Annotated in this window: 52 protein-coding genes (1 of these 52 only partly in view); 30 read left to right on the top strand and 22 right to left on the bottom strand. The window is 70.9% G+C overall.

Annotation, left to right across the window (positions count from 1 at the left end; genetic code table 11):
* Positions 1–41: 41 nt before the first annotated feature.
* The gene (locus ACZ5XS_RS20570; protein ID WP_468653253.1) at positions 42–1,439 is read right to left on the bottom strand and encodes a glycoside hydrolase family 43 protein; all 1,398 of its coding nucleotides are present in this window, start codon (positions 1,437–1,439) and stop codon (positions 42–44) included.
* A gap of 687 nt (positions 1,440–2,126) precedes the next feature.
* On the opposite strand from ACZ5XS_RS20570, the gene ACZ5XS_RS20575 reads away from it, so the two are divergent.
* Together ACZ5XS_RS20575 and ACZ5XS_RS20580 are read left to right on the top strand one after the other, a co-directional pair.
* Entirely contained in the window at positions 2,127–3,131 is a 1,005-nt protein-coding gene (locus tag ACZ5XS_RS20575) for an ornithine cyclodeaminase family protein (protein WP_468653255.1), read from the top strand.
* Positions 3,128–4,306 (top strand): DSD1 family PLP-dependent enzyme, encoded by a 1,179-nt coding sequence (locus ACZ5XS_RS20580; protein ID WP_468653257.1) that lies wholly within the window; start codon positions 3,128–3,130, stop codon positions 4,304–4,306. The genes ACZ5XS_RS20575 and ACZ5XS_RS20580 overlap by 4 nt, the downstream gene beginning before the upstream one ends.
* On the opposite strand, the gene ACZ5XS_RS20585 is transcribed toward ACZ5XS_RS20580, so the two are convergent.
* Together ACZ5XS_RS20585 and ACZ5XS_RS20590 are read right to left on the bottom strand one after the other, a co-directional pair.
* Entirely contained in the window at positions 4,293–4,793 is a 501-nt protein-coding gene (locus tag ACZ5XS_RS20585) for a hypothetical protein (RefSeq protein WP_468653258.1), read from the bottom strand. The two genes, ACZ5XS_RS20580 and ACZ5XS_RS20585, sit on opposite strands and share 14 nt — an antisense overlap.
* Before the next feature lie 78 nt (positions 4,794–4,871).
* Entirely contained in the window at positions 4,872–6,611 is a 1,740-nt protein-coding gene (locus ACZ5XS_RS20590) for a pyruvate dehydrogenase (protein WP_468653260.1), read from the bottom strand.
* 447 nt (positions 6,612–7,058) lie between these two features.
* Between ACZ5XS_RS20590 and ACZ5XS_RS20595 the strand changes: the two genes are divergently transcribed.
* The 5 genes from ACZ5XS_RS20595 to ACZ5XS_RS20615 all read left to right on the top strand — a co-directional run bounded on the left by ACZ5XS_RS20595 (position 7,059) and on the right by ACZ5XS_RS20615 (position 11,062).
* On the top strand, positions 7,059–7,526 hold the full coding sequence (locus ACZ5XS_RS20595; RefSeq protein WP_468653262.1) for a MarR family winged helix-turn-helix transcriptional regulator: 468 nt from the start codon (positions 7,059–7,061) through the stop codon (positions 7,524–7,526).
* Between the two features lie 211 nt (positions 7,527–7,737).
* A complete protein-coding gene (locus ACZ5XS_RS20600) occupies positions 7,738–8,046 on the top strand; it encodes a GNAT family N-acetyltransferase (RefSeq protein WP_468653264.1) in 309 nt (102 codons plus the stop codon).
* Between the two features lie 37 nt (positions 8,047–8,083).
* The gene (locus ACZ5XS_RS20605; RefSeq protein ID WP_468653266.1) at positions 8,084–8,494 is read left to right on the top strand and encodes a (4Fe-4S)-binding protein; all 411 of its coding nucleotides are present in this window, start codon (positions 8,084–8,086) and stop codon (positions 8,492–8,494) included.
* Between the two features lie 73 nt (positions 8,495–8,567).
* Positions 8,568–9,761, top strand: a complete 1,194-nt coding sequence (locus ACZ5XS_RS20610) for an NADP-dependent oxidoreductase (protein WP_468653268.1) — start codon at positions 8,568–8,570, stop codon at positions 9,759–9,761.
* 611 nt (positions 9,762–10,372) lie between these two features.
* The gene (locus tag ACZ5XS_RS20615) at positions 10,373–11,062 is read left to right on the top strand and encodes a hypothetical protein (RefSeq protein ID WP_468653270.1); all 690 of its coding nucleotides are present in this window, start codon (positions 10,373–10,375) and stop codon (positions 11,060–11,062) included.
* A 42-nt stretch (positions 11,063–11,104) separates the two neighbouring features.
* Here ACZ5XS_RS20615 and ACZ5XS_RS20620 read toward each other — a convergent pair whose 3' ends face one another.
* On the bottom strand, positions 11,105–11,896 hold the full coding sequence (locus ACZ5XS_RS20620; protein WP_468653272.1) for an SDR family NAD(P)-dependent oxidoreductase: 792 nt from the start codon (positions 11,894–11,896) through the stop codon (positions 11,105–11,107).
* Between the two features lie 75 nt (positions 11,897–11,971).
* On the opposite strand from ACZ5XS_RS20620, the gene ACZ5XS_RS20625 reads away from it, so the two are divergent.
* From ACZ5XS_RS20625 to ACZ5XS_RS20645, 5 genes are all read left to right on the top strand, one after another.
* The gene (locus tag ACZ5XS_RS20625; protein WP_468653490.1) at positions 11,972–12,478 is read left to right on the top strand and encodes a MarR family winged helix-turn-helix transcriptional regulator; all 507 of its coding nucleotides are present in this window, start codon (positions 11,972–11,974) and stop codon (positions 12,476–12,478) included.
* 280 nt (positions 12,479–12,758) lie between these two features.
* The gene (locus tag ACZ5XS_RS20630) at positions 12,759–13,697 is read left to right on the top strand and encodes an ABC transporter ATP-binding protein (protein WP_468653274.1); all 939 of its coding nucleotides are present in this window, start codon (positions 12,759–12,761) and stop codon (positions 13,695–13,697) included.
* Positions 13,694–14,548, top strand: a complete 855-nt coding sequence (locus ACZ5XS_RS20635) for an ABC transporter permease (RefSeq protein ID WP_468653276.1) — start codon at positions 13,694–13,696, stop codon at positions 14,546–14,548. The genes ACZ5XS_RS20630 and ACZ5XS_RS20635 overlap by 4 nt, the downstream gene beginning before the upstream one ends.
* 110 nt (positions 14,549–14,658) lie before the next feature.
* On the top strand, positions 14,659–15,924 hold the full coding sequence (locus ACZ5XS_RS20640) for a sensor histidine kinase (RefSeq protein WP_468653278.1): 1,266 nt from the start codon (positions 14,659–14,661) through the stop codon (positions 15,922–15,924).
* Complete coding sequence (locus ACZ5XS_RS20645) at positions 15,921–16,586, top strand: response regulator (RefSeq protein ID WP_468653280.1); 666 nt, start codon at positions 15,921–15,923, stop codon at positions 16,584–16,586. Before ACZ5XS_RS20640 ends, ACZ5XS_RS20645 begins: the two co-directional genes overlap by 4 nt.
* A gap of 246 nt (positions 16,587–16,832) precedes the next feature.
* Here the strand turns inward: ACZ5XS_RS20645 and ACZ5XS_RS20650 are convergent, their stop codons facing one another.
* Positions 16,833–17,396, bottom strand: coding sequence for a snapalysin family zinc-dependent metalloprotease (locus tag ACZ5XS_RS20650; protein WP_468653282.1), 564 nt, complete (start codon positions 17,394–17,396; stop codon positions 16,833–16,835).
* Positions 17,397–17,632: 236 nt separating this feature from the next.
* Between ACZ5XS_RS20650 and ACZ5XS_RS20655 the strand changes: the two genes are divergently transcribed.
* The gene (locus ACZ5XS_RS20655) at positions 17,633–17,950 is read left to right on the top strand and encodes a hypothetical protein (RefSeq protein ID WP_468653284.1); all 318 of its coding nucleotides are present in this window, start codon (positions 17,633–17,635) and stop codon (positions 17,948–17,950) included.
* A 315-nt stretch (positions 17,951–18,265) separates the two neighbouring features.
* Complete coding sequence (locus ACZ5XS_RS20660; RefSeq protein ID WP_468653286.1) at positions 18,266–19,126, top strand: glycoside hydrolase family 16 protein; 861 nt, start codon at positions 18,266–18,268, stop codon at positions 19,124–19,126.
* A gap of 181 nt (positions 19,127–19,307) precedes the next feature.
* On the opposite strand, the gene pgm is transcribed toward ACZ5XS_RS20660, so the two are convergent.
* From pgm to ACZ5XS_RS20675, 3 genes are all read right to left on the bottom strand, one after another.
* Positions 19,308–20,948, bottom strand: a complete 1,641-nt coding sequence (gene pgm, locus ACZ5XS_RS20665; RefSeq protein ID WP_468653287.1) for a phosphoglucomutase (alpha-D-glucose-1,6-bisphosphate-dependent) — start codon at positions 20,946–20,948, stop codon at positions 19,308–19,310.
* Between the two features lie 380 nt (positions 20,949–21,328).
* The gene (locus ACZ5XS_RS20670; protein WP_468653289.1) at positions 21,329–21,769 is read right to left on the bottom strand and encodes an OsmC family protein; all 441 of its coding nucleotides are present in this window, start codon (positions 21,767–21,769) and stop codon (positions 21,329–21,331) included.
* 105 nt (positions 21,770–21,874) lie between these two features.
* Positions 21,875–22,261, bottom strand: coding sequence for a winged helix-turn-helix transcriptional regulator (locus ACZ5XS_RS20675; RefSeq protein WP_468653291.1), 387 nt, complete (start codon positions 22,259–22,261; stop codon positions 21,875–21,877).
* A 127-nt stretch (positions 22,262–22,388) separates the two neighbouring features.
* On the opposite strand from ACZ5XS_RS20675, the gene ACZ5XS_RS20680 reads away from it, so the two are divergent.
* A complete protein-coding gene (locus ACZ5XS_RS20680; protein WP_468653293.1) occupies positions 22,389–23,216 on the top strand; it encodes an NAD(P)H-binding protein in 828 nt (275 codons plus the stop codon).
* A 611-nt stretch (positions 23,217–23,827) separates the two neighbouring features.
* Positions 23,828–24,502: a hypothetical protein gene (locus tag ACZ5XS_RS20685; RefSeq protein WP_468653295.1), complete on the top strand. Its 675-nt coding sequence runs from the start codon at positions 23,828–23,830 to the stop codon at positions 24,500–24,502.
* A gap of 192 nt (positions 24,503–24,694) precedes the next feature.
* Here ACZ5XS_RS20685 and ACZ5XS_RS20690 read toward each other — a convergent pair whose 3' ends face one another.
* The 3 genes from ACZ5XS_RS20690 to ACZ5XS_RS20700 all read right to left on the bottom strand — a co-directional run bounded on the left by ACZ5XS_RS20690 (position 24,695) and on the right by ACZ5XS_RS20700 (position 28,320).
* Positions 24,695–24,826, bottom strand: coding sequence for a hypothetical protein (locus ACZ5XS_RS20690; RefSeq protein ID WP_468653296.1), 132 nt, complete (start codon positions 24,824–24,826; stop codon positions 24,695–24,697).
* Between the two features lie 75 nt (positions 24,827–24,901).
* Entirely contained in the window at positions 24,902–27,271 is a 2,370-nt protein-coding gene (locus ACZ5XS_RS20695; protein ID WP_468653298.1) for a glycoside hydrolase family 65 protein, read from the bottom strand.
* Between the two features lie 173 nt (positions 27,272–27,444).
* A complete protein-coding gene (locus ACZ5XS_RS20700; protein WP_468653300.1) occupies positions 27,445–28,320 on the bottom strand; it encodes a universal stress protein in 876 nt (291 codons plus the stop codon).
* Between the two features lie 174 nt (positions 28,321–28,494).
* Between ACZ5XS_RS20700 and ACZ5XS_RS20705 the strand changes: the two genes are divergently transcribed.
* From ACZ5XS_RS20705 to ACZ5XS_RS20720, 4 genes are all read left to right on the top strand, one after another.
* Positions 28,495–29,058 (top strand): GNAT family N-acetyltransferase, encoded by a 564-nt coding sequence (locus ACZ5XS_RS20705; RefSeq protein WP_468653302.1) that lies wholly within the window; start codon positions 28,495–28,497, stop codon positions 29,056–29,058.
* A gap of 154 nt (positions 29,059–29,212) precedes the next feature.
* Complete coding sequence (locus tag ACZ5XS_RS20710; protein WP_468653304.1) at positions 29,213–29,746, top strand: TerD family protein; 534 nt, start codon at positions 29,213–29,215, stop codon at positions 29,744–29,746.
* Between the two features lie 147 nt (positions 29,747–29,893).
* Positions 29,894–30,409 carry a hypothetical protein gene (locus ACZ5XS_RS20715; RefSeq protein ID WP_468653306.1) on the top strand — a complete coding sequence of 172 codons (516 nt, stop codon included), beginning with the start codon at positions 29,894–29,896 and terminating at the stop codon, positions 30,407–30,409.
* A gap of 77 nt (positions 30,410–30,486) precedes the next feature.
* The gene (locus ACZ5XS_RS20720) at positions 30,487–31,920 is read left to right on the top strand and encodes a flotillin family protein (protein WP_468653308.1); all 1,434 of its coding nucleotides are present in this window, start codon (positions 30,487–30,489) and stop codon (positions 31,918–31,920) included.
* Here ACZ5XS_RS20720 and ACZ5XS_RS20725 read toward each other — a convergent pair.
* Positions 31,910–32,548: a hypothetical protein gene (locus ACZ5XS_RS20725; RefSeq protein ID WP_468653310.1), complete on the bottom strand. Its 639-nt coding sequence runs from the start codon at positions 32,546–32,548 to the stop codon at positions 31,910–31,912. The two genes, ACZ5XS_RS20720 and ACZ5XS_RS20725, sit on opposite strands and share 11 nt — an antisense overlap.
* Before the next feature lie 249 nt (positions 32,549–32,797).
* Here ACZ5XS_RS20725 and ACZ5XS_RS20730 point away from each other — a divergent pair, with 249 nt between their 5' ends.
* Both ACZ5XS_RS20730 and ACZ5XS_RS20735 read left to right on the top strand, forming a co-directional pair.
* Entirely contained in the window at positions 32,798–33,856 is a 1,059-nt protein-coding gene (locus tag ACZ5XS_RS20730) for a PucR family transcriptional regulator (protein ID WP_468653312.1), read from the top strand.
* 81 nt (positions 33,857–33,937) lie between these two features.
* Positions 33,938–35,128 carry an MFS transporter gene (locus ACZ5XS_RS20735; RefSeq protein ID WP_468653313.1) on the top strand — a complete coding sequence of 397 codons (1,191 nt, stop codon included), beginning with the start codon at positions 33,938–33,940 and terminating at the stop codon, positions 35,126–35,128.
* 81 nt (positions 35,129–35,209) lie between these two features.
* Here the strand turns inward: ACZ5XS_RS20735 and ACZ5XS_RS20740 are convergent, their stop codons facing one another.
* From ACZ5XS_RS20740 to ACZ5XS_RS20775, 8 genes are all read right to left on the bottom strand, one after another.
* Positions 35,210–36,133 (bottom strand): RNA polymerase sigma-70 factor, encoded by a 924-nt coding sequence (locus ACZ5XS_RS20740; RefSeq protein ID WP_468653315.1) that lies wholly within the window; start codon positions 36,131–36,133, stop codon positions 35,210–35,212.
* Positions 36,134–36,251: 118 nt separating this feature from the next.
* Positions 36,252–36,725 carry a carboxymuconolactone decarboxylase family protein gene (locus ACZ5XS_RS20745; protein WP_468653317.1) on the bottom strand — a complete coding sequence of 158 codons (474 nt, stop codon included), beginning with the start codon at positions 36,723–36,725 and terminating at the stop codon, positions 36,252–36,254.
* Positions 36,726–36,873: 148 nt separating this feature from the next.
* Positions 36,874–38,316, bottom strand: a complete 1,443-nt coding sequence (locus ACZ5XS_RS20750) for an FAD-dependent oxidoreductase (protein ID WP_468653319.1) — start codon at positions 38,314–38,316, stop codon at positions 36,874–36,876.
* Between the two features lie 58 nt (positions 38,317–38,374).
* Positions 38,375–39,577 carry a polysaccharide pyruvyl transferase family protein gene (locus tag ACZ5XS_RS20755; RefSeq protein WP_468653321.1) on the bottom strand — a complete coding sequence of 401 codons (1,203 nt, stop codon included), beginning with the start codon at positions 39,575–39,577 and terminating at the stop codon, positions 38,375–38,377.
* A gap of 365 nt (positions 39,578–39,942) precedes the next feature.
* Positions 39,943–40,413 (bottom strand): AAA family ATPase, encoded by a 471-nt coding sequence (locus tag ACZ5XS_RS20760; RefSeq protein ID WP_468653322.1) that lies wholly within the window; start codon positions 40,411–40,413, stop codon positions 39,943–39,945.
* A 63-nt stretch (positions 40,414–40,476) separates the two neighbouring features.
* Positions 40,477–41,352 (bottom strand): 3-hydroxybutyryl-CoA dehydrogenase, encoded by an 876-nt coding sequence (locus ACZ5XS_RS20765; protein WP_468653324.1) that lies wholly within the window; start codon positions 41,350–41,352, stop codon positions 40,477–40,479.
* Between the two features lie 95 nt (positions 41,353–41,447).
* Positions 41,448–44,693, bottom strand: coding sequence for a fused isobutyryl-CoA mutase/GTPase IcmF (icmF, locus tag ACZ5XS_RS20770; RefSeq protein WP_468653326.1), 3,246 nt, complete (start codon positions 44,691–44,693; stop codon positions 41,448–41,450).
* 201 nt (positions 44,694–44,894) lie between these two features.
* Positions 44,895–46,100, bottom strand: a complete 1,206-nt coding sequence (locus ACZ5XS_RS20775) for an acyl-CoA dehydrogenase family protein (RefSeq protein ID WP_468653492.1) — start codon at positions 46,098–46,100, stop codon at positions 44,895–44,897.
* A gap of 216 nt (positions 46,101–46,316) precedes the next feature.
* Here ACZ5XS_RS20775 and ACZ5XS_RS20780 point away from each other — a divergent pair, with 216 nt between their 5' ends.
* The 7 genes from ACZ5XS_RS20780 (at position 46,317) to ACZ5XS_RS20810 (ending at position 54,053) form a co-directional block, all read left to right on the top strand.
* On the top strand, positions 46,317–47,141 hold the full coding sequence (locus tag ACZ5XS_RS20780; RefSeq protein WP_468653328.1) for an enoyl-CoA hydratase/isomerase family protein: 825 nt from the start codon (positions 46,317–46,319) through the stop codon (positions 47,139–47,141).
* A gap of 147 nt (positions 47,142–47,288) precedes the next feature.
* Positions 47,289–47,921, top strand: a complete 633-nt coding sequence (locus ACZ5XS_RS20785) for a hypothetical protein (protein ID WP_468653330.1) — start codon at positions 47,289–47,291, stop codon at positions 47,919–47,921.
* Positions 47,918–50,524, top strand: a complete 2,607-nt coding sequence (locus tag ACZ5XS_RS20790; RefSeq protein ID WP_468653332.1) for a putative PEP-binding protein — start codon at positions 47,918–47,920, stop codon at positions 50,522–50,524. The genes ACZ5XS_RS20785 and ACZ5XS_RS20790 overlap by 4 nt, the downstream gene beginning before the upstream one ends.
* Positions 50,521–51,651 carry an acyl-CoA dehydrogenase family protein gene (locus ACZ5XS_RS20795; protein WP_468653334.1) on the top strand — a complete coding sequence of 377 codons (1,131 nt, stop codon included), beginning with the start codon at positions 50,521–50,523 and terminating at the stop codon, positions 51,649–51,651. Before ACZ5XS_RS20790 ends, ACZ5XS_RS20795 begins: the two co-directional genes overlap by 4 nt.
* Before the next feature lie 81 nt (positions 51,652–51,732).
* Positions 51,733–52,158: a Zn-ribbon domain-containing OB-fold protein gene (locus ACZ5XS_RS20800; RefSeq protein ID WP_468653336.1), complete on the top strand. Its 426-nt coding sequence runs from the start codon at positions 51,733–51,735 to the stop codon at positions 52,156–52,158.
* Complete coding sequence (locus ACZ5XS_RS20805; RefSeq protein WP_468653338.1) at positions 52,155–53,309, top strand: thiolase family protein; 1,155 nt, start codon at positions 52,155–52,157, stop codon at positions 53,307–53,309. Before ACZ5XS_RS20800 ends, ACZ5XS_RS20805 begins: the two co-directional genes overlap by 4 nt.
* A 33-nt stretch (positions 53,310–53,342) precedes the next feature.
* A complete protein-coding gene (locus ACZ5XS_RS20810; protein ID WP_468653340.1) occupies positions 53,343–54,053 on the top strand; it encodes an SDR family NAD(P)-dependent oxidoreductase in 711 nt (236 codons plus the stop codon).
* A 29-nt stretch (positions 54,054–54,082) separates the two neighbouring features.
* On the opposite strand, the gene ACZ5XS_RS20815 is transcribed toward ACZ5XS_RS20810, so the two are convergent.
* Positions 54,083–54,742, bottom strand: coding sequence for a TetR/AcrR family transcriptional regulator (locus ACZ5XS_RS20815; RefSeq protein WP_468653341.1), 660 nt, complete (start codon positions 54,740–54,742; stop codon positions 54,083–54,085).
* A gap of 140 nt (positions 54,743–54,882) precedes the next feature.
* Between ACZ5XS_RS20815 and ACZ5XS_RS20820 the strand changes: the two genes are divergently transcribed.
* On the top strand, positions 54,883–55,491 hold the full coding sequence (locus tag ACZ5XS_RS20820) for a TetR/AcrR family transcriptional regulator (RefSeq protein WP_217238114.1): 609 nt from the start codon (positions 54,883–54,885) through the stop codon (positions 55,489–55,491).
* 94 nt (positions 55,492–55,585) lie between these two features.
* Here the strand turns inward: ACZ5XS_RS20820 and ACZ5XS_RS20825 are convergent, their stop codons facing one another.
* On the bottom strand, positions 55,586–56,543 hold the 3' portion of the coding sequence (locus ACZ5XS_RS20825; RefSeq protein WP_468653344.1) for a 2-oxo acid dehydrogenase subunit E2. 455 nt of this gene lie beyond the right edge of the window; the window shows 958 of its 1,413 coding nt (coding positions 456–1,413); its start codon lies off the right edge, out of view; it ends in the stop codon at positions 55,586–55,588.

A 56,543-nucleotide genomic window follows, 5' to 3' on the forward strand; every position in this document is an offset into this window, starting at 1 on the left:
CCGAAGTGCCACCGCATGACGTCCGACTCGTCAGTCGCCCGTCAGTAGCCGACGAAGAAGGTGGCGTCGGCCTTCTCGGTGGTGGTGGAGACCGGGTCGATGCGCAGGACGTAGTCGGTGTGCCGGATGTAGCGGGTCGGGAAGTTGTACGAGCGGAAGGACGACCAGGAGGCGTCGGCCAGGCCGGAGGTCTTGTAGAACGTGGCGTCGGCGGCGAACGTCGAGGTTCCGTCGTTCTCGTCCAGTCGCAGGTTGTAGCTGTAGTGGCGCAGATAGCGGGTGGGGTAGTTGACCGACTGGAAGGACACACCCGCACTGTCGGCCAGGCCGGGCACGAGCTTCCACTGCGAGTCGGGATACGGGTCGAACGGGTAGGCATCGATACGGCCGACGGAGTTGGCGTGGCGGACGTAGCGGGCCGGGTAGTTGTAGGACTTCAGCCGGTTCCAGGCGGGAGAGCCCCACTTCGCCACGAGGTTGTTGTACTCGGTCGTGGTGATCGTCTCGATGGCGCAGTGCTTGGAGTTGAGGGGCTGGGTGTAAGCCCGCTGGTCCAGCGCGGTCCACGTGCCGGCGGCGAGGTCGTTGCTCTGCCAGGCGTAGAAGACACCGTTGGGCGTGTACGTGTCGCCCCACAGGTACCAGGTGCTGGAGGTCAGGGACTTGACCAGGGTCGGGGCCTCGGTGCCGCCTTGGGCAACGGGGGTGCTGAAGGGCGTGAAGCTGCCTGGCGCGAGGGTGGTGGAGCGCGCGCCGACGAGCTTCTGGTCCCTCTTGTAGTACAGGTAGTTGACGCCGTTCACGCCCACGGCGAGGTCGCCGTCGATGATGTCGTAGCCGGGGTCGAAGAAGACCTGCGGGGAGGTGACCGTCCGGAAGTCGGTGGTGTAGTTGACCATGATCACGTTGTGTCCGCTGGAGTTGACGGACGAGTAGATGATTCCGTACTGGCCGCGGCCGGCGTCCCAGAATGCCTCCGGTGCCCAGCTGTGGGTGACCATGTCGTGCAGCTTCACTCGGCGGTAGCCGGTGAAGGTGCGCAGGTCCGCGGAGTCCCAGACGTGGATGTACTGGCTGTTGTAGTTCCAGTCGGTGCCTTTGAGGTCCGTTGCGAGCACGACGAAGGTGCCGTCCTGCTTGCGCATGATGAACGGGTCGCGCAGACCGCCCGCGCCCTCGGTGGGTGTGACCACGGGGTTGTTCTGGTTCAGCGGCATCCAGCGCAGTCCGTCGGTGCTCACCGCCAGGTGCAGGCCGTAGTTGGCCTCGAGCATGGTGGTCGACTCGGTGAAGTAGCCCATGACGTAGGCCGAGTCCGCGGCGTAGGCGGGCAGTGCGCCGACGGTCAGCGTTCCGGTCACGGCCAGCGGCACGGTCGCGGCCATGCCGAGGAACAGTCGGCGCGACGGGCGGGAACCAGGGCTGGGACTTGCGCTCATGTGCTCTCCAGAGTGCGTGCGGGGGCGAGTGAGTGGCCGCGCCGAGCGGGAGGACCGGCGGGTGGGAGGACCTCTACGTACAACACCATGTGATCGATATTTCGAACCGAGTTCGGTGAATCGGTCAGAAGGTAGAGGTGAGGCGAGTGCGCGTCAACGGTTCTGACGTTCCTCCCCAATTCACGTGCGCGTCGCGGAGTGGGTGAAGCTCGAGCCCGCTCGGGGCACGGCCGCGTCGGGCAACGACCAACGGCTCCCCGCCCGACCTCGCCCCGTCAGCCGGCCGTACCGGCCGTACCGGCCGCAGGAGCCGAGCCGGACACCCTGAAGCACTCCCGGGGGCCCTGCCGTCGCGACACCAGGGCCCCCTTCGCGTGACTTCGCACGGCGCGCGGCCGTCACCGCCACGTCCGGGTCGTCTCGTGAACCGGTCCGCTGGACAACCATCGGGCAGGCGACTTAGACTCATTTTCCAGAGTTGGACGATTTATCCAATCGCGGCCGCCCGGTCGCTGAGCAGGGCGGACAAGGAGGAACTCGTACTCGCACGACAGCCGCACCAGGACGGCCACTTCGACTCGCGCGATGCCGCGATGCCTCGCCTCGATGCCTCGATGAACCATCGCGGACCTGCTCGGCGTGTCCCGGGGCGACCGCCTGCACCCCACCAAGTGAAGGACACCCTTCGTGACCGCCGCCGGACCGACCACCGACCCCGTACCCGCTTCCTCGTCCGGCTCCGGCCGGCCACCGGCTGCGCGCCGCCTGTTGCACATCACCGAGGAGCGGACCGCCGCGCTCGTGGACGAAGAACTGGCCTTTGAAGCGGCCCGCGCCGCCTTCGCCGCGACGGTCGACGGCACGCACTTTCCCGGCCTCGCCGTGCACGGGTCCGACTCCCGCAACCGGTTCACCCTGAAGCCGTCCGCCTCCGCGACGCACGCCGGGGTGAAGATCGGTACCTACTGGCCGGGCAACGCGGAGCACGGGCTGCCGCGTCACCACTCCACCCTGCTGCTTTTCGACCAGACGATCGGCAGAATCGCCGCCGTCCTGGAGGTCGGTACCGCGAACGCCTACCGGACCGCCGCGGCCGACGCTCTCGCGGTCGACCTGCTGGCCCGCGCCGGTGCCACCACCCTGGCGGTCTTCGGCACCGGGCACCAGGCGGCCCACGAGGTGCGGGCCGTCAGCCGCGTCCGGCCCATCGGCAAGGTCCTGGTCGTGGGACGCACCGCCGAGCGTGCCGAGCGGATGACCGCGGCCCTGGGTGCGGAAGGACACGCCGCCCGTAGCGTCGGCGCCGAGGAAGCCTGCGCCCAAGCCGATGTGATCGTCACCGCCACGACCGCCACGACCGCCACCCCACCGCTGTTCGAGGCCGCGTGGGTCCGCCCCGGTACGCACATCTCCTGCATGGGCTCCGACGCCCCCGGCAAGCGGGAACTCCCGACCGAACTGTTCAGCCGTGCCCGCGTCTTCTGCGACCTTCCCGAGCAGGCCCGCCGCCTGGGCGAAGGCCAGCACGCCCCTGCGGAGACGGTCCTCACCCCACTCGGCGAGGTCCTCACCCACCGGGCCACGGGACGCACCGCCGACAGCGACATCACGCTCTTCGACAGCTCCGGAATCGGAGTGCAGGACCTTTTCCTGGGTCTGGCCCTCCTGAAGAAGATGGACATCACCCTGTGAACACCCCCGCAAGCGCCAACAGCCCTGACCTCGCCGGGACTCTGGCCGACCCCGACACCCCTTTCGCCGTCGTCGACGTCCACAGGACCCGGCGCAACGTCGAGCGTCTGGCTGCCAGGGCCGACCGGCTCGGGGTCGCCCTGCGCCCCCACGTGAAGACGGCCAAGAGCCTCGACGTCGCCCGTCTCCTGCACGACGACACACCCTGCCCGGTCACCGTCTCCACCCTTGCCGAGGCCGAGACGTTCGCCGACGGCGGTTACACGGACATCACCTACGCCGTCGGTATCGACCCCCACAAACTCCCGCGCGTCCTCGCGCTGCTGCGCCGCGGCGTCACCCTGCGCGTCCTGCTGGACAGCACCGAGCAGGCGGCGTTCGTCGCCGAAGCCTCCCGCCAGGCCGGCCTTCCCATCCCCACTCAGGTCGAGATCGACTGCGACGGGCACCGCGGGGGCGTCAGGCCCGACGACCCCGCGCTCCCGGAGATCGGCCGCATCCTGCACGCCGCGGGCTGCCTGGACGGCGTGCTGACCCACGCGGGCGAGTCCTACTTCGCCTACGCCGCCGAAGAACAGCGCCTGGCGGCGAAGAACGAACGCGACACCGCAGTCGCGGCGGCCGTTCGCCTGCGCGCGGCCGGCCTTCCCGTGGCGACCGTCAGCGTCGGCTCCACCCCCACCGCCCACGCGGCCGACGACCTCACGGGCGTCACAGAACTGCGCGCGGGAAACTACGTCTTCTTCGACCTGGTGATGGCCGGCCTCGGCGTCTGCCATATCGAGGACCTCGCGCTGTCGGTCGTCGTCACCGTCATCGGCCACCGTCCCGAACACGGGTGGATCATCACCGACGGCGGCTGGATGGCCATGTCCCGCGACCGTGGCACCGCAGCCCAGGCGCAGGACCAGGGCTACGGCCTGGTGACCGACCTGGACGGCAACCTCATCCCGGGTCTGGTCATGACGGCCGCAAGCCAGGAACACGGCACCCTCACCGCCCGCGGCGGCGCCCACCTTCCCGACCTGCGGATCGGCACCCGCCTGCGCATCCTGCCCAACCACGCCTGCGCCACCGCCGCCCAGCACCACGGCTACCACGTCATCGACGGCACGCGGACCACGAACACCGCGCCGGCGATCCAGGCCTACTGGGAACGCGTCACCGGCTGGTGACCGAACGGGGCCGCGGGGTGCGGACGTGATGTGATGCGAACCTCGCGGTGTCCGGTGGGCCGGCGATCGTGGCGAGCCGCAGCTTGGTCTCGTCCGCACTGCCGGGCACCGCAGCATGATCAGGATCCGGAAGTACCGGGGAACTGCGCGCGACGCTCAGCCGCTTCCCGCAGTCACAGCGCGGACGGACCGTCATCAGCGCGCGGACCGGCGCTTCGGCATAGTCGCCGACGCGGACCGACTGATGTCGGGCACAGGCGGGACGGTCGAAGCGTCGGCACGGCATCGCGATCGGCTGCGGCTCGGCTAGGGCTACGGCCACGGCCACGGCCACGGCCACGGCCACGGCTACGGTGACCAACGCGGGAGCCGAGATGTCCGGGGCCGCCTCCACCTCGCCGTAGCGCTCGCGGGACAGCTCGATGCAGCCGTCCACGTCCACGTCCACGTCGACGAAGCCGGCGGGCCCGCCCGTGGGTCCAGCCACACGAGCGGGCCCGTCGCCAGCCACCGCACGCGGCCACCGGCGTGACCGGTGGCCGGCTCGCTACAGAGGCGGGCGGGTCTACGGCCGCGGAACGTTGCGCAGGTTGGCCCGGGCCAGATCGAGCATCTTCCCGACGCCCCCGTTGAGCACCGTGCGGCCTGCCGAGAAGGCGAACCCCTTGACCTGTTCGCCGGAGATGTGCGGCGGGATCGACAGGGCGTTGGGGTCGGTGACCAGATCCACCAGGCAGGGTCCGTCGTACGACAGCGCCTCCCGCAGGCCTTCGCGGATCTGCCCGGGCTTCTCGATGCGGATCGAGTGGATTCCGACGCCCGCGGCGATGGCGGCGTAGTCCACGGCCTCGTGGTCGGTCTGGTAGTCGGGCAGGCCGTCGACCATCATCTCCAGCTTGACCATGCCGAGGGAGGAGTTGTTGAAGACGATCGTCTTCACCGGCAGGTTGTGCAGCTTCACCGTGAGCAACTCGCCCATGAGCATGCCCAGTCCACCGTCTCCCGACATCGAGATCACCTGACGGTCGGGGTAGGCGAACTGGGCGCCGATGGCGTGCGGGAGCGCGTTGGCCATGGTGCCGTGCAGGAAGGAACCGATGACACGGCGGCGGCCGTTGGGCGTGATGTAACGGGCCGCCCACACGTTGCACATGCCGGTGTCGACGGTGAACACCGCGTCGTCGTCGGCGAGTTCGTCGAGAACAGCGGCCGGGTATTCGGGGTGGATCGGTACGTGGTGCTCGACGTTGCGGGTGTAGGCGGAGACCACGTTCTCGAGGGACTTGGCGTGGTGGCGCAGTGTCCGGTCCAGATATGAGCGGTCGCGCTTGGCCTCGACCAGCGGCAGCACCGCGCGTACCGTCTCGCCCACGTCGCCGTGCACGCCCAGCTCGAGCGCGGTCCGCCGCCCGATCCGCCCCGCGTCGTGGTCGATCTGTACGGTGCGGGCCTGGGGCAGGAAGTCGTCGTACGGGAAGTCGGTGCCGAGCAGCACCACGAGGTCGGCCTCGTGCATGGCGTCGTAACAGGCGCCGTAGCCGAGCAGTCCGCTCATGCCGACGTCATAGGGGTTGTCGTACTGGATCCACTCCTTGCCGCGCAGTGTGTGCCCGACCGGCGCGTTCACCCGGCTCGCGAGCTCCATCACCTCGGCGTGCGCGTCCCGGACGCCGGCGCCGCAGAAGAACATCACCTTCTCGGCCGCGTCGAGCCTCGCCGCTAGTTCCCGCACCTGTTCGGCCGGGGGGACGACCCGGCCGCGGGCGGTGACGAAGTTGCTCGAGCCGGTGGGGTTGGTGGCGGGCGCGTGGGACAGGTCGCCGGGCATGACAAGCACCGACACTCCGTTGTCGGACAGCGCGCGCTGTACGGCGATGCGCACCATCCGCGGCATCTGCGACGGCTGGCTCACCATCTCGCAGTACCGGCTGCACTCGATGAACAGCCGTTCCGGGTGCGTCTCCTGGAAGAACCCGGTGCCGATCTGCTTCGACGGGATGTGTGAGGCGATCGCGAGCACCGGAGCGCCGGAGCGGTTCGCGTCGTACAGGCCCTGGATCAGGTGGGTGTTGCCCGGGCCGCAACTGCCCGCGCACACCGCGAGCCGTCCGGTCACCTGGGCCTCGGCCGCAGCGGCCAACGCCGCCGCCTCCTCGTTGCGCACATGGATCCACTCGATGCCGTCGGTACGCCGGATCGCGTCCACGACGGGATTGAGGCTGTCGCCGACGACGCCATAGATCCGCTCCACCCCTGCCTGTCGCAGGACGTCGATCAGTTGCTGTGCCACGGTCGGGTTACGCACCAGGGTCCTCCTCGAACGGTTTCTCGACAGTTCCGTCCCCCATTGGCTCGTGGAAGCGGGAGGGGCGACGAGCCCGCTTGCCGGGTGAACGTCACCCAGTCCATCGTCACCCGCACCTTCGACCAACTCGACGTCGTGGGTGCACGACCCCCTCCCTTCCAGGAGGGTGGCCTCGGCCGCGATGCCGATCGGCCGGCCAAGTCGCTGCTCGGCCGCGGGAATGGCGGGCAGGGACAGCATTGCACGCAGTCGGCGAGGACGACGGCATCGGCATCCACCCCCGGGCGTCGCGGACGCCGCACGTGGCCCACACCGGACGAGCAGGACCGTCGGTCAAGGCAGGGAGTGGCACCCTGCCGGTCGTCGCCGCGGGTCAGGCGGACCGGCGCCGTACCAGCCATCCCTCGCCACAGATGATGCATCAACAAATCGCATACACTGCCACGTATGACTGAGACGACGCACTGGCTCACCGAGCCGGAGCAGCATGCCTGGCGCAGCTTCGTGCGGATGCAGCACAAGCTCCTGGGCCGACTGGGCCGCGAAATGCAGGCCGAGTCCGGTCTGTCCACCGCGGACTACGGAGCACTCGTCCACCTCACCGAAGCCCCCGGGGGGCGGCTACGCGTCCTGGAGCCGGCCAGGGCGGTGGAGTGGGAAAAGAGCCGGATGTCCCACCACATCAACCGGATGACCAAGCGCGGTCTGGTCGTACGGGAGGACTGCCCCACCGACGCACGCGTGGCGTTCGTCGTCGTCACCCCCGCCGGCCGCGAAGCCCTCGCGGCGGCCGCCCCCCGTCATGTCGAAGCAGTCCGCCGCCTGTTCATCGACGCGCTCAGCCCGGCGGAGCTCGCGATGCTCGCCCAGATCTCCGGCCTCGTCCTCGACGGGCTGGCGAAGGACTGCGGGTGAGCAAGTGACGCGATATGCGGCACTCCCCACTCGCCAGCTGCTGACCGCGCCGAGTAAGGACGGCACCCACGGGACGGCAGGGCCGCCGCAGGGCGAGGGGAGAAGGGAGCCAAAAAAATCGCGTTGCCTCGGATCTCGGATAGGCATAGTCGGCGTTGACACATCAAACCGCACTGGGTATTTTGTTGACACATCAACTCAGGAGGAAAAAGTGACCGTCAAGGTGATCGACGTACCTGAAGCCCGCCGCTACGAGGCCATCGTGGACGGTGGAACCGAGGTCGCGGGCTTCTCGCAGTACATCCGCACATCGGAACTGATCGCCTTCCTGCACACGGAGGTGGATCCGGCGTTCGAGGGCAAGGGGGTTGGCTCCGCGCTGGCTCGGACCTCCCTGGACGAGGCACGCGCCGCAGGTCTGCGCGTGCTGGCCACCTGCCCCTTCTACGCAGCATGGATCGGCCGCCACCCCGAGTACGCCGATCTGCTGTACCAGTCCCGTAGCAAGGTCAGCGACTGACCCGGCCGCCGGCCGCCGAAGCAGTGAGGAGATCGGTATGAGCGGCAAACCCGAGAAGAAGGCCTACAAGGCGCCGGAGATCACCGTCACCTTCGAGGCGAGGCGCTGTCTGCACGCCACCGAGTGCATCAGGGGCCTGCCCGAGGTCTTCGACGCGAACAGGCGTCCGTGGATTCAGCCCGGTGCCGCCCCGGCCGATCGGCTGGCCGAGGTGGTACGCCGCTGCCCGTCGGGGGCGCTGCGGTACGAACTGGCGGAGGGCGGGAGAGAGACACCGGACCGGCCCACCCGGATCACCCGGACCCCTGCCGGACAACTGCTCGTACGCGGCGAACTGTCGCTGGACACGGAGGAGGGGACACACGCGGAGACCAGGGCCGTGCTGTGCGGTTGCGGAAGCAGCCGGCTCCAGCCGCACTGCGATCACTCCGGCCCCTGCGGCCGATGACACCGGCGGTGACCTCCGCCTCCACCCGTTTGCCCGAACCGTTGGCCCAGGCAAGACACGGAGTTGAACAAGGATGTCCCTTGCTCTGCAGTTCTCCGAATACCGCACCAGCGAAGTGCTGCGCATCGTGGACGTTCCGGCGCTCGCCCCGGGCCCTGGGCAAGTCCGGCTCGCGGTACGGGCGGCGGGCGTCAATCCGTTCGACTGGAAGGTCATGCAGGGGTTCATGAGGCAGATGATGCCCATCGATCTTCCAGCGGGCCTCGGTTCGGACATAGCCGGAGTGGTCGACCAGGTCGGGGACGGAGTGACCGTCTTCGCCGTCGGCGACGAGGCCCTCGGGACCTCGCTGACTCCGGCCTACGCCCAGACCGCCGTCGCCGACACCGGCGCGCTGGTCGCCAAGCCGGCCGCGATTCCCTGGGAGATCGCCGGAGCTCTTGCGGGTTCAGGCGGAACCGCGTGGACGGTCCTCGAACGTCTCAAGGTCGTCCAGGGCGAGACGCTGCTGGTCCATGCCGCTTCCGGTGGCGTCGGCACGTTCGCCGCCCAGCTGGCCGTGGCCCGCGGTGCGCGCGTGATCGGCACCGCGAGCCAGGCCAACCACGAACGTCTGCGCGCGCTCGGCGTGTTGACGGTCGGCCACGGCGAGGACCTCGCCGGCCAGGTACGGGCGATCGCCCCCGAGGGGGTCGACGCCGTACTCGACGCCTCCGGCCGCGGCGAGATCCCGCTGTCCATCGAGCTCGCGGGAGGCCCCGACCGCGTCCTCACCCTCATGGCCTTCGACGCCGCACCCCTGGGCATCCAGGTCCACACGGACGGCGCGAGCGGCAACGGCGTCCGGGCCTTGCACGACATCCTTCCCCTCATCGGAGAAGGCCGGCTGCAAGTCCCCGTCTGGCGCACCTACCCCCTCGAGGAGGCAGCCGCCGCACTCGACCTGAGCCGTACGGGACACGTCGGCGGCAAGATCGTGCTGTTGCCCTGGTCGCATGCCCCAGTCGCGTCACGGAGCCGCACCGCCCGGCCTGACGACGCGCAGGAACGTCACGGCAGGTCGGCAGGCCGGCAAGCCGACTCACCGCGGGAACGGCGCAGCTCTCGGTCAGATCAGCCGGATGCCTGTGGATCCGCTCGTCCCAGCATGTCGGCGAGCGGAGTACCGGTTCGTGCCGCCGTGACGCGACGTGCACGCACCTGCGCTCGGGTGCGGGGGCGGAACTTGGGTTCCTTGCCGCAGCCGCAGGGTTCACGGCCCTCGTAACGCAGTCCGGCGTCGAGCACCGCAGCGACGACGGTCCATGCCTGGGTGTCTCGGCGCCGTGGTGCCGCGAAGTCGTGGCCGGCGCAGGCCATCGGCTCCGCGCAGCGGGGGCACCGGTGCTCGCCGTGCCTGGGGTGCCGCTTGAACGCGACACGGCAGGGCACGCACGCGTAATGCAGCTTGTAGAGCTTCTCGGCGTAGTGGCACACGAGGTGAACGTACCCGGCGGGGTCGCGGCCGACGAGATGCTTTTCGTGGCGAGGACGGGACGGGACAGGCTGGGTGAAGTGCGGTCCACCGATGACCAGGCCGGCAATTCGGGCCTGCGCAGCCGGGGCCGGGGCCGACCTCAGGACTGCCCGGTTGCGGAAAGGAAGGGCGACCTCAGGCTGCCTGATCTCCTCGTTGTCCGCCTGCTTCTGACTGGACGAAGCTATGGCGACGGGTCTGCAACGCCACTTCGGCGGAGGGCCTTCCAGGGCGGCCAGGAGAGGTGAGTGATGACAGTGCCGAGCACGGACGGCACCCACGGGACGGCAGGGCCGCCGCTGCCTCCGCCAGGCGCTGGCCTGCACCCGCCCGCCCCACGGTCACCGGGCAGGCCGCGGCTCATGGGCGCGGCATTGATCATGTTGTCCCTGATCCCTGCACTGGGCTGCTATCTCGTGTTCACCGCGTGGCTGCCCTCCGAAACGAAGCGATACCAGGACTACGTGGCGGCCGAGCCGTGCCCTGACCGCGCGCCGGCGGAAGCGTGGGAGGACTGCCTGCACACGGTCTCTTTCACCGTCGAGAACACGAAGATCAAGCGGAGCAGAAGCGGCAGCTACCAGGCGGCCTTGTCCGGCACGCCCTTCTGGAACGGAACCGTGACCTTCGGCGATCAAGGACCGCTGCTGGAGCGACTTCGGTCGGCAGACCGGGTCACCGCCACCGTGTGGCGCGGGCAGGTCATGACGGTCAGCAAGGGAGACGTCCGGCAGAGTACCTCCGAAGAACCACGCGACGAGCCTCAGATGACAGTCGCCATCGGCACGTTCCTAGGTCTCCTCACGGTGACGGGGCTCTGGTTCGGCGGGGTGCGGATGGCCCGGCCCCTTGGCCATGAGCCCTTCACCTGGCGCCCGTACGGCAAACCGCTGCTCATCACCATGGGGATCACCTGTGCCGGCCTGGGGTTGCCCGCCGTATGGCTCGGCGTCCCGTCGTGGATCGTGCCCACCGTCGCCGTACCGGTCGTGGCGTGCACGGCCCGGCTGCTCCACCAGCACCGGAGGGCGAGTGCCGCCCGTAGTGCGTGATGACAGGCAGGCCCCTTTGGCAGGGCACACCCCATGACCTTCCTAGACTCGCGGACCGGTGTAGCGAGCCGCGAGTGTGGGCTGGTTGCCGCCCGTGACAAACGCGGTCTCCGCCGTGAGCAAGGCCTGAAGGGCGGAGTCCTGTCCCTCCAGACCAGGGGCACAGACGGTCTCCCCGAGGCGTAGCCCGGCAAGGCTCGCCGACGCGACGTCCTCGGGCGTCATCGCCCAGGGGATGCTGTGGCCCGCGCCGCTGTTCCACTCCGTTGCCACAACGCCGGGGCACAGCACCTGGACGCGAACCGGGGTGTCGGCGAGCTCAAGGGCGAGCGTGCGGGTGAACCCCAGAGTGGCGGCCTTCGCGGCGACGTACAAAGTGCGCCGAGGTGCTCGCGAGTCCGTGAAGCCCGCGCTGAAGGCGAGGAGCGAGGCGACCGTGACGATGGTGCCTTCGCCCGCCGCGAGCATGGCGGGAAGTGCGGCGTGGACCAGCCGGACAGGGGCGACGGCGTTGAGGGTGAGCAGGCGGTCGATGTCGGCCGACTCGACTTCGGTGAGCGGGGCGTAGCCGCCTGCGCCGGCGTTGCTGATCAGCGTGCGGACGTCCCCGGCGGCCAGGCGGTCGGTGACAGCGGCGATGCCGTCGTGGGTCATGAGGTCGGCGGGCAGCACCTCGACGGCGGCCCCCTCGGCGCGGAGCTCTTCGGCGAGCTCGGTGAGCCGGTCGGCGCGTCGCGCCACCAGGATGAGGTCGTGATCGTCTGCCAGGAGCCGGGCGTATGCGGCGCCGATACCGGAGGAGGCGCCAGTGACGAGAGCAGTGGTGCGTGTCATGCGAAACAGTGTCATCAAACGCTGGGTTTCTGTCAAACGTTTGATGCTCGTGAAGTACCGTACTCTTCTCGCGTGATGGGAAACAATGAGGAGTCCCTCGGCCCAGACGCTCTCGACCACGAGGAGCCCGTCGGGCTCGACGCCCTTGACCGGGTGACGTGGGCCTTGCGTCGCGCGGAGTTGGCCGTGCAGACACTCAAGGAGCAGCGACTGCGCCCACTGGGCCTGGCGGCCCCGCACTACACGCTCCTGATCTCCGTGCACGCCGACCCGGGGCTGACCGGCGCCGAGCTGGCCCGCCGCCTCAACGTCACCCCCCAGGCCGTCGCCTCACTGGTGGCGCGCCTGGAGAGCCGTGGACAGTTGGAGAGACGCGAGCACCCGCGCCACCGTCATGTGCAGGAGCTGCACCTCACCGACGCCGGACGCGAGGTGCTGCGCGCGGCCGACAAAGTGATCGCCGGCATCGAGCTGCAGATCACCGGTGGTCTCGGCCCGAAGGAGACCACGCACCTGCGGGCGCTGCTCGACCAGGTGGCCGAGACGGTTCGCGAGGAGCGGCCCAGCGGCCCTGTCGTCTGAACGGCACCCGCAAGCGGGACCGGCGGGCGTAGGAGCCCAGGAGGCGTTCCTCGCGCCGGGGGCGACCACCGCGTGGTCGACGGGACGTACACCGCGAACATCGTCGTCTCCGCCCACTCCACAAACGTTCGATCACGGCGAGCGACGGCGAGCGTCACCCCAAGGTCGCTGCCGTCGACAGCGGCGTACTGCGGTCGTGGTACGGACAGTGACCGCCGTGGGGCGACGCAGGAACCCGCCGCCGTGCACGAACCTTGAGGCCTCAACCCGGAGGTGGATTGTGATCGAGGTGAACAACCTCAGTAAGAGGTACGGCGACAAGCTCGCGGTCGACGCGCTGAGTTTCACCGTGCGTCCTGGAGTGGTGACCGGGTTTCTCGGACCCAACGGGGCGGGCAAGTCGACGACGATGCGGATGGTCATGGGGCTGGACCGGCCGTCGTCCGGAACGGTCCGCGTCAACGGTCGGCCCTACGAGCAGCACAAGGCCCCACTGCAGGAGATCGGGGCGCTGCTGGAGGCGAAGGCGATCCACCCCGGGCGCTCGGCATATCAGCACCTGCTCGCGTTGGCCGCGAGCAACGGCATCCGCAAGCAGCGGGTGCTGGAAGTGATCGACATGGTCGGCCTGACGGAGGTGGCCCGCAAGCGGGCGGGCGGCTTCTCGCTGGGCATGGGGCAGCGGCTGGGCATCGCCTCGGCACTGCTCGGCGACCCGCACATCGTCATGCTGGACGAGCCGGTCAACGGCCTCGATCCCGAAGGCGTGCTGTGGATCCGCAACCTGCTGAAGGATCTCGCGGACCAGGGGCGGACCGTCTTCGTCTCCTCTCACCTGATGACCGAGATGGCGTTGATCGCCGAGGACCTCATCGTGATCGGGCGCGGCCGACTGCTGTCGGCGGGCCGGCTCGCCGACTTCGTCGCCCAGTCCTCCGGTCGGAGCGTACGGGTGCAGTCGCCGCAGGCCGCGTCCCTGCGTGACCTGCTGGTGGGTGACGGTGTCTCGGTCACCAGCAGCCGGCCGGGCGTGCTGGACGTCCAGGGACTCGAGGCCCCCGAGATCGGCGAGCGCGCAGCGGCGGCCGGGCTGGTGCTGCACGAGCTGTTCGCTCAGGAGGCGTCGCTGGAGGAGGCGTTCATGGAACTGACCCGCGACGCCGTCGAATACCACGCCACCACCTCCGAGTTCGCCGCAGCCGGAAGGACGAACCGATGAGCACCACCGCCCTCGACACACACGACACGCAGGACACGCAGAAGACGACCGGGACCGCCGGTGGGCATGCGGGCGGTCAGCGGGTGACCTTCGTGCGGGTCGTCCACATGGAATGGATCAAGCTGCGGTCGCTGCGCTCGACGCTCTACACGCTGGCGATCACCGTGGCGATGGTCGTCGGCCTCGGGTTGCTGTTCAGCAGTGTGGTCGGCTCGGGAGACGGTCCTGGAGAGGATGATTTCGGTGACCCGACCTCGATCAGCCTGGGCGGGGTGATGCTCGCCTCGCTCGCCGTCGCGGTGCTCGGGGTACTGATGAGTGCCGGCGAATACGCCACCGGGTCCATCCGCGCCACGCTGGCCGCGGTCCCCTCACGCCTGCCGGTGTTGTGGGGCAAGGTGATCGTCTTCGCCGTGGTGAGCTTCGTCCTCATGTCGGTCGCGGTCCTGGGGGCCTTCCTGGCCGGTCAGTCGGTCCTGTCCTCACGCGGTCTGGACACCACCGCGCTGTCCGATCCGGGGGTGTTGCGGGCGCTTTTCGGCGCGGCGGTCTACCTGACCGGTGCCGGGCTGATCGGCCTGGCGGTCGGCGTCCTGCTGCGCAACACCGCCGGTTCCATCACGCTCGTGGTGGGGGCGCTGTTCGTCGTGCCCGGTCTGATCCAGCTACTGCCGAGCACCTGGAACGACGCCATCGGCCCGTACTTGCCGTCGAACGCGGCGAACGCGGTCATGACGGTGCGGACGGCCAGTGACTCGCTGTCACCCGGGGCCGGGCTCGCGGTGTTCGCCGGTTACATCGTGGTGCTCCTGGCCGGTGCGGCCGTACTGTTCAAGCGACGCGACGCGTGACTCCGGTCTGCCGCGGGCACACCGCCACCCCACTCGTACACCCGCAGGCGTGAAGACAGGCGGCCACATGTGTCCGCAACCGAGGATCTGTCCCAAGGAACGGTGAAGCCGTGATCGGACCGGCGTCGCTGCGACGGATGACCGGCGCTCACCCGCGCCTGCTGGATGCCGCCCTCGCCACCCTCGTGGGCGTCGCCGGCCTGCTGCCCCTGCTGTTCGGACGGTGGCCCGACGGTGTACGACCGTCGGGCGCCGACGCCGTCGCCGCGGCGGCCGCGTTCCTGCTGGTGCTGGCCCGCCGCAGGGCACCACTGCCCGTCCTGACGCTGGCAGTGCTCGGGGAAGTGGCCTTCACCGTCCTCGCGTCATATCCGTCGCGCATGCTGAAGTTCGCCGCCTTGATCGCGGTCTACACCGTGGCCCGGACGGTCCGTCGGCGGATCGCCCTGATCGCCGTCTCGGGGACGGCCCTCTCCCTGTACGCCGTCATCACCCACGCGACGGATTCGGCCGCCGGCCCGGAGAGCGTCGCCGTGTTCGCCTGGACCGGGATGTTCGCCGCCGTCGGGGTCACCGTACGCACCTGGCACGAGTACGCCGCCGCGATGGAGGAGCGAGCACTGCGGGCGGAGGCGACCAAGGAGGAAGAAGCCCGCCGTCGGGTCGCCGAAGAGCGGCTGCGCATCGCGCGGGAACTCCACGACGTGATCGCCCACCACATCGCCCTGATCACCATTCAGGCAGGGGTCGCCGGTCACTTCCTGCGCGGCCGACCGGATCAGGCCGAGGTGGCGCTCGGGCACATCCGTGACGCCGGCCGTACCGTCCTGGACGAACTGGGCCCCCTGTTGCACGTACTACGACAGTCCGGCGACGAGACGGACGAGACGCAGCCGACCGAACCGGTGCCCGGTCTGTCCCGCCTCGGCGGGCTCCTCGAATCCTTGACCGCCGCCGGGCTGAGCGTGCGTCACCGGCAGGCCGGCCACCCTCGCCCCCTGCCGACCGCCATCGACCTGGCCGCCTATCGCGTCATCCAGGAAGGGCTGACCAACGCACACAAGCACGGCGCGACCGCCGAGGCGGACCTGTTCGTCGACCACGGGCCCGACGAACTGCGCATCCGGATCACCAACCCGCTGCACTCCGGCCCCCGCCCGGGGTCGGCCACAGGCACCGGACACGGGCTGACGGGCATGCGCGAGCGCGCCCACGCGGTCGGCGGCAGCCTCCACGCCGGAGCGGACGCCGACGGTCGGTTTCATCTCGCTGTGCATCTCCCCCTGCCCGCGGCCGGACCACCGACCGCCACCCGCGCGTCGGACGGGTCCGGCACGGCCCTGCGCGCGACCGCCGTCAAGGGGAGGCAGGGATGAGCATCCGCGTTCTGCTCGCCGACGACCAGGCCCTCGTGCGCGCCAGCTTCCGCATGCTCATCGAGTCGGAGCCGGACCTGGAGGTCGTCGGAGAGGCGTCGACAGGCGAAGAGGCGGTCGCACTGGCCCGCAGCACCCGAGCCGATGTGGTGCTGATGGACATCCGGATGCCCGACATGGACGGCCTCGCCGCCACGCACGCCATCTCGGCGGACGAAGACCTCGCGGGCGTACGGGTACTGATCCTGACGACCTTCGAAGCCGACGAGCACGTCTTCCAGGCGCTGCGTGCCGGGGCCAGCGGGTTCCTCGGGAAGGGCGTGGAGCTGTCCCACCTCCTCGACGCCATCCGGCTGGTCGCCCGCGGAGAGGAGCTGCTGTCACCCCGGGCCACCAGGGCACTCATCGCCCACTACCTCGCCACACCCGACAGGACGAGCGCTCCGACCCCGGAGTTGACGACCCTGACCGAGCGCGAGCGCCAGGTGCTCCTCCTGGTGGCCGCCGGCCTCTCCAACGACGACATCGCCGAACAGCTCCACGTCTCGCCCTGGACTGCCAAGACCCACGTGAACCGCATCATGACCAAGCTGGGCGTCCGCGACCGCGCCCAACTCGTCGTCATCGCCTACCAGACCGGCTACGCCCACCCGGGCGCTTGATCAACCCCTCGCCATGAACGCCTGGGAGCGGGGGCGCTGTCCATTCCCAGCACGCCCCGGCTCACGCCGCTCCGGAACCCGCATCTTGCCGGTCCAGGGCTGACGGCGGGCGGGATTCCGGCCATCCGGTGGTTCGTCCACGCCGCCAAGCGGCCGCCCGGGGTCAGGGCGGCAGTGACCGCGGTCGCCGACCGGAGTGCGCGGCGACGGGCTGTCCCCGTTCCCGTCCCCGCGCACGTCCCTCGATCAGTCCACGATCAGCACGTTGCGGGCAGCCGGTGCCGGAGCGGCAGGCGCGGTACCGAAGTTGCCCTCGACCTCCGCCTTCTCGGCGGCGTTCGGGTACGGGTTCGTACAGGCGACGCCGGCGCTGGAGCCCGACATCAGGCTGGTGCAGGGGCCGGGTTTGCGGTCCGGCAGGCCGAGGATGTGGCCGAGTTCGTGCGCCGAGATCCGGACCGTGTCGTAGCCCTCGTTGACGGCCTGTCGTCCGATGTAGACGGTTCCGTTGCCGAGCGAGGTCGTCTGTGCCCGGGGCCAGCCGTTGTCGGCCAGGATCCGGATGTTGGCGCGCTGCCCGGCGGCCGCCGGGCGCAGCTCGACGGTGTCCACGCTCTCGTTCCAGATCGCTGCGCCCCGTTCGACGGCGGTCCTGAACTCGGCCGACGCGCCGGCGTCGTAGGTGACGACACGGGCCGCGAGGAGCTGATCGCCGGAGCCCGGCTTGGCCGCGTAGGCCTGGCCACCGGCCAGGGTGAGAGCCGCCGTCAAGGCAGCGGTGAAGCCGTGGACGAACGCGCGCGAGTACATGGTCGGCCTCCTGTGGGGGGAGTTGAGGAAGTCATGTTCATGCCACACACTGCCAGCTCCCTGCCCACACCGCACAGGCCTCAATCCGTCAAACCGCACCTCCACCGACTCGCCGAGCCGCGGCTCCACGCCATGTGTTCACGGCCGCGGACCGGGCAGACGCGCAGGGAGTATGTGACGGTTGAGGGTGCGGAAGGGGCAAGAGGGCGCGAGTTGCACAGTCGAAAGGAGTCCCGGTGACCACCTATGTCATCACCGTCCCTGGCACGTTCCTCCGAGGAGTTCCGGGCGACGTCCGCTCAGAGATCGAGCGCAGGCTTCGACCTCAGGACCCCAGGAACACCGATCTCGGGGAGAGCGAGGAGTTGCGTCTGCTGACGGTGGAGGAGGACGGCATGTTCGCCGCCCGGGTCGAGGTCGAGGCCGCCGATCAGTCGGGAGCCGAGGACGAAGCGGTGCGGCTGGTCTCCCGGGCCCTGCGGGACAGCGGTTTCGCAGAGGGGGACGCCGCGTTGGGCTCGGCGATCGTGACCGGCATCGACCGCGAGTTCTGAAGCGGTGTCCTGAAGGGAGGTTCCGGGCCGTCCCGAACAACGTGAGACCCCCGAGGCTCGCTGCCCCTCAGGCCCGGCCATGACGGAGCGGTGCCGTCCGGTTCACGGCTCGTTCACGGGGTGGCGCCGCACGGACCCACGGGCGAGGATGCTCCTTCGCGGAGTGCCTCCCCGCGCGGTTCCGGGCCGTACCCCGGAGCCCATTGATCTTGCGGGGCACGGGACGACGGACGACGGCCGGCAGCTGAACCTCGAGGGAGCCTGGGGATGGGTTCACACGCAGCGCCACACCCTCACAGCAAGCGAATTCTGTTGATGTCCGTGGGGCTCATGCTCGTGGCCACGGTCCTCGGGTTCCCACGGGCCGACGCGGCGCCCGCCGCGGCCGATGCCTGCCGCGGTACGGGCGCGAGTCTGCCCCGCGGTGACTGCGGTCCCTTCTGGCAGGTCCTCGCGGAGGACTTCAACGGCGACCGGGTGCCGCTGGGCGCGTTCAGCGACTGCGATCACCACGTCGACACCTCCGCCGCCTACTGCGGCGGGCTGAGCGGGGAGTTCCGCGACAACTGGTGGGCCTATCCGACGGGCTGGCGTGACACGGCCAACAGTCGGGGCCGGGATGTGGTGGGTGTCTACCACCCGGAAGACACCGTGAGCGTCGGTCCTGCGGCGAACGGCGACGGGAGGATGTTCATACGGATGTGGCGACCCGGCAACGGAGGCCCGGTGCATGCCGCCGCGGTGGTGCCACGTGCGGTCATGCAGATGAAGTACGGCAAGTACAGCGCCCGCATCAAGGTGACGACACTGGCTCCGGGCTACAAGTCCGCCTGGCTGCACTACGGCCGGGGCTGCGAGATGGACCATCCCGAAGGCGAGTGGACCGGCCCCCTCACCGCCTTTCACCATCCGTGCGGTGGCGGCAAGCAGGGGTACTTCCCGGGAAGCGACGACTGGACCGAGTGGCACACCGTGTCCACCGAGTGGACCCCGGGCAACGTGCGGTTCTTCGTCGACGGCCGGCAGACGGGGCACGACACCCGCAACGTGCCGAATCACCCGCTGTCCTGGGTGCTGCAGAACGAAAGCGCGCTGCAGGGGCCCGGGGCGGCTCCGGGCAGCAGCGCGCAGCTCGACATCACCTGGGTCGCGGCCTACGCGTACGACTGGAAGTGAGGTGCCGGGCACCGGGTGGGCGACGCCGGGTGCACGTCGTCGTCGAGCACCCCTGCGCCGGCTGCGTACACGTGGCCGCTGCGGCTGGTGCCTGAGGAGCGGTGGGTGTGGCTGACGCCGGGCGGGGGCGCCGGCGCGTTCCGCTGCGCCGTCGCCCGCAATCCCGCCCGCGTCCGGGCGGTCAGCCGCCGAGGGCCGCCATCACCACGTCCTTGGCCTCCTCCTGGACCCGGCGCAGGTGGTCGGGTCCCTGGAACGACTCGGCGTAGATCTTGTAGACGTCCTCGGTGCCCGAGGGGCGGGCGGCGAACCACGCGTTCTCGGTGGTCACCTTGATGCCGCCGATGGCCGCCCCGTTGCCGGGAGCCTCGGTGAGGACGCCGGTGACCGCCTCACCGGCGAGAGTGTCCGCGGTGACCTGCGCGGGCGAGAGCCTGGCGAGCAGCGCCTTCTCCTCGCGGGTCGCCGGGGCGTCGATGCGGGCGTAGGCGGGATCGCCGAAGCGGGCCGTCAGGGCGGCGTAGTGCTCCGACGGGGTCTTCCCGGTGACGGCGGTGATCTCGGAGGCCAGCAGCGCCAGGATGATGCCGTCCTTGTCGGTGGTCCACACCGAGCCGTCGCGGCGCAGGAACGACGCGCCGGCCGACTCCTCGCCGCCGAACCCGAGCGAGCCGTCGACCAGACCGTCCACGAACCACTTGAAGCCGACGGGCACCTCGACGAGGCGCCGGCCGAGGTCGGCGGCGACACGGTCGATCATGGAGGACGACACCAGGGTCTTGCCGATGCCGGTGTGGGCGGGCCACTGCTCCCGGTGGGCGTACAGGTAGGCGATGGCGGCGGCCAGGTAGTGGTTGGGGTTCATCAGGCCCGCGTCCGGGGTGACGATGCCGTGCCGGTCGGCGTCGGCGTCGTTGCCGGTGGCGATCTGGAAGCGGTCGCGCTGCTCGATGAGGGAGGCCATCGCGTACGGCGACGAGCAGTCCATACGGATCTTGCCGTCCCAGTCCAGCGTCATGAAGCGCCAGGTGGGGTCGGCGAGCGGGTTGACCACGGTCAGGTCGAGCCGGTGCTCCTCGGCGATCCGGCCCCAGTAGGCGACGGAGGCCCCGCCGAGCGGGTCGGCGCCGATACGGACGCCGGCGGACCGGATCGCGTCCAGGTCCAGGACGGCGGGCAGGTCGGCGACGTAACTGCCGAGGAAGTCGTGGCGGCCGGTGCCGGCGGCGCTGACGGCCCGGGCGTAGGGGATACGGCGTATGTCCTTCATTCCCGCCGCGATGATCTCGTTGGCGCGGTCCTGGATCCAGGAGGTCGCCTCGGAGCCGGCGGGGCCGCCGCTGGGCGGGTTGTACTTGAAGCCGCCGTCGGCGGGCGGGTTGTGCGAGGGGGTGACGACCACGCCGTCGGCGAGGCCGGTGCTGCGGCCGCGGTTGTGGGTGAGGATGGCGTGCGACACGGCCGGGGTGGGCGTGTAGCCGTCGGTGACGTCGATGAGCACGGTCACGTCGTTGGCGGCGAACACCTCCAGCGCGGTGACCCGGGCGGGCTCGGACAGGGCGTGGGTGTCGGCGCCGAGGAAGAGCGGCCCGTCGGTGCCCTGCGCGCTGCGGTACTCGCAGATGGCCTGGCTGGTCGCGGCGATGTGGTCCTCGTTGAACGCCGTGTTCAGGGACGACCCGCGGTGTCCTGACGTACCGAACGCCACCCGCTGCCCCGGATCGGCAGGATCAGGGTGCAGCGAGTAGTACGCGGTGACCAGCCGCGCGATGTCGACGAGGTCCTCCGGACCGGCCGGCCGACCCGCTCGTTCATGCTGCATGTCCGTTCCTCCGCATAACTTGCTCCGACGCTCGACGTCCCATCTTTCCTCGTCACGGCACAGGTATGCGAGAGGGCTCGGCGTCCAGGGGCGGCGAGCGGGCCTCTGCCCGGCAACGGGTGGGCGCGAGGGGCCCGCCGCCCTGGCGAGAACCACGCGGCGGACGGCATGCGGGGCCACTCCTCGACCGACCGACCGGCGCAGGCCCGCCGCTGCGCACACGGTGCGCGCATCTGGCCCCCGGCCCGTCGGCCTGGGACGCGAACCCCGGTCCGGGCGGTGACGACCGCCGACCTCCGTTTCCGGACCGTACGAGGCGGGCGGCGAGCATCCCGGCCCGGCCGTACAGCCCATCCGGCGGCTCGGAACCCTGACAGACGTCAGGCGTCCTCGACCGCCGCGGTGACGGGCGTGCCGATCTCCACCGTGCGGCTGACCGTGCAGAGCCGGTCGTGCGAGGTCTTGACCGCCCGCGGGAGGATCGCTCGGGCACGATCCGCGCCGTCGACGTCCGGGAAGGCGACGGAGAAGGTGACCGCGAGGTCGGTCATCCGGTTGCCGGACTCGTCACTGGTCTTGTTGCCGGTGACCGCGACGGAGAACCTGAGGGGCTCCGCGTGCCGGCTGGTGGCCACATCGACGTCCACCGCCGTGCAGCCTCCGAGCGCGGCGAGCAACAGCTCGACCGGGGTGAACTCGGCGTCCGCGTGAGGATCGGAGCCGGTGCCGAAGCTGATCGTGCCGCCGCGAGCGTTCGTCGCGGTGAAGTGGCCGGTGCTGGTTCGCTCGATGGTGACGGAGCGCAGAGAGTCGTCGGTCATGCCGCCGACACTAGAGGGCGAGTCAGCCGAGCGCTGGACGATCGCGTCTGCGTACCGCGCCTGCGGATCGAGAGGCGGCGAACTCGGCGCAGGCCTCGCCGGCTGTCAGCGGGTACGGCGGCCGCGAGGCCGTTCCCTGGCGTCGTACTCCTGGCGGGCCTGCTCCACCTCGCCCAGGTTGACCGACCAGTCGGCGAGGGCCGCGAAGAGCGGAGCCAGGCCGCGGCCCAGTTCGCTGATCTCGTACTCCACCCGCGGTGGAACCTCGGGGTGGTAGGTGCGCACGACAAGCCCGTCGCGTTCCAACTGCCGTAACCGGTCCGTCAGCACCTTGGGTGTGATGGTGGTGATGCGGCGCTCCAACTCCACGAACCGATGCCGCCCGTAGGTGTGGAGCGCCCACAGGATCGGAGTGGTCCACCGGCTGAAGACGATGTCGACCACGGGGGCGATCGGACATGCCTGTTCGGGGGCGACGTCGACAACGTCCATACCAGCCGCCGGAGTTGTGTTGTGGGTCACAACGAGCCCTTCTCTCCATTACTTTCCTGTAGGTACCTACTATCCCCGCGTTGCTAGCTTCCGTGTGTCCACAGAAGCACCGACAACGGGGGCGAACATGATTGTGGTGACCGGAGCCACGGGCAACGTCGGGCGGCCGCTGGTGCGGGCGCTCGTGACGGCTGGTGAACAGGTGACCGCGGTGTCCCGAGGGATCTCCGCGCGGGACACGCCTCCGGGGGTACGGCACCATCAGGCCGACCTGGCCGAGCCGGCCGGCCTCGCGCCCGCTCTCGCAGGTGCTGACACGCTGTTCCTGCTCACCTCGGGCGACTTCGTATCCGCCGGCGGCAGTGTCAGCGGCGTCCTCGATGTCGCGCGGGCCGGGGGGATCCGCCGCGTTGTGCTGCTGTCCTCCCAGGGTGTCGCCACGGGTAGCCACCCTTCGATGCTTGAGGACGCGGTGACGCAGTCGGATCTGGACTGGACCCTGCTGCGGCCGGGAGGGTTCGACTCCAACACCTTGCAGTGGGCCGACATGGTCCGCACCCAACGGGTGGCCCGCGCACCGTTCGGTGATGTCGCGCTGCCGACCATCGACCCGGCCGACATCGCCGAGGTCGCCGCCGTGACGTTGCTGGACGGCGGTCATGCCGGCGGGTCATACGAGCTGACCGGGCCGGCACCGGTCTCACCTCGGCAGCAGGCCATGGCCATCTCCGAGGCGCTGGGGGAACCGGTGCGGTTCGTCGAGCAGAGCCGAGCGGAAGCCCGGGCGCAGATGCTGCGGTTCATGCCCGAGCCGGCTGTGGAAGCCACCCTTGACATCCTGGGCACGCCGAAAGCCGCGGAGCAGCGGGTGAGCCCCGACGTCGAGCGAATCCTCGGCCGCCCGCCCCGCACGTTCACCGAGTGGGCTGCCCGCAACATCGCGGCCTTCAAGTAGGTGCTGTGCGACCCGGGCGGTCGTAGGGAGTGAGCGTGAGCGTCGGCTGGTGGTCCAGACATGGCGGACGGGGCCACGTACAAATCTGCTGAACCGTGCCGTCCCGGGGGGGTGCACCTGCACTCCCCCGTCACCTGACCCGGCCACGACTGACACGGCCATCTCTCGGCATGCTGACGGCGCCCATCGGTGATGTTCCCGTATCGAGGTTCCGTCCACACGTTCGTCTCTGTCAATTCACGGCATCCGCTGTCACCCCCGTCGTGGCGCCCACCCCGACACCAGGCCCACATCCGCCACCACCAACGGTTCACCGTCAACTTCCGCTCTTTGTAGGGTTGTTGGGCATCGCAGGCACAGTCATGGCACCGTCCCTCAGGAGCACACATGGCTCGCCTACCGCAGGCTTGAGGCGGTCCACGGTGAGGGGTCAACTCGTCTCAGACTGTTCAAGGGAGGACACCCGGCTTCCGGTTGTCCGTACTATCGCTACGGCAGGGCACTGTGCATGGGGTTTGACTGCCGTCTGCAGACATACTCCAGGACAACAGCACACGCTTGTGTCAGGCCCGTCGACTTCGGCCTTCGGCCGAGGAAAGGTTGTGCGTCCCATGTCTGAGAACGCTTCCGCCACCGAACTGTCATCGCAGTACACCGCTCAGGTCAGTGCCGACCTCGAGCGCAACACCAAGGAGCAGGACCGAGTCGGCGCGGAGATCGCCGCCCTGCAGGAGCAGTTGACCGCCCTGCAGCGCGACCACGAGGTGCTGGTCAGCATCCAGCGCGCCATCGGCACCGAGCCGCCTTCGGCCAAGGGTGTGGCCAAGCCTGCCCCGTCGGACAGTGTCGCGGTGCCCGCTCCCCGGAAGAAGTCCACCGCCAAGAAGACCGCCGCCAAGTCCGGCCCGGGCAAGCGCGCCCGGACGACGAAGACCGCCTCCAAGCCTCGCGCCGCCGCGACGGACAAGCCGGCCGCCGAGAAGCGCGCAGACACGACCGAAGCCGCCAAGACCGCACAGCCGACCCTGGTCGACCTGGTCCGCGGCCACCTCGCCGAACAGAGCGAACCCCGCTCGGCGGCCGAGATCGCCACGGCCCTCGGCCAGAGCCATCCCGACCGCAACATCAAGACGACCGTGGTGCGTACCACCCTCGAAGGGCTGGTCGCCAGGACCCAGGCGCAGCGCAGCAAGCAGGGTGCGTCCGTCTACTACACCGCACCCGACGCGGCGGCGCAGGCGGCATCGCCGAAGGACGAGAAGCAGTCCGCCTCAGCCGACGCCTGAGCCGACACCGCCGATCCGCGCAGGCGGTCGGGGATCCGCCTGGTCCTGACCGCCGCCGCGTCTCATCACCATGCTGTCCGGACGACCTCCGGGACGTTGTGCGCATGCTCCGTCCGGACACCGACGCAGCTTCGTAGCGTGTCGTGTCGCCGGGAGGGCCGGATCTCACGTGGACCTGGCCTGCCCTCTCCGTCACTGTCGCGCCGCATGCCGTTCGGTGGCATCGATGTAGGCGTGGAGGACCTGAGGCGAGCGGACGAGCATGTCGATCTGTTTCGTCCAGCCCGGTTCGAGGTCAGGGGCCGTGCCGGTGATTGCGACCATCGGCACCCACCTCGCCTCACCTCGCCTTGCCAGGAGCAGTCGGCGTCAACCGCGGCTGACCCGGCCGGTCTCAGGTCAGTCCGGGAGCAGCAGTCGGCATGTCTCCCCCGGCTGCACCGAGACCGAGCGGTCGGGCAGCCGGACGTCGATGGGTGACCGGTCGGAGGACGGGACCGCGATCTCCAGGCTCCCTCGCTCCATGCGCAGTCGCACGCCCCAGTGCCCCTGGTACTGGAGGGCGAATCCGTAGGAGGACAGCTCCGGCAGCGGCACCGGGTCCAGCCACAGGGCGCCCCGGCGGGTCTCCAGCCCGGTCAGTCCGCGCTGGACGAGGTCGAGGGTGCCGGCCATGGCGCCCAGGTGGACGCCCTCGCCTGTGGTGCCGCCCTGGAGATCGGCGATGTCACCCTTGAGTGCTTCCTGGCAGAACGTCCACGCCTCGGCCCGCCGGGCCCGGGCCAGCACCCAGCCGTGCACCAGCCCGCTGAGTGTGGAGCCGTGGCTCGTGCGGGCCAGGTAGTAGTCGACGGTGCGCCGCCAGGTGTCCTCGTCGAGCCGGTGGCCCAGTCTGTGGAACAGGCCCTGCAGTTCTGCCGGTGAGAAGAGATAGCCGAGCATCAGCACGTCCGCCTGCTTGGACGCCTGGTAGCGGTTGACGGTGTCCCCCTCCGCCTCCAGGATCCGGTCCAGGCGGCGGATGTCTCCGTACCGCTCGCGGTAACCGTCCCAGTCGAGCTCGGCGAGGTCGCCGTAACCGGCGAACTGGCTGATGACGTCATCGTGGAAGGGCACGTGGAGCGTGCGGGAGACGTCCTGCCACAGTTCGAGTTCACCACCGTCCAGCCCCGTCCGCTCGACGAGTTCGCGTCGGCGCGGTTCGGGCAGGTCGTCCAGTACGTCGAGGGTGCGGGTGAGGACCCAGGCCGCCGTGACGTTCGTGTAGGCGTTGTCGTCCAGGCCGGGCTCCGACGCGCCGGGACAGGCATCGTGGTACTCGTCCGGGCCGACGACGCCCCGGATGCGGTGCCGCCCGAGACGGTCGTCGTAGGTGGCCGAGTCGGCCCAGAAGCGGGCGATCTGCAGCAGCATCTCGGCGCCCTTGGTGTGCAGGAACTCGGCGTCCCCGCTCGCCTCGCAGTACTGCCACACGTTGTACGCGATCGCCGACCCGACGTGGTGCTGCAGGTGGGAGTGGTCGGGCAGCCAGCGTCCCGAGCGTGGGTTGAGATGGAGCTGCTGGGTCTCCTCACGGCCGTCGCTGCCGCTCTGCCAGGGGTAGAGCGCGCCTTGGCGGCCGATGCGCCCGGCGGCTGCGCGGGCCTGCCCGAGGCGCCGGTGACGGTAGTGCAGCAGGGCGCGGGACACCTCGGGGAAGTGCAGGTTGAGATACGGCAGGACGAACAGCTCGTCCCAGAAGACGTGTCCGCGATAGGCCTCGCCGTGCAGTCCCCTCGCCGGTACCCCCGCGTCGAGGTCGGCGGTGTGCGGGGAGAGTGTCTGCAGCACGTGGAAGAGGTGCAGCCGCAGAATGGCACCCGCGGCGCCGGGCACGTCGAGTTCGGCCCGGCGCCACAGCTGGTCCCAGGCCGTGAGATGCGACTCCAGCAGGTCGTCGAAGCCCGGGGCGCCGCTCACCCGGTCGATCGCGGAACGCAGCGGGTCGCTGATCGCCGGGTCGCGCGAGGTGTGCAGGGCGACGGTCTTGTCGACGGTGGCCGTACGGTCCGGTGTCAGACGCAGGTGTACCCGCTGGACGGCGCGCTCGGATGCGTGACTGTTCGATACGGGCTCGTCCGTGGTCAGGCGGGCTGCCATGCCGACGCGGATGTCCGACGTACGCGTACGGCAGCGCAGCCACACGGTGTCCGGGGTGGCGGTGCCGGTGTGCACGTGGGTCAGGTGGCGGCCGTCCAGCTCCCGGTAGCGCGCCACTCCCGCGTTGGTGACGGCTCCGTCGAGGGCCGCCTCGACGTCGACCTCTCCGGAGAAGTCCTCGGCGGTGAACTCGGTGCGCAGCGCGGCCAGGTGGGGGTCCGCCATGTGCACGATGCGCAGTTGGCGCACGGCCAGGGTGCGGCCCTGCCCTAGGTCGTACCGCGTCACGCGTTCCAGCATCCCCGACGACAGGTGGACCAGCTGGCGGTGCTCGAGTACGGCCGCCGTGTCGGGGACGAGCCACTGCTCGCCGCGGACGCGGAAGCGCAGTGGCAGCCAGTTGGGCAGGTTGACCATGTCCTCGTTCTCGACCTGGCGGCCCGCGACCTCGGAGGTGAGTCGGTTGTAACAGCCGGCCGCGTACGTCCCCGGGTAGTGCACGTCGTCCGCGTCGCATTCGGGCAGCGCTCCGCGGGTGGCGAAGTAACCGTTGCCCAAGGTGCACAGGGATTCCCGCAGCCTCTCCTCCGCGGGGAGGTAGCCGTCGTACTCCCAGATCCAGTCCGTCACTTCGGCGTACCTCCCGCGAGCGGGCTCGCTCAGATCCCGTACCACGATGTCGGCACCGTGCCGCAGCAGTCTCTCTCGTGCCGGAGCCGGCGGCGCGGTCCACGCCGACGAGGAGAGCCGAGCCACCACTACGGCCCGCTGCCCGCCGGCCGCACCTCCCCGGTGCCCATGGATCAGTCCCGTTGCGGCACGATCGCCACCGGGCAGTGCGCGTGATGCGGCAGGGTGTGGCCGACTCGGCCCAGCTGGAGACCGAAGTGGCCATGCCTGCGCCTGGCCCCGATGATCACCAGGTCCGCGGCGGCCGACCGGTGCAGCAGGACCTTGCGGGCCGGGCCCTCGACCGTGGTCCTCCGTACCTCGACACCCGGGTACTCCGTCTCCGCGTCCTGGAGTGCCGCGTCGAGCAGGGCCGATGCCCGCTCCTCGTGGTAGCGCTCCGCTTCGCCGGCGGGCGGAGGACGGTCCGTCCTCTCGTGTGCTGGGCAACGCCAGGCGCGCACGGCATCGAGAGTGCACTTGCGGGCCGCGGCCTCCCGGAAGGCGAACCGCACCGTCTCACCGCACGTGTCGGCGCCTCCCACACCGAACAGAATGCGCTCGTGGGTTCCCTGCAAGGCCGCCTTGTCCCCGCGGACCACGATCACCGGGCAGGTGGCACGGGCCGCCACTCCGAGGCCGACCGAACCGAGGAGGACTCCTTTCAGCCCGCCACGGCCGCGTGACCCCGTCACCAGGGCGGATGCGTTGTGGCCCGCGCGCAGTAGTGCGTCCACGGCCTCGTCCGCCGGCAGCTCGGCCGACACCGGCACGCCCGGGTTGCGGCGCCTGGCACGTTCGGCGGCGGATCCGACGATGTTCTGCGCCATCGCCTGCGCGGAGGGACGATCCACGGTGCCCGGCGAAACGGCACCTTCGTAGCGCTCCCACTTGGAGGCATGGACGAGCCGCAGCGGCAGACCGAGCCGGGCCGCTTCGTCCACCGCCCAGTCGACCGCCAGGAGGCTGGAGTCCGATCCGTCGACGCCCACGATCAGGGGCAGCTCCATCGTCCCCACCGCCTTTCGTACGGCTGCGTGGATCTCACGGCCAAGGGGCTCTACCGTCAGCGTCGCACCGCGACCGGGCGGGAGGGAGGGGTGACCCGGCACTCTTCCGGCGAATGAGCTGCCTGAGCCGGACCCGCTGCGGGAAGCCGCTCCCGGGTACGTAATACTCTCCCAATGAATTCGAGCGTTACGCCTGGGAGCGGGCCGATCACGGTACGGCGGGCCGTCGCGCGGGACGCCAAACGGCTCACACGCCTCGTGCGTGGCTCGCGCGCCTACGAAGGGCAGTACGCGGCCATGGTGGCGGCCTACCGGGTGGGTCCCGACTACATCGAGACCCACCGTGTCTTCGTAGCCGTCGCCGCCGACGAGCACGAAAGCCGTGTCCTCGGGTTCTACTCGCTCGTCCTCCTCCCGCCGGAGCTCGACCTGATGTTCGTCGCCGACGGAGCACAGGGACGTGGCATCGGACGGCGGCTCGTCGCGCACATGAAGGCCGAGGCCCGCACCGCCGGGCTCGACCACGTCCGAGTGGTGTCGCATCCCCCCGCCGAGGGCTTCTACCGCAGCGTGGGTGCGGTGCGCACCGGGACGGCGGCCGCAAACCCACCCGCCGTGGTGTGGGACCGTCCCGAGCTGGAGTTCCGCATTCCGTCCGACCCGGCGAAGGCGCCTGGCAGGGTCCTCGAGGGCAGTCCGACGGTGCCGACCGGTCCGGGTCTTGGCGGAACGGCGTAGGCAGTCGTCCAGGGCGGGCCCACGGCCGGACGACGACACCGCGACGGCATGCGCGGTAAGCGGGATCAGAGGCTTCAAGGGGCTGACCCGGAGCCATACTTGACAGTGCGGGGGAATCGTCCCGTGGTGGCATGGCGGAGAGAGGAAGCGGCCAGTGGGCAGCGTCAGCAGGGGACTCGGCAAGGCCGAAGTGAAACTCAAGTGGGACCCGAGCGCCTGGAACCAGCCGCCTCATCATCTCGACATCATCGCCACGACGTACTCATCGGACGAGCCCTACGGACAGCCGGTGTACGTCGTCCACTTCGACAGCCGCTCACCGGACGGCACCATCAACATGAGCCGGCACAGCCAGACCGGCCAGGGCTTCGGCTTCGTCGAGGCGATGATGCTGGAGTTCCACCGCCTGGCAGCCTCCTTCGCCCGGGTGGTCGTGGGGGTGGCCATCCATCAGAACAGCGGCCCCAAGACGTTCGGTGACATATCGAATGCGGGAGTTCTGGTCCTCGACGGCTATACGGAGCTTCTGAAGGACGACTTCGCGCACGTCGCCGGATCCACCGCCACGACGGTCGCGGAGTTCACCAAGGATGACTCCGACAGGTGGGAGTTCCACGAAATGATCCGCGGTTTCGACTGCGACCCGACGGTCTTCGCCGTCGAGATGGGCAACGCCCCGAGGCTGTGAGCAGGTGGCCTTCAGGGGCGTCCGCAGACGCGCAAGGCAGGCATAAAAAACGCGTAAAGGCTGCCGGAATCCGGCAATGACCGGTGCAGTGGGCACATGGGACCATCCCCACGGCGTGTCGGCAAGGACCGCGAGGGGGGAAGATCAGTGACTCTGTTTCTGGGTCTCGGCGTCGCAGGTCTCGTGCTGCTGGTGCTCGCGCTCGTCTTCGACGGTGTCCTCGAAGGGCTCTTCGACGGCGTCGGCGCGCTGGAGGGGCTCTTCGACGGGCTGCTGTCGCTCCCGGTCATCGCCGGGTTCGTCTCGATGCTCGGCTTCGGCGGGGCGATCGTGCTCGGCACCACCGGTCTCGGGGCGGGGGCCGCGGCGGCGGTGGGGACGGGCGCGGGAGCCGGGGCGGGCTGGCTGACCTGGCGGCTCAGCCGGGCCCTGATGCGGGAGGAACCCGGCACGAGCCCGCGGGGCACGGACCTGGTGGGTACGTCCGGCTCCGTGGTCACGCCGATCCCGGCCGACGGCTATGGCGAGGTGCTGCTGTACCGGGCGGGCCAGCCGGTGAAGTACGCCGCCAAGAGCGCTGCCGCTGTCGAGCGCGGTACCGAGGTGTGGGTCGAACAAGCCCTGTCGGCCACCTCCGTGGCAGTACGCCCGGTCGACCGCTGAGCTCTCGTCCGTTTGTCGTTGTCGTTCATTCGTTCCGCCCCTCATACAGGGGTTCGGGTTCACAAAGGGGCACTGTCATGAGTCCTGTCCTCGTCGCGGTCGTGGGAGTCGTCGTACTCCTGGTCCTGCTGGCTCTCGTCGTGGTCACGCGTTACAAGGTGGCCGGTCCCAGTCAGGCGTTCATCGTCACCGGGCGGCGCGGCAAGAAGGCCACCGATCCGGAGACCGGCCGGATCTTCACCGACAACAGCGGGCAGAAGGTCGTGGTCGGTGGCGGCGTGTTCGTCGTTCCGTTCGTGCAGCAGAAGTTCACCCTCGACCTCTCCTCGCGGCACATCCCGGTAGCCGTCCGCGGTGCCGTCACCCTGCGCGGGGTCAAGGCCCACCTCGAAGGCGTCGCCATCGTCAAGGTCGGGGGCAGCGAGGACTCCATCCGCGCCGCCGCCCAGCGGTTTTTGATGCAGCAGGACGGCATCGTCGGCTTCACCCAGGAAGTGCTCTCCGGCGCTTTGCGCGCCATCGTCGGCCGGATGTCGGTGGAGGACATCATCCGGGACCGGGCGGTGTTCGCGGGGCAGGTCGCCGAGGAGGCCGAGGCCAGCCTGTCCGGGCAGGGCCTGGTGCTGGACGCCTTCCAGATCCAGGACATCACCACCGAGGGCTCCTACCTGGAGGACCTCGGCCGCCCGGAGGCCGCCCGCGCCAAGCAGGAAGCCGACATCGCCGAGGCTGTCGCCCGGCGGGCCGCCGAGCAGGCGCGGCTGAAGGCGGAGGAGGAGATCGCCATCGCCCAGCGGACGTTCGCGCTGAAGCAGGCCGAGATCAAGGCGGAGACCGACGAGGCCGCCGCCCGGGCCGCGGCCGCGGGTCCGCTGGCCGAGGCCGCGCGGTCGCAGGAGGTCCTTGCCGAGCAGGAGAAGGTCGCCGAGCGGCAGGCCGCTCTGACCGACCGCGAGCTGGACACGAAGGTCCGCAAGCCCGCCGACGCCGCCCGCTACCAAGCCGAGCAGGAGGCCGAGGCCCGCCGCATCGCCCTGGTCAAGCAGGCCGAGGCGGACGCCCAGCGGTCCAGGCTGACCGGTGAGGGCGAGAAGGCGCACCGCGCCGCGCTCGCCGACGCGGTACGCCTCGAGGGTGAGGCCGAGGCCGCCGCGATCGGCGCGAAGGGTGCCGCCGAAGCCGCGGCGATGCAGAAGAAGGCCGACGCCTTCGCCCAGTACGGCGACGCGGCCGTGCTCCAGATGCTCGTCGAGGTGTTGCCGCAGGTCGTCGCCAAGGCGTCCGAGCCGCTGAGCGCCATCGACAAGATGACGGTGATCTCGACGGACGGCGCGAGCCAGCTGTCGCGGACCGTCGCCGACAACGTCGCCCAGGGCGTCGAACTCCTCAGCTCCACCACGGGAGTCGACCTCGCCGAACTGCTGAAGAACATCACCCGGCGGACCGGCGGCGCGCAGGGCGCGACCACGGCATCCGCCGCCGCCAACGGAAAGATCGAGGTCACCGGCTGACGTCGACGTCGAGTGGCGCAGCGGGTCCGGACGGTCCTCCGACCGCCCGGGCCCGCCCCACGACCGGGCGGCGCGGGCCGGCTGGGCGGTTGCCCGCCGGCTCGACGGCGGCCACGCGGTCGGCGAGTGGGCCGGGGGTGACGACAGCACCCGGGCCGCCGTCGTCGTACGGCGCGCCCTTGAAGGGATCCTGGCCCTCGTGATCGGCACCCGTCGGCACACCGGCCTCGCCGCCGCGGGCCTCGGAGAGCGGGTCCGGGCCGGGACCGGCGGGGAAGAGGCGGTGCAGGGGCCGTACGAGCAGGCTGGTCAGTCGCCAGGCGACGAGCAGCGCGGCGAACGGCACGGTCATGCGCAGCAGTTCGGTGCCGGCTCCTGGGGACATGAACACGGTCGCGACGACGGCCACTGCGACACTCAAGGACCAGGCGAGCACCGTCAGCACCGAGAAGGCGACCGACACAGGGACTTTGCCCATGCCCCACGCCCGGAGATCCGCGTCCGCGTCGAAGGTGTCGGCGGCGGCGACGCCCACGGCGACCAGCAGCCAGAAGCACACGGCCACGACGAGAGCGGCGGTGAGCAGGATCGTCGGCAGGCCCGTGGCAGCTGTCAGAAAGACCCGCATGCCCCACCCCCGCGCCTTCCGTCCACGGCCCTCATGAGACTCGTCCCGCGGCGCACGAACTGGTCTCGATTCCCGGTGCCGGCACCTGCCGGTGTCCGGCACCGGGAATCATCCGTGCTCCCCGCGGACCATGCTGCCCGACCGGATCCCCACCACGCATTGCCGGATCCCGGCAGCGTTCCATAAGGTCTGCATGCCGGTCGCGGTCAATGAACCGTCACCGGCACGTCAGCGATCCGGGGGGACGACGTGGTGGCAGGGGAAATTCCCGAGCAGTATCTCGAGGGCTACGACCGCATTCTGGCCGACGTGGCGGCCACCGGCCGGCGCCTCACCCGTGACGAGATCGCCTCACGTCGCGCCCTGGGTGAACAGGCCGCGGAGGCCGGTCACGGGCTGCGCACCCTGGTCAGCGCCCATCTGACCGCCGCCCGCACGGCCTGGCCGAGCACGTCGGGCACGGCCGACAGCGCGTTTGCCGCCGTACAGCAGGTCATCGACGCCTTCGCCGAAGGATACGAACGCGCCCAGCGCCTCGCCGTGCGTCAAGAGGAGGCCGCCCGCCGCGAGTTCATCGACGACCTCCTGTACGGTCGCAGCGATCTGGGCCGCCTCGCGGAGCGCGCGGAGCGCTTCGGCCTGCGTTTCTCCCACGCCCACGCCGTCGCCGTCGCGCAGGGCCCGGCCGCCTACGACGAGGGCGACCCGGTGCCCCGACAGGTGGAACGCACCCTCATCGCCCGTTTCGGCGACCGCAGCGTCCTGCTCACCACCAAGGACGGCCGTCTGCTGTGCATCGCCCCTGGCCACCAGGACGAGGTCCTCACGTACTTCGCCGAGCAGGCGCACGCCGCCACCGGCGGCGGCCGGGTCGCCGTCGGCCGCCCCCAGCCCGGCCCCGGCGGCGTCGTCCACTCCTACGAGGAGGCACTCAACGCCCTCGAACTTGCCGAGCGGCTCGATCTCGACGACCCGGTCCTGCGCGCCGCCGACCTGCTGGTCTACCCCGTCCTCACCCGCGACCGGCAGGCCATGGCCGACCTCGTCGTGAACGCCCTGGGCCCGCTCACGACGGCCCGCGGCGGCGCCCAGCCCCTCCTCGACACGCTCACGGCGTACTTCGACTCCGGCTGCGTGGCCGCGGAGGCCGCCCGCCGTCTCACCCTCAGCGTGCGCGCGCTGACGTACCGCCTGGAACGCATCCACACACTCACCGGCGCCAACCCGGCCGACGCCGCCCACCGTTACATGCTCCAGACGGCGGTCATCGGTGCTCGCCTGCTGGACTGGCCCGCCAAGGACCTCTGACCCTTCGGCCGGCCCCGTGCCCGCGGCTCGCCCGGCACGCCTGGCCGGACCGGTGTGGCCTGCGGGGTTACGGTCGGCGGCATGAACGGTGATCGCCGAGGGTGGCACCAGTGTCTGCTCAGCGGGGCGGTGTTCGCCGTGTGCATGGCCGGCACCACGCTGCCGACTCCGCTCTACGGCCTGTACCAGGAGAAGTTCGGGTTCTCCGAGCTGACGGTGACCATCGTGTACGCCGTGTACGCCTTCGGGGTCATCGGCGTGCTGCTGCTGGCGGGCAACGCCTCGGACGCCCTGGGCAGACGGCCCGTGTTGCTGTGGGGCCTGGGTTTCGCGGCGGCGAGCGCCGTCTGCTTCCTGTGCGCGGAAGGGCTGGGCTGGCTCTATGCGGGTCGGCTGCTGTCGGGGCTGTCGGCCGGTCTGTTCACCGGGGCCGCCACGGCGTACGTCATGGAGTCGGCACCGTACGGCGGCGCCTCCCGGGCCACGTTCGTGGCGACCGCCGCCAACATGGGCGGGCTGGGCTGCGGTCCACTGCTCGCCGGAGTACTCGCTCAGTACGCCGCCTGGCCGCTGCATCTGCCGTTCGCCGTACACCTGGCCCTGGTGGCGTGCTCGGCCGCCGTTCTGCTGCGGCTGTCGGAGACCGTACGGGAGCGGCGGCCACTGAGCACCGTACGGCCGCAAAGGCCGGGCCTGCCCGCGGAGGTGCGGGCGGTGTTCGGGCCGGCGGCGATCGCCTCCTTCGTGGGGTTCGCGTTGTTCGGCGTGTTCACGTCGGTGAGCCCGGCGTTCCTGGCCCAGTCCCTGAACGTGCACAACCATGCCGTGAGCGGGCTGATCGTCGCCCTGGCCTTCTTCTCCTCGACCGCCGGGCAGTCGGCCGTCGGCCGGGTCGGGGTGGGGCGGTCGCTGCCGCTGGGCTGCGCCGGGCTCTTCGTGGGGCTGGCACTGCTCGCCGGTGCGCTGTGGTGGAACCTGCTGCCGCTGGTGGTGCTGAGCGCGGTCGTCGGCGGCGCGGGACAGGGGCTGGCGTTTCGCGGTGCGTTGTCCGCAGTCGCCGAGGCGTCTCCCGAGGACCGGCGCGCGGCAGTGATCTCGACGCTGTTCGTCGTGGCCTACGCGGGTATCTCGGTGCCGGTGATCGGTGTGGGGGTACTGACGGGTCCGATCGGTCTGGAGGGCGCCGGGCTGGTGTTCATCGCGTGTATGGCCGTCCTGGTCTCGGTCGCGGCCCTCTACCTGCTCCGGCGGCCGGTGCCGGCGAGGACGTGAGCGCGCCCCGGGGGCGCGACGCCCCCGGGGCGGCTGGCAGGAGCCGGCGGTGAACGCACCGGCTCACGCCGGGTCCTGAGGTCACCTCGACTGTCCGCGTGCCTGCTTCAGTTCGCGGTCGAGGGCCCAGGCGTCGGCGACCGGCCCGAGGTGGCCGAGCTTGTCGGGGTTGATCACCGAGCGGATGGTCTGGATCTGCCCGTCGAGTACGTCGAGGACCATGGTGTTGAGCACCTTGCCGTCCCGGTCTCGGAAGATCGCTCCGGGTTGGCCGTTGACCTCGTGCGGCTCGAAGGTCACGTCGATCCGGGCCATCCAGGGGAACACGGAGGCGAGCAGCCGTGCCACGTTCTCGGCGCCGGTGACGGCCCTGGCCAGCTGCGGGGCCTTGCCGCCGCCGTCCCCGACGATCGACACGTCGGCGGCGAGCAGGTCCCGCAGGCCGGTGACATCGCCTTCGCGTAGGGCGTCGAAGAACCGTGTGGCCAGCTCCTGCCGTTCCTGACGGTTCGCTTCGAACCGTGGCCGTCCGGCCTGCATGTGCCGCCGGGCGCGGACGAGCAGTTGCCGGCACGCCGCCTCCGACCGCCCCACCGCCGAGGCGATCTCGTCGAAGCCAAAGCCGAACACCTCCCGCAGCACGAACACCGACCGCTCCAGCGGGCTGAGCCGTTCCAGGAGCAGCAGCGCCGCCATCGACACCGAGTCGGCCAGTTCCGCCGAGCGTGCCGGATCCTGATAGGGGTCGGTGAGCAGCGGCTCGGGGAACCACGGCCCGACGTACTCCTCCCGCCTCACCCGTGCGGAGCGCAGTACGTCGATCGCGATCCGCGTCACCGTGGCGGAAAGGAATGCCTTGGTCGATGTCGGCCGGGTCGCCGAGGCGTCGGAGCGCAGCCAGGTCTCCTGGACCGCGTCCTCGGCCTCACCCACACTGCCCAGAATCCGGTAGGCGATCGAGAACAGCAGCGGCCGCAGCTCTTCGAACTCCTCGACCTTGCTCACGTCGCCTCCCCCTTGCGGTCCTCCCGCCCGGCGCGCTCGCCGACGCGGGCTTGTTCTGTGATCCTCCGGTCCACCCGCGGCGCGGAGCAAGGCGCCCGGGCCGGTTGCCGACGGTCGTTCAGTGGAACTGCCCGACCTTGTAGTCGCCGGCCGGCTGCCGGGTGATGATGTTCAGCCGGTTCGCCGTGTTCATGAAGGAGACCAGGATCACCAGGGCGGTGAGCTGCTCCTCGTCGTAGTGCTCGGCGGCACGCGCCCAGACGTCCTCGCTCACCCCCTCGGCCGCGTCCGCGACCCGGGTCCCCTGCTCCGCCAGCTCCAGCGCGACACGTTCGGCCTCGGTGAAGACCGTGGCCTCCCGCCACGCCGCCACCAGGTTCAGCCGCACCGGGTCCTCCCCGGCGGCGACGGCCTCCTTGGTGTGCATGTCGATACAGACGGCGCAGCCGTTGATCTGGCTCACGCGAAGCGCCACCAGTTCCTGGGTCGCGGCCGGCAGTGGCAGTTCCTTGAGCGCCTGGCCCGCCGACATGAAGTACTTGAGGACCTTGCCGGCGGCCGGGTTGGCGAAGAAGTTCAGTCGCGCGTCCATCGTGTGCTCCTCCGTGGTCGTCAGTGGCTACACCTCTGAGACGAGGTGGCCCGACGCCCTGTGACACGGACGCTTGTGACCCACGTCATCCCCTGCTGGGGGTTGCGTCACCGCACAGGAAGCTCCCTTGCGGGACGGTGGCTCCGCTCTACCGGTGCGGAGCGGGCGCGGTCCCGGTGCGCAGGCGGGCGCCCTGGCGCAGCAGTTCGTCCTGGACGAGGGGATGAGCCACCTCGCGCGGGGGGCACCCTTGGCGCGCCGCCAGGGCCGCGCACACGCCGGCCGCCTGACCGGTGGCCATGGCGATGGGCATCACGCGGTAGGAGGAGTGCGCCACGTGTGTGCCCGAGATGCAGCGCCCGGCGACCAGGAGCCGGTCCGTGTCCCGTGGCAGCAGACAGCGCAGCGGGATGTCGTAGAAGCGGCCGGCGGGTACGCGCTTGAGGAGGGTGCCGGTGCCCTCGGGATTGTGGATGTCGATCGGGTAGGCGCCGTGCGCGACGGCGTCCGGGAAGGGACGGGCGGCCAGGATGTCGTCGCCGGTGAGCTTGTAGTCGCCCAGGATGCGGCGGGTCTCCCGGACACCGATGTGGGAGCCGCTCTGCACGACGCACGACTCCTCGAAGCCGGGGACGTGGGTGCGCAGGAAGTGGTCGATCTGCGCGAGTTGGCGGCGGGCCGCGAACTCGGCACGGCTCAGATCCCACACGTTGACCCCCAGTGCCTTGGTGACACGGGTGGTGTTGACGCTGACCTCGCCGGGGTGCGGGGTGGCGAAGAACAGCATGTCCTCGCGCGGCAGCCGGAGTTCACCGTTTGCGGTGGCCTCCTGGATCAGGTCCCACAGGCCGTGCACGCCGCGCCACTGGTCGGGGTGTGTGCGGACGTACTCGGCGAACCGCGGGCGTACGAAGTCCGCCACCCGGAACATGAGTGTCATCGGCTGCACGAGTTGGTCCTCGTCGCGGCCGATCTCGTACGGGGCTCCGCAGGAGGCCGCGACATCGCCGTCGCCGGTGCCGTCCACGACGACACCGGCGTCGATCGCCACCGGTCCCGACTTGGTCTCGAACACCACCCGCCAGCCGTCGTCGAGCGGCAGCGCCGAGGAGGCGAAGGAGTGGAACAGCATCCGTACTCCGGCCTCGTCGAGCAGATCGAGCAGCACCAGTTTGAAGATCTCGGGATCGAACGGCACGGTGTAGCCGGTCTCGACGGAGGGCGGGACGCAACCGCCGCGTTCGGTCAGCCGGTCGAGCAGCCGCCACAGCACCCCGGCGACGACCGGTTCGCCCTCGCCGTGGTCGGTGGGCAGCAGCCGGGTGGCGTCCCCGTCCCCGAAGACGGCCTGTTTGTGCTCGTTGTGGAAGGACATCAGCGGCATGACGAGCGCCGCGGTCGCGTTGCCGCCCAGGAATCCGTAACGCTCGACGAGCACCACCTCGGCGCCGGCCTCGGACGCCGCGAGCGCGGCGCCGCAGCCGGCGGGGCCACCGCCGACCACGAGGACGTCGGTGCGGCCCCCGTACCGGGCGTGCCGGGGCGGCAGCGTGACCGTGCGGTGTTCTCGGGGTTCTTCCAGGATCGGCATGTGAGGCTCCTGTCGGCGGCCTTCCCGATGCGGACAGAGGCGGCCGGGCCCGGGCCGGTCAGGCCCGCGCGCTCTCGACGGTCCTGAGGCCGTCGGGGCTGCCCGGATCGTCGATGGTGTCGAGCAGAACCCCACAGCGGGCGGAGGTCTCCCGGGCCAGCCCGCACAGCTCGCCGACGCGGGAACGCAGCTCGTCGTGGCGCTGGGGGTACTCGTCCCACAGCCGGTCCACTTCCGCCAGCAGCAGTCCGGCCTGCTCGCGCGCCACCCCGACCAGCGCCGGCGCGCCCATCCGGCGGGCGAAGTCGAAGACCTTGCCCGCGTAGGGCAGCGGCAGGAACGGCAGCCCGGACAGGGCGGCGAAGATCAGGAAGTGCAGGCGCATGCCGACGGCCAGGTCCAGATGGCGCATGAAGCCGAGGACCTGCCCGGGGCTGTAGGTGCCGTTGAGGATGCGCCCGTGCTCCGGGGCGGTCATGTGGGACAGCACGGCGTGCGCGTGACGCACGTCGTGGCGTTCCATCGGGAGGAACACCACGTGGACGTCCAGGCGCCGGACCAGGAAGTCCGCCACGTCGGCGAGCAGCGCGTGATAGTCGGCCTCGTCGAGCTTCTCGGCGGCCCGGCCCGGTTCCCGGACCGACATGCCCACCAGCCGGGTGCCGGTCGGGACGCCCTCGTTCCGCATCATCCGGTCGGTGAACGGCTCCGCGGTCAGCAGCAGCGCCGGATCGGCGGTGACGGTGACCTCCCGCTCGATCCCGACCTCCTCCAGGACCAGCCGGGACTCCTCGTCGCGCACCACGAGGTCGTCCATCCTCGGCAGCACGTCACGCACCGCCTCGCGGTCCTCGGCCTCCCGCAGCGGCCCCGCGCCGACGGCGTACGCGAACGTCCGCACGCCGCGGGACTGCGCCGCGCGGACCACCCGCAGGTACCGGCGCGCCTCACCGTCGTAGAGGATCCCCCCACCGCCGAGCACCAGCAGGTCCAGCCCCGACACCGCGTCCATCACCTGGCTCTGCGCGACCCCCTCCCAGCTCACGACCTCGTCGACACCGCGGTGGTGGAGACGGGTGTGCTCGGCGTCGCGGCTGAAGACGACGAGTCGGGCGTCCGGGCGGTGGGTGCGCAGAGCGCTCAGGACGCAGGTCAGGATCGATTCGTCGCCGATGTTGAAGCCGCCGTAGGACCCGAGCACGCCGATGCGTGGGCCCGGTGCGCCGGTGATCGGGTGCAGATGCTCGTGGGGAAGGGGCATCTGTGGCTCCCGTCGCGTCGGAGTCGGTCACGGTACGGCCGTCGGTCCAGAGGTCGGGACCGGGTACCGGTCCCGACGGTATGCGAGGTCGGGGCACGTCGCCGCCGCGGCGGACGCATCTGCTCCACCGGCTGGGTTGCCGTGGACCCGGACGGCAAACCCTCCGGGCGGGCGGTGGAGCGGGATCCGACGGTGTCCCGCACGTCCGGCCCGGTAACCGTCCCGCCCTTCTCGGGCGCCCGCAAGTGGGCGAACGGCTTCCCTTCCCGGCCCGGCGTGCCCGCTCGCGGATCAGGCCCGCACCGCGGGCGCGGGCGGGCGAGCGGTGGGCGCCGTCGCGTGGCCCGTCGCTGTTCCGACGGGGCTCACCCCTGTGCCGGCCGGACGTCGAATCCTCCGCGCCCGTCGCATCGAACATCGAACACCGCGTCGAAGCCCTCGTCGCGAGAAGGCCGGCGCAACCGTTTCCTCGTGGTGAGGACGCCGACCTCGGGGACCCTCGCCCGCCCCACGCGGGCGGCGTTACGGCGCAGGGACTCCGCCAGGTCGGGAGGGAACCAGTACGCGGTGACGGTGGCACCGTGGGCGTGCCCGGCGTCCACCAGTGGCCGCCAGTCCTCGGGTGACGGATTGGTGTTGTCGACGGCCACGGACAGCCCGGCGGCCAGGGCCTCCCCGACCAGCCGCATCTGGCGGTCCTGCTTCCGGCGGGCGCCCCGCGGGAAGAGGTCCTTGCTCACCAGGGCGTACCGGCCCTTCAGGCACCGCTCGTAGAACGTGGTCTTCCCCGAAGCCTGCAGCCCGACCAGCACCACCACTTCGGCCACGGCGCTCATCCCTCCTCAGCTGCGGCAGGTCGCGGCCAGGCCTTGCCGTCCACCCGTCTGCGTCCATCGTCCTCACCGTCGCGCGGTGTGGTCATAGAACCCCTGGCCGCTCTTCCGGCCCAGGCGGCCCGCGGCGACCATGCGGCGCAGGAGCGCGGGAGGCGCGTACAGGGGTTCCTTGAACTCCTCGTACATCGACTCCGCGACCGCCTGTGCGGTGTCGAGGCCGATGAGGTCGAGCAGACGCAGGGGGCCCATGGGATGGGCGCAGCCCAGTTCCATGCCGCGGTCGATGTCCTCCGGGGTCGCGGAGCCGGACTCCACCATGCGTACCGCCGCGAGGAGGTAGGGCACGAGAAGTGCGTTGACCACGAAGCCGGAGCGGTCGGTCGCCTCGACGACCTCCTTGCCGAGGGCTTCGGAGGCGAAGGCCCGGGCCCGTGCCAGGGTGTCGGGACTTGTCGTGAGGGCCGGGATGATCTCGACGAGGGACTGCACGGGGACGGGGTTGAAGAAGTGGATGCCCAGGACATGTGCGGGCCGCTGGGTCGCCACCGCCAGGTCGACTATGGGGATCGACGAGGTGTTGGTGGCCAGGATGGCTTCGGGGTCGGTGACGACCTGGTCGAGGGTTGTGAGGACGCCGGTCTTCAGTTCGCGGTTCTCGGCGACGGCCTCGATCACGAACTGGCGGTCGGCCATGGCCTTGAGGTCGTCCGTGAAGGTCAGGCGGGAGCGTGCGCCGTCCCGTGCCGCCTCGGTGATCTTGCCGTGGCGCAGGCCGCGGTCGAGTGAGGCCTCGACGCGTCGGCGGCCGGCCTCGGCGGCCTCCGCGGACGACTCGGCGACCAGTACGTCGATGCCGCTGCCGCTGAGGGCGGCGACCTCGGCGATGCCGGAGCCCATGAGACCGCAGCCGACGACACCGAGACGCGAGACAGTTTCCATGCGGGTGGCCTTTGCTTGGGACGAAGAGACGAGTGCTGGGGACTGCTTGGGGCGCAGAGAGACGAAGAGTGAACCGGCCTGCGGACAGGCCTGGTTCAGACGTTGCGGCGGTATTCGCCGCCCACTTCGAAGAACGCCTCGGTGATCTGCTGGAGTGAGCAGACCCGGGCGGCGTCCATCAGTACGGCGAAGGCGTTCTCGCCGCTGGTGGCGGCACGCTTGAGTTCGGCGAGGGCGGCCTCCGCCTCGGCGCGATGCCGGCCGCGGAAGTCCTCGACGCGGGCGAGCTGCGACTGCTTCTCCCCCTCGGTGGCGCGGGCCAGTTCCACCACGACGTGCTCGCTGTCGCCGCCGGGCTTGCGGAAGGTGTTGACGCCGATGATCGGCAGCGTGCCGTCGTGCTTGCGCTGCTCGTAGAGCATCGACTCGTCCTGGATGCGGCCGCGCTGGTAGCCGGTCTCCATGGCACCGAGGACTCCGCCGCGCTCGCTGATCCGCTCGAACTCGGTCAGTACGGCCTCTTCGACGAGGTCGGTGAGTTCGTCGATGATGTACGAGCCCTGGAGCGGGTTCTCGTTCATCGCCAGGCCCCACTCGCGGTTGATGATGAGCTGGATGGCGAGGGCCCGGCGGACGGAGTCCTCGGTGGGGGTGGTGACGGCCTCGTCGTAGGCGTTGGTGTGCAGGCTGTTGCAGTTGTCGTAGATCGCGATGAGCGCCTGCAGGGTGGTGCGGATGTCGTTGAAGTCCATCTCCTGGGCGTGCAGGGAGCGGCCCGAGGTCTGGACGTGGTACTTGAGTTTCTGGCTGCGCTCCCCCGCCCCGTACTTCTCGCGCATGGCGACCGCCCAGATGCGGCGGGCGACCCGGCCGAGGACGGTGTACTCGGGGTCCATGCCGTTGGAGAAGAAGAAGGACAGGTTGGGCGCGAAGTCGTCGACGGACATGCCGCGGGCGAGGTAGGCCTCGACGTAGGTGAAGCCGTTGGTGAGGGTGAAGGCGAGCTGGCTGATGGGGTTCGCGCCGGCCTCGGCGATGTGGTAGCCGGAGATGGACACCGAGTAGAAGTTGCGCACTCCCTGCTCGATGAACCACTCCTGGATGTCGGCCATCATCCGCAGGCTGAACTCGGTGGAGAACAGGCAGGTGTTCTGGCCCTGGTCCTCCTTGAGGATGTCGGCCTGGACCGTGCCCCGGGTGTTCTGCAGGACGTAGGACCGGATCTCCCGGCTCTCCTCGGCGGTCGGTTCGCGGCCGTGTTCGGCGGTGAAGGCGTCGAGCCGCTGGTCGATGGCCGTGTTGAGGAAGAAGGCCAGGACGGTGGGGGCCGGGCCGTTGATGGTCATGGAGACCGAGGTGGTGGGGGACGTGAGGTCGAAGCCCGCGTAGAGCGCCTTCATGTCGTCGAGGGTGGCCACGGAGACGCCCGAGGTGCCGACCTTGCCGTAGATGTCGGGGCGCAGCGCCGGGTCGTGGCCGTAGAGGGTGACCGAGTCGAAGGCGGTGGACAGCCGGGTGGCCTCGCTGTCCTTGGACAGGTAGCGGAAGCGGCGGTTGGTGCGCTGGGGGTCGCCCTCGCCGGCGAACATCCGGGCCGGGTCCTCGCCCTCGCGCTTGAACGGGAACACACCGGCGGTGAAGGGGAAGCGGCCGGGCAGGTTCTCCGCGCGCAGGAAGCGCAGCAGTTCGCCGTGGTCCACATAGCGCGGCAGGGCGACCCGGGGGACGAGGTTGCCGGAGAGGGACTCGCGGACCAGGGCGGTGCGCTGCTCGCGGCCGCGGGTGACGGTGACCAGTTCCTCGCCCGAGTACGCCTGCACCGTCTCCGGCCAGTCCGCCAGGAGGTTCCGCGCTGACGCGTCGAGACCGTCCTCGGCGTCGGCGAGCAGTTTCTCGACGTCCGCGGTGGGTGCTTCGACGGCGGCCAGTTCGTCCCGTACGGCGGTCAGCCGCTGGACGCGCCGGGCGGCGTCGGCCTGCGTGGCCGTGTCGGCGTGGTAGCCGCGTACGGTCTCGGCGATCTCGGCGAGGTAGCGCACCCGGGTGGTGGGCACGATCTGCGCCGCGCCGCTGGAGTGCCGCACGGTGGACACCGGGAGGGTGCCGGGGCCGGCCGGCAGGCCGTGTTCGGTGAGCAGGCCGAGGAGGTGCTGGTACAGGGCGGTGACGCCGTCGTCGTTGAAGGTGGCGGCGCTGGTGCCGTAGACCGGCATGTCCTCGGGACGTGAGCCGAACGCCTCGCGGTTGCGCACCAGTTGGCGGCCCACGTCGCGCATCGCGTCCGCCGCGCCGCGCCGTTCGAACTTGTTGATGGCGACGACGTCGGCGAAGTCCAGCATGTCGATCTTCTCGAGCTGGGAGGCGGCGCCGAACTCGGGTGTCATGACGTACAGCGAGACGTCGGAGTACGGGGCGATGGCGGCGTCGCCCTGGCCGATGCCGGGGGTCTCCACGATCACCAGGTCGTATCCGGCGGCCTTGCAGGCGGCGATGGAGTCGGTGAGGCCTTCGGGGAGTTCGTGGTGGCCGCGGGTGGCCAGGGACCGGAAGAAGACCCGGTCGCCGTCGAGGCTGTTCATCCGGATCCGGTCGCCGAGCAGGGCGCCGCCGCCGCGCCGCCGGGTGGGGTCGACGGCGAGCACGGCCACGCGCAGCTTGTCCTGCTGGTCGAGGCGCAGCCGCCGTACGAGTTCGTCGGTGAGGGAGGACTTGCCCGCGCCGCCGGTGCCGGTGATGCCGAGGACGGGTACGGAGCGGGCGGCCGCGGCGCGGCGGAGCGCGGCGAGGTCCTCGTCCGGGACGGTGGCCGTCTGCAGGGCGCTGAGCAGCCGGGCGAGGGCGGGGCGTTCGCCGGCGAGTACGGCGGTGAGCTGGGCGGGGGCATCCTGCCAGGGAGCCGAGTCGCACTCCCTGATGATGGTGTTGATCATGCCGGTGAGGCCGAGGCGCTGCCCGTCCTCCGGGGAGAAGATGCGCACTCCGGCGTCGGAGAGCCGCTGGATCTCCTCGGGGACGATCACCCCTCCCCCGCCGCCGAAGACCTTCACATGACCGGCCCCGCGTTCGCGGAGGAGTTCGGCGAGGTATTCGAAGTACTCGACATGGCCGCCCTGGTACGAGCTGACGGCCACGCCCTGGACGTCCTCCTCCAGGGCGGCGTCGACGACCTCGCCCACCGAGCGGTTGTGGCCGAGGTGGATGACCTCGGCCCCCTGCGCCTGGAGGATGCGCCGCATGATGTTGATCGAGGCGTCGTGGCCGTCGAAGAGGCTGGACGCGGTGACGAGGCGCACCGGGTGCTGCGCTTGGTGGAGCTGCGGTGTGCTGGTGCCATCGCTCACGGTGTGTTCTCCGGACGGCCTGCCCGTGGGGACGGGCGACGGGTGGGGGGCTCAGATTACTAGGACGTCCTAGTAAATTACTAGGACGTCCTAGTAAATCGGAGGTTTTCTCATCGACTGGCTGTAGTAAATGACAAGAAACCAGGGTGGGACCGACCATCGACGCTCCGTCAGGAGCCGGCGGCTTAGTGAAAGGACCCCTTAGGCCGGGCGCGGCCGACGGTACGGCTTCACCGCACGGCGCGCGATGGCGAAGCGATGGGTCTCGGACGGGCCGTCATAAATCCGGAACGGCCGCACCTCCCGGATCAGTCGCGCCAGCGGGGCGTCCTCGGCCGAGATGCCCAGCGCGCCGCAGATCTGCACCGCGCGGTCGACGATCCGGCCCACCGCCTCCGCCACGAAGACCTTCGACACCGAGGAGAACTGCGCGGCACTCGCCGAGCCGTTGTCCAGCTCCCAGGCGGTACGCAGGATCAACGCGCGGCTCGCCTCGATGTCGATCTCGGAGTCGGCCACCATCTGCTGCACCATGCCGAGATCCCCGAGCAGCGAACCGAACGCCTCGCGAGTCCCGGCGCGCTCCAGGGCGACGTCGCGGGCGCGGGTCGCGGCGCCGAGCCAGCGCATGCAGTGCGTCAGCCGGGCGGGACCGAGGCGGACCTGCGCGTTCTCGAAGCCCCGGTGCACCTGGCCGAGGACCTGGTCCTCGCCCACCACGCATTCCTCGAACACGATCTCGCTGTGCCCGGCGAAGAGACTCTCGTCCAGGGTGTCGATGTTCCGGACGATACGCATGCCCGGATTGCCGGCGTCGACGAGGAACATGGTCGCACCGCCCGAGCCGCCGGGGCTGCCGTCGGTGCGGGCCATCACGATGACGAAGTCGGCGCCGTTGGCCCCGGTGATGAACCACTTGCGCCCGTCGATGCGCCAGCCGCCGGGGACGCGTACCGCAGTGGTCCGCAGGGCGCGGGGATCGGAACCGGCGCCCGGCGCGGGTTCGGTCATCGCGAAGCACGAGCGGTACTCGCCGGCCGCCAGCGGGCGCAGATAGCGGGCCTGCTGCTCCTCGGTGGCCACCTTCTCGAGCAGGTGCATGTTGCCCTCGTCCGGGGACGCGCAGTTCAGGGCCAGCGGGCCGAGCACGGAGTACCCGGCGGCTTCGAACACCACCGCCTGCCCGCGCAGGTCGAGCCCGTGACCGCCCCACCGCTTCGGAACGTGCGGCGCGAACACACCCGCCTCACGGGCCCCCTTCTGCAGGGTCTCCCGCAGGGCCTGCGGTGCGTCATGGACGGACCCGCCGCACTCACGCTCGGCCGGGATCACCACCTCGCGGACGAACTCGGCCGTGGCCTCGGCGAGCCGGGCGACTGTCGGATCGACATCGAACTGGATCGGCATGGTTCCTCCGGCCGACAGGCGTACGGGCGCCAGTGCCCGTCGCATCGCCGAAACTGTACAACGGGTCAAGTATCTAGCCCACCGGGTGAGCGAAGAATGCTGTGCGGCATGGGTCACTCGACGAGAGCGAAGAGCACCCCATTGCCGAAACTGTAGAGCGGGCCCAGTATGTGAGCCCCTTCCCCAGCAGTTCTCCACGACAGGAGAAGACCTCCGATGAGCACCCAGCCGGTCCGGGTCGTCCGCCACTCCGACGGAGTCGTCGAGCTGTTCCTGGACGACCCGGGCCGTGGAAACGCCCTGGATCTCCCGACCGCCGAGGCCCTGCGCGACGCGGCCGCCGGCATCGCCACGGATCCGGGCGGCGCCGTGCTGCTGCGGGCGGCGGGCGGGAACTTCTGCGTGGGCGGTGACCTGCGCGCCTTCGCCGGACGAGGGGCGGACACCGCCTCCTACGTGCACGCGGTCGCCTCCGCCGCGCACGAGGCCGTGCTGGCCTTGCACGAGCTCCCCGTACCCGTGGTGTCGGCCGTGCGCGGCGCGGCCGCGGGCGGCGGAATCGGGCTGGCCCTCGCGGGCGATCTCGTGGTGGCGTCCCGGTCGGCACGTTTCCGGCTGGCGTACACGGCGATCGGGCTCACCCCGGACTGCGGCGCCTCGTGGATCCTCCAGCGGCTGCTGGGCCCGCGGCGGGCCGCGGACCTGATCCTCACCAACCGGGTCCTGACCGGCGAGGACGCCGAGCGGTGGGGGCTGGTGTCCCGGGTCGTGGAGGATGCCGAGCTGGACGACACGGCGTACCGGACCGCCGCCGAACTGGCCGCCGGCTCCGGTGCCGCACTGCGCGCCGCGAAGGCGTTGCTGCGGGCGGGCGCCGAGGCGCCGCTGGAGAAGCAGCTCGCGGAGGAGGCCCGCTCGATCGCCGCTCTGGCGGGCGGCGCGCAGGCCCAGAGCGCGATGGAGTCGTTCCTGGCCGCCCGGTCTCGCGGCAGGGCACCGTCCCCGCGGCCGGCACCGGAGAACTCGCAAAGTGTTTCTTGAGTACCTCTTCACTAACAGGGCCGCTCGGGCGTAACCTCCGGGCAACACAGATCGCGGTTCCCTGCGACGTCCCACCCATCGCAGTCCCTGCGACCCGGCAACTGTCGCCGCGCGGCTTGAGCCCGCGCCCCACAAGAAGGTGTGGAGATGCATTCTGCTGCCGCGGAGCGGACAGACACGCTCGACAAGTCCCTCACCGACGCCGTCATCGACCTCGTCCTGCGCGGCATGTGGCGCGGTGTGCCGGAGGACCGGTACCGCCCCCTGGTCGACGCCGGGCTCGCCATGGTGAAGGGCCCGATGGTCCTGCCCACCGAGTACGCCAAGAACTCCGCGGCCAAGATGCTGCGGATCCCGGCGGGCTCCGAGCTCCAGGACCAGATCAACGCGGTCTACGAGGCGTTCCTGCCGGTCAACCGGAAGGTGCGCGAGGTCTGCACGGCCTGGCAGTGCCGCCCGGACGGCAGCGTCAACGACCACACCGACAGCGTCTACGACGCCGAGGTGCGCGAGATGCTGGAGGACGTGCACGAGGCCATCCAGCCGGTGCTGCGCAGGCTGGAACGGCTGCTCGCGGGCAGCGGCCGGTACTTCACCGGCCTGGAGGAGGCGCTCGACCGGTTCGACGACGGCGGCGCCCAGTGGCTGGCCTCTCCCCTGTGCGACTCGTACCACACCGTGTGGATGCGGCTGCACCAGGAACTGCTGCTGGTCCTCGGGATCAGCCGGGCCGACGACGAGGCCCTCGAGGAAAAGCTGGTTCGAAGGAGCCGAGGTTGAGCGTCACTGACCGCCCCGCGGGCACTGTCGCTCAGCCGCAGGCCGAGCCCCAGCCGACGCAGGCCCCCGGCCTCACCCTGGTGCCGTACGGCCAGGGAAGGATCCGGGGACTGGACGCCGATGAGCTGGGCGCGCACGGCCTCGCGATGGACCGGCTGGTGGCCCTCGGGCTGCCGGTGGTCCCGGGACTGACCGTGCCCGCGGGCTCCGCGCAGGCTCTGGGCGAGCCCGGCACCGCGCGGGCGGCCGTCGAACTCGTCGAGCAGTTGTCGGGACGCCGGGTCGGCGACGCCGCCCGGCCGCTGCTGCTACGGCTGTCGGCGAGCGCGCCCGGTGAGGTCGCCGGGCTGCCGCCCGACCTCGCCTGCCTCGGCGCCACCCCGGACAACGCCGGCGATCTGTGCGCCGTCATCGGCCGCGCGGAGGGACTGTACGAGGCGTGGGCCGCCACGGTCCGGATGATCGCGGAGTACGCCCTCGACATCCCCGCCGCCGTGCTGGACGACGCGCTCCTCGACGCCCCGGAGCCCCGCGACCGCGTCGAGGCCCTGCTGTCCCTGGTGGCACGGCACGCCGAGCGGCCCTTCCCCGACGACCCGGCCGAGCAGCTCGCGCTCGCCGCCCGGGCGGTCCTCGCCCGCTGGGACTCACCGCGCGCCAGAAGGTCGCGCAGGGCCCAGAAGCTCCCGGCCGACCTGGGCGTCGCCCTGCACGTACAGGCGCTGCGCATCGGCCCCTCGGACCGCTCCGGCTACGGCACCGCGGTCAGCCGCCACCCCGAGACCGGCCGTTTCGCGGCCGAAGGACTGTTCTTCCGAGGCGTACGGCGCAGCGCACCGCCCCCGCACACCGGCGAACCACTCAGGAAACTGACGGCGGGCACCACCCTCCTCGAACATTCACTGCTCACCCTCGAGCGCCATCTGCACGCACCGGTGTCCGTGGACTTCGAGGTGCGTGACGGCGAGATCTCCCTGCTCGCCGCCTCCGTGCAGAGCCGTCCGCCGCTGCGCGCCTCGGTGTGCCTCGCCGCGGACCTGGCCCGGGACGGGGCGCTGGAGAAAGAGGACGCGGTACGGCGGATCTCCCCCGCGCAGGTGCAGGAACTGCTGCACCCGCAGCTGAAGCTGACCGGCGACGAGGACCTTCTGGTCCGCGGCCTGCCCGCGTCCCCCGGCGCCGCGACCGGTGTCGTCGCGCTCTCCAGCGAACGCGCCCTGGAGCTGGCCGCCGAAGGCACCCGGGCCGTCCTGGTGATGCACGAGACCACGCCGGCCGACGTCCCCGGCATGCTGGCCGCCACCGCGGTGCTCACCGGCAGCGGCGGCATCGCCTCGCACGCGGCCGTCGTGGCACGGGGCGCCGGCACACCGGCGGTGTGCGGTGCCGAGGGCCTGCGGGTCGACCGGGCGGCGGGCACGGTACGGATCGGGGACCGGCTGCTGCGCGAGGGCGACCCGGTGTCGCTCGACGGCCGCACCGGCGCCGTCTACGCCGGAACGCTGAGCATCAGCGTCGCCGGACCGCCGCCGGAACTGTCCACCCTGCTGGAGTGGGCCGACGACGTACGGCGGCTCGGAGTACGGGTCAACGCCGACACCGCGGCGGAGGTGAACACCGCCGTCGCCCTCGGCGCGGAGGGTGTGGGCCTGTGCCGTACGGAGCACCAGTTCCTCGGCGAGCGACTGCCGCTGATCCGCAGTGTCATCCTTGCCGCCGACCCGGAGGCCCGCGACGAGGCGCTGCTCGCCCTGGAGCACGCGCAGCACGAGGACTTCAAGGCGCTGCTTGCCGCGGTCGGCGACCGCCCGGTCACCGTGCGCCTGCTGGACGCGCCGCTGCACGAGTTCCTGCCCGCACCCGGCGAGGCCGAGGCCGCCGGTGACACGGCGGCGGAGCAGCGGGCGGCGGCACTGCGGGAGGCCAACCCCATGCTCGGGCTGCGCGGCGTACGTCTGGCGCTGCTGCACGAGCGGCTGTACCCGGCGCAGGCCGAGGCCCTCTTCTCCGCCTGGGCCGATGTCGCCGCGACCGGCGTCCGGCCCCAGCTGGAGGTGATGATCCCGCTGGTCAGCATGCCCGAGGAGCTGGAGGCGGCGGCCGCCTTCGTCCGTGACGCCGCCGCGACGGTGGCCGCCCGCACGGGCATCGAGGTGCCGTACCGGCTGGGCACGATGATCGAGACTCCGCGGGCCGCCCTCATGGCCGCCGAACTCGCCGAGCACGCCGAGTTCTTCTCCTTCGGCACGAACGACCTCACCCAGCTCACCTACGGCTTCTCCCGGGACGACGTGGAACGCCAGGTGCTCGCCTCGTACCAGGAGCGCGGGTTCCTCACCGCGAGCCCGTTCGCCCGGCTCGATCCGCACGGGGTCGGCGCGCTGATCGCGCTGGCCGTGGAGCGGGCGAGGCGGGTACGGCCGGACATCAAGCTCGGTGTGTGCGGTGAGCACGGCGGGGATCCCGAGTCGATCGCGTTCTGCGACGACCTGGGACTGGACTACGTCTCCTGCTCCGCGCACCGCGTGCCGGTCGCCCGCATGGCGGCGGCGCACAGCGTGCTGCGCGGGCGTGGGAGCGAGCGGAACAGGACAGCGACATGACCACAGTGACCGGCCCCGCCGGCGAAGTGACCGAGACCTCCGAGTCCGAACTGGAGGACCTGCGCGAGACCGTACGGTCGGTGTGCGCGGACGCGGGCGGCATCGCGGCGGTGCGCTCGCTCGACGAGCACTCCCCCGGCACCCACGCCGGCCTGTGGGACACCCTCGGCCGGCAGGTGGGCCTCGCGGCCCTGGGCCTGCCGGAGGACGCCGGCGGCATCGGCGGCCTCGCGGAGATCGCCGTGGTCTGCGAGGAACTCGGCAGGACCCTGGCGCCGGTGCCGCTGCTGTCCTCCACCGTGCTGGCCGGGCAGGTACTGGCCGGCTGCGGCACCGCCGCACAGCCGCTGACGGAACTGGCCGAAGGCCGCGAGCACGCACTCGCGGTGGTCGCGCCCGACGGCGTCTGGCGGCCGGGCGCCGTACCGGTGGGGGTCACCTGGCGGGGCGGCGTCGCGGTGCTGGACGGCACCGCGCCGTTCGTCCTGTCCGGGGCCGACGCCGAGGTCCTGGTGGTCGCGGCCGCCGGTCCCGACGGCGTGGACCTGTTCCTCGTCGACCCGCTCGAGCCGGGCGTGACCGTGCGCCGGGTGCCCACCCTGGACCTCAGCCGCGGCCAGGCGGTGGTCACCTTCACCGGTGCCCGGGCTCGCGCGCTGACCGCCGGGGGCGAGGGGACGGAGGTCGTCACCCGCGCCCTGGACACCGCCCTGGTCGCGCTGGCCGCCGAGCAGCTCGGCGGTGCGCAGGCGGCGTTGGACATGACCGTGGCGCATGTGCGGGACCGTACCCAGTTCGGCCGGGCGCTCGGCAGCTTCCAGGCGGTCAAGCACACCTGCGCGGACATGCTGCTCCAGGTGGAGTCCGCACGGTCTTCGGTTGTCCGGGCGGTCCGTGCGGCCGGGTCGTCCCCGGAAGCGCTCGCGGAGGCCGCCGCGGTGGCTCAGGCCTGGTGCGGCGAGGCGTTCACCTTCGTCGCGGCGGAATGCGTCCAGCTGCACGGCGGCATGGGCTTCACCTGGGAGCACGACGCGCACCTGTACTTCCGGCGCGCGCAGTCCGACGCCGTACTGCTGGGTGGTGCCGCGCACCACCGGGAACGGCTCGCCGGACTGCTGGCCTGGTAGCCCGCAACCAGTAGCCGGATGCCCGTAGCCCGTAGCCCAGTTGCCCGCTGCCCGTCGGCGACAAGAGGACAGGACGTCAGCGTGACCACCAGACTCATCGGCGAAGGCCTCTTCGACGGCGCCGATCCCCCGCGCCTCGTGGGGGCGCGCTGCTCCGGATGCGGCACCGTCGTCTTTCCCCGGCAGGACTCCTGCCCCAGGTGCTCGGACGGGACCATGTCCGCGCACCCCCTGCCGACAAGGGGGCGCGTGTGGTCGTGGACGCTGCAGGCGTTCCCGCCCAAGCCGCCGTACCGGCAGCCGGCCGGTGGCCACGAGCCTTATCACGTCGGCTATGTGGACCTCGGCGAGGTGCTGGTCGAGGCGCGGCTGGAGGTGTCCCGCCCGGAGGTACGGATCGGGCTCCCGGTCCGGCTCACCACGGTGCCCGCGTACAGGGACGAGGACGGGACCGACGTGCTGACGTTCGCGTTCCGCCCGGATGTGCGGTCGGGAGGACAGCGATGAGCCGGGACGACGACATCTACGTGGTCGGATGCGGGATGCACCCCTTCGGCCGGGACGAGTCCGTCACCGGGATGGACATGGCGGTACGGGCGGTACGGGAGGCGCTGGCCGACGCCGGTGTCGCCTGGGAGGACATCGGCTACGCGGCGGGCGGCTCCGACGTGTCCGGCAAACCCGACACGCTGGTGGGCCGACTGGGGCTGACCGGTGTGCCGTTCGTCAACGTGCAGAACGGCTGCGCGACCGGCGCCTCGACGGTGCTCGCGGTGGCCAACGCGCTGCGGGCGGGCGAGGCGTCGCTGGGGCTGGCCGTGGGCTTCGACAAGCACGAGCGGGGCGCGTTCCATGTGTCGGCGGCCCGCTACGGTCTCCCGGACTGGTACGCGGAGACCGGGATGATGCTGACGACCCAGTTCTTCGCCCTGAAGACGCAGCGCTACCTGCACGAGCACGGGATTCCGGAGCGCGCGCTGGCGATGGTCGCCGCGCGTGCCTTCCGCAACGGCTCCCGCCATCCCCTGGCCTGGCGGCGCAAGGAGCTCACGGAGGAGGAGATCCTCCACTCCGCCGAGGTGAGCCCGCCGCTCACCCAGTACATGTTCTGCTCCCCGGGTCAGGGCGCTGCCGCGCTGGTGCTCGCGCGCGGCGACCGCGCCTTCGACTTCTGCGAACGGCCCGTCAAACTCGCCTCGTTGGCCTTTCGGACCAGGCGGTTCGGCTCGTTCGAGGTGTTCTCGCCCTGGCTTCCGCCGGGACCGCACCGCAGCCCCAGCGTGGACGCCGCGGAGGCGGTCTTCCGGGGGGCCGGTCTGCGGCCCGCCGATGTGCAGGTGGCCCAGCTGCAGGACACCGACAGCGGCTCGGAGTTGATCCACCTGGCGGAGACCGGGCTGTGCGGTCACGGCGAGCAGGAGCGGCTGCTGGCCGCCGGAGACACCGACCCCACGGGCCGGATCCCGGTCAACACCGACGGCGGGTGCCTGGCGGGCGGCGAACCCGTCGGCGCCTCGGGGCTGCGCCAGTTCCATGAGGTCGTACAGCAGTTGCAGGGCCGCGCACCGGGAGTGCAGGTGCCGGGCGGTCCCCGGGTGGGCTTCACCCACGTGTACGGGGCGCCCGGGATCAGCGCGTGCGCGGTGCTGACGGTCTGAGCGGCGCGGCTGCGCCAACCGAGGAGAACTGCCATGAGTGAGCCCAGAACCGCCCTGGTCACCGGTGGGGCGCGCGGGATCGGCGCGGAGATCTGCCGGCAGCTCGCCGACCGGGGGCTGCGGGTCCTGGTCGGGGCCCGGAACCGGGAGGCCGCCGAGGAGGTGTGCCGGTCCATCGGCCCGGCGGCCCTGCCGCTCGTCCTGGACGTGGGTTCCGCCCGGAGTGTCGGCGAAGCGGTGCGCGAGGCCGGGGAACTGGTCGGCGGCGGGGGCGGAATCGACGTACTGGTGAACAACGCCGGGGTGTCCCTGGACGGCGACCTGCGGCCGCCGTACCTCGACGAGGACGTCCTGCGCGCCACGCTGGACATCAACCTCGTGGGCGCCTGGCGCATGGCCGAGGCGGTGGTCCCGGGCATGGTGCGGGCCGGCTACGGGCGGGTGGTCAACCTCACCAGCTCGTACGGCTCGCTGGCGCTGATGGACTCCGGCCGGCGCCCGGCCTACCGCGTCTCCAAGACCGCGCTCAACGCCCTGACCCGGATGCTCGCGGGCGAGTTGGCCGGCACGGGCGTCCTGGTCAACGCGGCCGACCCGGGCTGGACCCGCAGCGGCATGGGCGGCCCGGCCGCCCCGCGCGGGCCGGAGGAGGGCGCGGACACGCCCGTCTGGCTGGCGACGCTGCCGGAGGGCGACGGGACGACGGGCGGGCTGTTCGCGGAACGCAGGCCACTGCCCTGGTGAACCGGGACACTGAGCCCGGTCCGCTCGCGTCAGGCCGGTGTGGCCGCCGACTCGGTCTTCTGGTCGGCCGCGACGATGCGCAGTGCCAGCGACCTGACCGCCTCCTGGACGGACCCGGACGGCATCCGGGACAGCGGCCCGCCCTCGGCGCGCAGCGCGGTCACGAGGATGGTCGCACTGATGAAGGTGCGGACCGCGAGCGCCTGCGAGGCGTGCCGTGCCTTGGCCGCCCGCGGACTTCGGGCGGTGCTCTCGGGCAGATAGTCGTACGCACGCTGGATGTGCCGCTGCTCGAACTCGTCGCGCAACAGCTTGATGGTGCCGTTGGCGGAGGCCATCTGGACCTGGTAGAGCCGGGCCTCGTCCGGGTTTCCCTCCACCCAGTCCCACACGGCGTCGATGGTGCGGATCAGGCCCTCGGCGTCTCCCGGCTCGGTGTCCGGACGGGCCGTCTCCACGACGGTGTTCAGCTGGTCGAAGACCCGCCGCATGGCGAGTTCGAGCAGCTCCTCCTTGCCCGCGAAGTGGTAGTAGACGGCCGTGGGAACCACCTGTGCCTCGTCCGCGATGTCCTGCACACTGGTCTCCGCGAAGCCGTTGCGGCCGAACACCCGGACGGCGGCGCTGATGATGTGCTGACGTCGTGAGGGACGGTGGGCGGGCTGCTTGCCGTTCGTGATGGCCATCATGCTCCCTGGCGGTTGCCGCGACCGGTGCCTGTGAGCCCCGGTGTACTGACCATGCTATCCAGTTACTCCCGCAGGTCGAGCCCGTAAACCCTGCTACCCGCGTGGCTCCGGAGTACCAAGGTCACGGCATACTTGACACCATGACTACATCCGGAACCCGCGCTGCTCACCGCCCTTCGCGCAGGCAGTGGGTGATCGAGGCAGCCACGGAGCTCTTCGCCACCCAGCCTCCGGACGAGGTGACCGTGGCGGACATCGCGGCTCGGGCGGAGATGACGTCGGCCGCGGTGTACTACCACTTCTCCTCCAAGGACCAGGTTCTGGTGGAGGGTATGCGGGTGTTCGCCGCCGCGCTGCGCGAGCAGGTGGAGACGCTCACCGAGGCGCACGAACCCGGCGCGGACATCGGCCCGACCGTCACGGCGCTGGTGGTCTGGCTGGGTGAGCACCGGTCCGCCGCGACCGTCTTCTTCGTCTCCTCGGCCGGCATGAGCCAGGAGGCGGAGACGCTGCGGCACGAGATCCGGACGCAGTTGCTGGAGGAACTGGTACGGCTGATCCGCAAGGGCCGTGAACCGGTCACGGACGCGGAGGCGGCGGTGATCGGCCTGGGGGTGCTGGCGCTGCTCGAAACCGCGGCGGTCTCGCAGGTCCGCGGGGACGACGTCTACCGCTCCCTCGGACACCGTTCGTTCCTCCGCGAGGTCGGCCGTCTCGCCGAGCGGATCGCCGATCCGGCTGCCGAGTAGCCGACGCGGACCGGGCCCGGACACAGCGGGCCGCGCCCGCCGACCGGATGGGTGGGAACGGTCGACGGGCGCGGAGGCGGGGTCGGGAAGGTCGTCAGACCAGAAGCCGCAGCGGTTTTCGCAGCAGCTCACCGACCGTGCGCAGATACTCGGCCGCCGGCGCCCCGTCCACGGCGCGGTGGTCGAAGGTGAGGCTGAGGGTGAGCACCTGGGTGCGTCGCGGCTGGTCGTCCACCCACTCGACGCCGTCCCTGAGCCGGCCCACGCCGAGGATGGCGACATTGCCGGGGTTGATCACCGGAGTGAAGAAGTCGACGCCGTAGCCGCCCAGCGAGGTGACGGTGAACGTGGCGCCTTCCAGCAGCGCCGGGGAGATCCGGCCGGATCGGGCGCTCTCCGCCAACTCCCTTGATCTCCGGGCCATTTCGGGCAGCGGCAGCTCCACCGCGTCCTCGATCACCGGAACGAGCAGGCCGTTCGGCACCGCTACGGCGAACCCGAGGTGGATGCCCTCGTAGAGGTGCACGCCGTCCTCGAACACCCCCGCGTTGAGCAGCGGGTGTTCACGCAGCGCCAGCGCGGCGGCCTTCATCAGGAAGTCGCCCAGGCTCGGCACCGGCAGGTCGCTGCCGGCCCACTCCTGCTTCAACTGGGCCCGCAGGGCCACGACGGCGTCCATCCGCACCTCGTAGCCGTGCGTCAGCTGCGCCATCTCCTGCAGGCTGGCGTGCATCCGGCGGGCGATGACGCCGCGCATCCCGGTGAGCGGGACGACGTCCCCGGGCCGTGGCGACGCGGTGGCCTGGCGGGCCGCCGCCGGAGTCGGTGCCGGTGCTTCGGCCGGGGTGACGGCGTCGAGGTCGGCCCGCCTGATCCGCCCGCCCGCACCTGTGGGGCGTACGTCCGCGAGGTCGATGCCCCGTTCCTTCGCCAGCCGGCGTACCAGCGGGGAGGTGGGAGTCACCGGGTCCGCCCCGAGGACGGCAGGCGGCTGTGCCGCCTGCCGTAGCAGGTACTCCTCCACGTCCTCGGAGACGATCCGGCCGCCGGGC

This window comes from Streptomyces sp. NPDC033131 (genome assembly GCF_055578365.1).

Bases quoted from the DNA above. Each gene is read 5' to 3' on its own strand.
- ACZ5XS_RS20570 (WP_468653253.1), bottom strand. From the start codon at position 1,439: ATGAGCGCAAGTCCCAGCCCTGGTTCCCGCCCGTCGCGCCGACTGTTC.
- ACZ5XS_RS20595 (WP_468653262.1), top strand. From the start codon at position 7,059: ATGACTGAGACGACGCACTGGCTCACCGAGCCGGAGCAGCATGCCTGG.
- ACZ5XS_RS20605 (WP_468653266.1), top strand. From the start codon at position 8,084: ATGAGCGGCAAACCCGAGAAGAAGGCCTACAAGGCGCCGGAGATCACC.
- ACZ5XS_RS20610 (WP_468653268.1), top strand. From the start codon at position 8,568: ATGTCCCTTGCTCTGCAGTTCTCCGAATACCGCACCAGCGAAGTGCTG.
- ACZ5XS_RS20615 (WP_468653270.1), top strand. From the start codon at position 10,373: ATGGGCGCGGCATTGATCATGTTGTCCCTGATCCCTGCACTGGGCTGC.
- ACZ5XS_RS20620 (WP_468653272.1), bottom strand. From the start codon at position 11,896: ATGACACGCACCACTGCTCTCGTCACTGGCGCCTCCTCCGGTATCGGC.
- ACZ5XS_RS20625 (WP_468653490.1), top strand. From the start codon at position 11,972: ATGGGAAACAATGAGGAGTCCCTCGGCCCAGACGCTCTCGACCACGAG.
- ACZ5XS_RS20635 (WP_468653276.1), top strand. From the start codon at position 13,694: ATGAGCACCACCGCCCTCGACACACACGACACGCAGGACACGCAGAAG.
- ACZ5XS_RS20645 (WP_468653280.1), top strand. From the start codon at position 15,921: ATGAGCATCCGCGTTCTGCTCGCCGACGACCAGGCCCTCGTGCGCGCC.
- ACZ5XS_RS20650 (WP_468653282.1), bottom strand. From the start codon at position 17,396: ATGTACTCGCGCGCGTTCGTCCACGGCTTCACCGCTGCCTTGACGGCG.
- ACZ5XS_RS20660 (WP_468653286.1), top strand. From the start codon at position 18,266: ATGTCCGTGGGGCTCATGCTCGTGGCCACGGTCCTCGGGTTCCCACGG.
- pgm (WP_468653287.1), bottom strand. From the start codon at position 20,948: ATGCAGCATGAACGAGCGGGTCGGCCGGCCGGTCCGGAGGACCTCGTC.
- ACZ5XS_RS20670 (WP_468653289.1), bottom strand. From the start codon at position 21,769: ATGACCGACGACTCTCTGCGCTCCGTCACCATCGAGCGAACCAGCACC.
- ACZ5XS_RS20675 (WP_468653291.1), bottom strand. From the start codon at position 22,261: ATGGACGTTGTCGACGTCGCCCCCGAACAGGCATGTCCGATCGCCCCC.
- ACZ5XS_RS20680 (WP_468653293.1), top strand. From the start codon at position 22,389: ATGATTGTGGTGACCGGAGCCACGGGCAACGTCGGGCGGCCGCTGGTG.
- ACZ5XS_RS20685 (WP_468653295.1), top strand. From the start codon at position 23,828: ATGTCTGAGAACGCTTCCGCCACCGAACTGTCATCGCAGTACACCGCT.
- ACZ5XS_RS20690 (WP_468653296.1), bottom strand. From the start codon at position 24,826: ATGGTCGCAATCACCGGCACGGCCCCTGACCTCGAACCGGGCTGGACG.
- ACZ5XS_RS20700 (WP_468653300.1), bottom strand. From the start codon at position 28,320: ATGGAGCTGCCCCTGATCGTGGGCGTCGACGGATCGGACTCCAGCCTC.
- ACZ5XS_RS20705 (WP_468653302.1), top strand. From the start codon at position 28,495: ATGAATTCGAGCGTTACGCCTGGGAGCGGGCCGATCACGGTACGGCGG.
- ACZ5XS_RS20720 (WP_468653308.1), top strand. From the start codon at position 30,487: ATGAGTCCTGTCCTCGTCGCGGTCGTGGGAGTCGTCGTACTCCTGGTC.
- ACZ5XS_RS20725 (WP_468653310.1), bottom strand. From the start codon at position 32,548: ATGCGGGTCTTTCTGACAGCTGCCACGGGCCTGCCGACGATCCTGCTC.
- ACZ5XS_RS20735 (WP_468653313.1), top strand. From the start codon at position 33,938: ATGAACGGTGATCGCCGAGGGTGGCACCAGTGTCTGCTCAGCGGGGCG.
- ACZ5XS_RS20745 (WP_468653317.1), bottom strand. From the start codon at position 36,725: ATGGACGCGCGACTGAACTTCTTCGCCAACCCGGCCGCCGGCAAGGTC.
- ACZ5XS_RS20750 (WP_468653319.1), bottom strand. From the start codon at position 38,316: ATGCCGATCCTGGAAGAACCCCGAGAACACCGCACGGTCACGCTGCCG.
- ACZ5XS_RS20755 (WP_468653321.1), bottom strand. From the start codon at position 39,577: ATGCCCCTTCCCCACGAGCATCTGCACCCGATCACCGGCGCACCGGGC.
- ACZ5XS_RS20760 (WP_468653322.1), bottom strand. From the start codon at position 40,413: ATGAGCGCCGTGGCCGAAGTGGTGGTGCTGGTCGGGCTGCAGGCTTCG.
- ACZ5XS_RS20765 (WP_468653324.1), bottom strand. From the start codon at position 41,352: ATGGAAACTGTCTCGCGTCTCGGTGTCGTCGGCTGCGGTCTCATGGGC.
- ACZ5XS_RS20775 (WP_468653492.1), bottom strand. From the start codon at position 46,100: ATGCCGATCCAGTTCGATGTCGATCCGACAGTCGCCCGGCTCGCCGAG.
- ACZ5XS_RS20780 (WP_468653328.1), top strand. From the start codon at position 46,317: ATGAGCACCCAGCCGGTCCGGGTCGTCCGCCACTCCGACGGAGTCGTC.
- ACZ5XS_RS20785 (WP_468653330.1), top strand. From the start codon at position 47,289: ATGCATTCTGCTGCCGCGGAGCGGACAGACACGCTCGACAAGTCCCTC.
- ACZ5XS_RS20795 (WP_468653334.1), top strand. From the start codon at position 50,521: ATGACCACAGTGACCGGCCCCGCCGGCGAAGTGACCGAGACCTCCGAG.
- ACZ5XS_RS20805 (WP_468653338.1), top strand. From the start codon at position 52,155: ATGAGCCGGGACGACGACATCTACGTGGTCGGATGCGGGATGCACCCC.
- ACZ5XS_RS20810 (WP_468653340.1), top strand. From the start codon at position 53,343: ATGAGTGAGCCCAGAACCGCCCTGGTCACCGGTGGGGCGCGCGGGATC.
- ACZ5XS_RS20815 (WP_468653341.1), bottom strand. From the start codon at position 54,742: ATGATGGCCATCACGAACGGCAAGCAGCCCGCCCACCGTCCCTCACGA.
- ACZ5XS_RS20820 (WP_217238114.1), top strand. From the start codon at position 54,883: ATGACTACATCCGGAACCCGCGCTGCTCACCGCCCTTCGCGCAGGCAG.